The organism is Methanosarcina sp. MSH10X1, from assembly GCF_004099695.1.
Lineage (GTDB): Archaea > Halobacteriota > Methanosarcinia > Methanosarcinales > Methanosarcinaceae > Methanosarcina.
Window position 1 is genome coordinate 1 of the sequence record NZ_SCHL01000007.1, and the last position, 57,671, is coordinate 57,671.

The 57,671-nt window shown below is 38.2% G+C and carries 41 protein-coding genes (1 of these 41 running past the window's edge); 22 read left to right on the forward strand and 19 right to left on the reverse strand.

All coding sequences use genetic code 11. The annotated features are described in order from the left end of the window. The 3 genes from EQO05_RS07560 to EQO05_RS07570 all read right to left on the reverse strand — a co-directional run. The coding region (locus tag EQO05_RS07560) for a disaggregatase related repeat-containing protein (RefSeq protein WP_128505261.1) at positions 1–2,882 on the reverse strand (2,882 nt) is incomplete at its 3' end. A gap of 942 nt (positions 2,883–3,824) precedes the next feature. Beyond that, the gene (locus EQO05_RS07565; RefSeq protein WP_370273622.1) at positions 3,825–5,807 is read right to left on the reverse strand and encodes a right-handed parallel beta-helix repeat-containing protein; all 1,983 of its coding nucleotides are present in this window, start codon (positions 5,805–5,807) and stop codon (positions 3,825–3,827) included. An 829-nt stretch (positions 5,808–6,636) separates the two neighbouring features. Further along, positions 6,637–7,821, reverse strand: coding sequence for a glycosyltransferase family 4 protein (locus EQO05_RS07570; protein WP_128505263.1), 1,185 nt, complete (start codon positions 7,819–7,821; stop codon positions 6,637–6,639). Positions 7,822–8,025: 204 nt separating this feature from the next. Here EQO05_RS07570 and EQO05_RS07575 point away from each other — a divergent pair, with 204 nt between their 5' ends. Next, positions 8,026–9,231, forward strand: coding sequence for a glycosyltransferase (locus EQO05_RS07575; RefSeq protein WP_128505265.1), 1,206 nt, complete (start codon positions 8,026–8,028; stop codon positions 9,229–9,231). A gap of 181 nt (positions 9,232–9,412) precedes the next feature. Here the strand turns inward: EQO05_RS07575 and EQO05_RS07580 are convergent, their stop codons facing one another. From EQO05_RS07580 to EQO05_RS07590, 3 genes are all read right to left on the reverse strand, one after another. Then, complete coding sequence (locus EQO05_RS07580) at positions 9,413–11,392, reverse strand: hypothetical protein (RefSeq protein WP_128505267.1); 1,980 nt, start codon at positions 11,390–11,392, stop codon at positions 9,413–9,415. A 186-nt stretch (positions 11,393–11,578) separates the two neighbouring features. Next, positions 11,579–12,592: a glycosyltransferase family 2 protein gene (locus tag EQO05_RS07585; protein ID WP_128505269.1), complete on the reverse strand. Its 1,014-nt coding sequence runs from the start codon at positions 12,590–12,592 to the stop codon at positions 11,579–11,581. Positions 12,593–12,614: 22 nt separating this feature from the next. After that, positions 12,615–13,514, reverse strand: a complete 900-nt coding sequence (locus tag EQO05_RS07590; protein WP_128505436.1) for a glycosyltransferase family 2 protein — start codon at positions 13,512–13,514, stop codon at positions 12,615–12,617. A gap of 903 nt (positions 13,515–14,417) precedes the next feature. Between EQO05_RS07590 and EQO05_RS07595 the strand changes: the two genes are divergently transcribed. The 12 genes from EQO05_RS07595 (at position 14,418) to EQO05_RS07650 (ending at position 30,114) form a co-directional block, all read left to right on the forward strand. Continuing rightward, positions 14,418–15,305 (forward strand): DUF1616 domain-containing protein, encoded by an 888-nt coding sequence (locus EQO05_RS07595; protein ID WP_128505271.1) that lies wholly within the window; start codon positions 14,418–14,420, stop codon positions 15,303–15,305. A gap of 2 nt (positions 15,306–15,307) precedes the next feature. Further along, complete coding sequence (locus tag EQO05_RS07600) at positions 15,308–16,147, forward strand: CPBP family intramembrane glutamic endopeptidase (RefSeq protein ID WP_128505273.1); 840 nt, start codon at positions 15,308–15,310, stop codon at positions 16,145–16,147. Between the two features lie 616 nt (positions 16,148–16,763). Beyond that, a complete protein-coding gene (locus tag EQO05_RS15500) occupies positions 16,764–17,021 on the forward strand; it encodes a hypothetical protein (protein ID WP_164888501.1) in 258 nt (85 codons plus the stop codon). Between the two features lie 731 nt (positions 17,022–17,752). Next, a complete protein-coding gene (locus EQO05_RS07610) occupies positions 17,753–18,421 on the forward strand; it encodes an N-acetyltransferase (RefSeq protein ID WP_128505276.1) in 669 nt (222 codons plus the stop codon). A 65-nt stretch (positions 18,422–18,486) separates the two neighbouring features. Next, entirely contained in the window at positions 18,487–19,569 is a 1,083-nt protein-coding gene (locus EQO05_RS07615) for a DegT/DnrJ/EryC1/StrS aminotransferase family protein (RefSeq protein WP_128505278.1), read from the forward strand. Between the two features lie 45 nt (positions 19,570–19,614). Next, the gene (locus EQO05_RS07620; RefSeq protein ID WP_128505280.1) at positions 19,615–20,553 is read left to right on the forward strand and encodes a UDP-N-acetylglucosamine 3-dehydrogenase; all 939 of its coding nucleotides are present in this window, start codon (positions 19,615–19,617) and stop codon (positions 20,551–20,553) included. A 93-nt stretch (positions 20,554–20,646) separates the two neighbouring features. Next, entirely contained in the window at positions 20,647–22,074 is a 1,428-nt protein-coding gene (locus EQO05_RS07625; RefSeq protein WP_128505282.1) for a nucleotide sugar dehydrogenase, read from the forward strand. Positions 22,075–22,132: 58 nt separating this feature from the next. After that, complete coding sequence (locus EQO05_RS07630) at positions 22,133–23,179, forward strand: polysaccharide deacetylase family protein (RefSeq protein WP_128505284.1); 1,047 nt, start codon at positions 22,133–22,135, stop codon at positions 23,177–23,179. Positions 23,180–23,682: 503 nt separating this feature from the next. Next, positions 23,683–25,176 (forward strand): lipopolysaccharide biosynthesis protein, encoded by a 1,494-nt coding sequence (locus tag EQO05_RS07635; RefSeq protein ID WP_128505286.1) that lies wholly within the window; start codon positions 23,683–23,685, stop codon positions 25,174–25,176. Between the two features lie 918 nt (positions 25,177–26,094). After that, positions 26,095–27,621, forward strand: coding sequence for a lipopolysaccharide biosynthesis protein (locus EQO05_RS07640; protein WP_128505288.1), 1,527 nt, complete (start codon positions 26,095–26,097; stop codon positions 27,619–27,621). A gap of 137 nt (positions 27,622–27,758) precedes the next feature. Continuing rightward, positions 27,759–28,388: a serine acetyltransferase gene (locus EQO05_RS07645; protein WP_240664460.1), complete on the forward strand. Its 630-nt coding sequence runs from the start codon at positions 27,759–27,761 to the stop codon at positions 28,386–28,388. Positions 28,389–29,208: 820 nt separating this feature from the next. Continuing rightward, complete coding sequence (locus EQO05_RS07650) at positions 29,209–30,114, forward strand: IS5 family transposase (protein ID WP_128505289.1); 906 nt, start codon at positions 29,209–29,211, stop codon at positions 30,112–30,114. A gap of 6 nt (positions 30,115–30,120) precedes the next feature. Here EQO05_RS07650 and EQO05_RS07655 read toward each other — a convergent pair whose 3' ends face one another. The 11 genes from EQO05_RS07655 to EQO05_RS07705 all read right to left on the reverse strand — a co-directional run bounded on the left by EQO05_RS07655 (position 30,121) and on the right by EQO05_RS07705 (position 44,105). Beyond that, complete coding sequence (locus tag EQO05_RS07655) at positions 30,121–31,383, reverse strand: hypothetical protein (protein ID WP_128505291.1); 1,263 nt, start codon at positions 31,381–31,383, stop codon at positions 30,121–30,123. A 242-nt stretch (positions 31,384–31,625) separates the two neighbouring features. After that, positions 31,626–32,696 carry a non-hydrolyzing UDP-N-acetylglucosamine 2-epimerase gene (gene wecB, locus EQO05_RS07660; RefSeq protein ID WP_128505293.1) on the reverse strand — a complete coding sequence of 357 codons (1,071 nt, stop codon included), beginning with the start codon at positions 32,694–32,696 and terminating at the stop codon, positions 31,626–31,628. A 106-nt stretch (positions 32,697–32,802) separates the two neighbouring features. Continuing rightward, positions 32,803–33,984 (reverse strand): glycosyltransferase family 4 protein, encoded by a 1,182-nt coding sequence (locus tag EQO05_RS07665; RefSeq protein WP_128505295.1) that lies wholly within the window; start codon positions 33,982–33,984, stop codon positions 32,803–32,805. A gap of 53 nt (positions 33,985–34,037) precedes the next feature. Continuing rightward, positions 34,038–35,969, reverse strand: a complete 1,932-nt coding sequence (locus EQO05_RS07670) for a hypothetical protein (RefSeq protein ID WP_128505296.1) — start codon at positions 35,967–35,969, stop codon at positions 34,038–34,040. An 87-nt stretch (positions 35,970–36,056) separates the two neighbouring features. After that, a complete protein-coding gene (locus tag EQO05_RS07675) occupies positions 36,057–37,187 on the reverse strand; it encodes a glycosyltransferase family 4 protein (protein ID WP_128505298.1) in 1,131 nt (376 codons plus the stop codon). Beyond that, on the reverse strand, positions 37,177–38,286 hold the full coding sequence (locus tag EQO05_RS07680) for a glycosyltransferase family 4 protein (RefSeq protein WP_164888502.1): 1,110 nt from the start codon (positions 38,284–38,286) through the stop codon (positions 37,177–37,179). The genes EQO05_RS07675 and EQO05_RS07680 overlap by 11 nt, the downstream gene beginning before the upstream one ends. A gap of 97 nt (positions 38,287–38,383) precedes the next feature. Next, positions 38,384–39,394: an SDR family NAD(P)-dependent oxidoreductase gene (locus EQO05_RS07685; protein WP_240664462.1), complete on the reverse strand. Its 1,011-nt coding sequence runs from the start codon at positions 39,392–39,394 to the stop codon at positions 38,384–38,386. Beyond that, a complete protein-coding gene (locus EQO05_RS07690; RefSeq protein WP_128505302.1) occupies positions 39,395–40,513 on the reverse strand; it encodes a glycosyltransferase family 4 protein in 1,119 nt (372 codons plus the stop codon). 8 nt (positions 40,514–40,521) lie between these two features. After that, complete coding sequence (locus EQO05_RS07695; RefSeq protein ID WP_128505304.1) at positions 40,522–41,418, reverse strand: glycosyltransferase family 2 protein; 897 nt, start codon at positions 41,416–41,418, stop codon at positions 40,522–40,524. A 604-nt stretch (positions 41,419–42,022) separates the two neighbouring features. Beyond that, entirely contained in the window at positions 42,023–43,000 is a 978-nt protein-coding gene (locus tag EQO05_RS07700; protein WP_128505306.1) for a glycosyltransferase family 2 protein, read from the reverse strand. A 136-nt stretch (positions 43,001–43,136) separates the two neighbouring features. Beyond that, positions 43,137–44,105, reverse strand: coding sequence for a glycosyltransferase family 2 protein (locus tag EQO05_RS07705; RefSeq protein ID WP_240664467.1), 969 nt, complete (start codon positions 44,103–44,105; stop codon positions 43,137–43,139). Positions 44,106–45,038: 933 nt separating this feature from the next. On the opposite strand from EQO05_RS07705, the gene EQO05_RS07710 reads away from it, so the two are divergent. Together EQO05_RS07710 and EQO05_RS07715 are read left to right on the forward strand one after the other, a co-directional pair. Beyond that, positions 45,039–45,914 (forward strand): DUF1616 domain-containing protein, encoded by an 876-nt coding sequence (locus EQO05_RS07710; RefSeq protein WP_128505307.1) that lies wholly within the window; start codon positions 45,039–45,041, stop codon positions 45,912–45,914. Positions 45,915–46,400: 486 nt separating this feature from the next. After that, positions 46,401–47,597, forward strand: coding sequence for a CPBP family intramembrane glutamic endopeptidase (locus tag EQO05_RS07715; RefSeq protein ID WP_240664469.1), 1,197 nt, complete (start codon positions 46,401–46,403; stop codon positions 47,595–47,597). A gap of 360 nt (positions 47,598–47,957) precedes the next feature. Here the strand turns inward: EQO05_RS07715 and EQO05_RS07720 are convergent, their stop codons facing one another. After that, the gene (locus EQO05_RS07720; RefSeq protein ID WP_205793739.1) at positions 47,958–48,191 is read right to left on the reverse strand and encodes a hypothetical protein; all 234 of its coding nucleotides are present in this window, start codon (positions 48,189–48,191) and stop codon (positions 47,958–47,960) included. Between the two features lie 571 nt (positions 48,192–48,762). Between EQO05_RS07720 and EQO05_RS07725 the strand changes: the two genes are divergently transcribed. Then, positions 48,763–49,719 carry a hypothetical protein gene (locus EQO05_RS07725; protein ID WP_128505309.1) on the forward strand — a complete coding sequence of 319 codons (957 nt, stop codon included), beginning with the start codon at positions 48,763–48,765 and terminating at the stop codon, positions 49,717–49,719. Between the two features lie 97 nt (positions 49,720–49,816). Further along, positions 49,817–51,814, forward strand: coding sequence for a TIGR04279 domain-containing protein (locus EQO05_RS07730; protein WP_128505311.1), 1,998 nt, complete (start codon positions 49,817–49,819; stop codon positions 51,812–51,814). Between the two features lie 462 nt (positions 51,815–52,276). Here the strand turns inward: EQO05_RS07730 and EQO05_RS07735 are convergent, their stop codons facing one another. Beyond that, complete coding sequence (locus EQO05_RS07735; RefSeq protein ID WP_128505313.1) at positions 52,277–53,173, reverse strand: NAD-dependent epimerase/dehydratase family protein; 897 nt, start codon at positions 53,171–53,173, stop codon at positions 52,277–52,279. A 441-nt stretch (positions 53,174–53,614) separates the two neighbouring features. Between EQO05_RS07735 and EQO05_RS07740 the strand changes: the two genes are divergently transcribed. The 5 genes from EQO05_RS07740 to EQO05_RS07760 form a co-directional block, all read left to right on the forward strand. Further along, positions 53,615–54,502 (forward strand): DUF1616 domain-containing protein, encoded by an 888-nt coding sequence (locus EQO05_RS07740; protein ID WP_128505446.1) that lies wholly within the window; start codon positions 53,615–53,617, stop codon positions 54,500–54,502. A 2-nt stretch (positions 54,503–54,504) separates the two neighbouring features. Beyond that, the gene (locus tag EQO05_RS07745) at positions 54,505–55,380 is read left to right on the forward strand and encodes a CPBP family intramembrane glutamic endopeptidase (protein ID WP_128505315.1); all 876 of its coding nucleotides are present in this window, start codon (positions 54,505–54,507) and stop codon (positions 55,378–55,380) included. A 416-nt stretch (positions 55,381–55,796) separates the two neighbouring features. Then, positions 55,797–56,561: a heparan-alpha-glucosaminide N-acetyltransferase gene (locus EQO05_RS07750; RefSeq protein WP_128505317.1), complete on the forward strand. Its 765-nt coding sequence runs from the start codon at positions 55,797–55,799 to the stop codon at positions 56,559–56,561. A 277-nt stretch (positions 56,562–56,838) separates the two neighbouring features. Continuing rightward, positions 56,839–57,141 (forward strand): hypothetical protein, encoded by a 303-nt coding sequence (locus tag EQO05_RS07755; protein WP_128505319.1) that lies wholly within the window; start codon positions 56,839–56,841, stop codon positions 57,139–57,141. A gap of 435 nt (positions 57,142–57,576) precedes the next feature. Continuing rightward, positions 57,577–57,671 carry the start of a 30S ribosomal protein S17e gene (locus tag EQO05_RS07760; RefSeq protein ID WP_128505448.1) on the forward strand. It continues 100 nt past the right edge of the window, so only the first 95 of its 195 coding nucleotides appear in the window; the start codon lies at positions 57,577–57,579; its stop codon lies off the right edge, out of view.

Consider the following 57,671-nt stretch of genomic DNA (forward strand, 5'->3'; position numbering starts at 1 on the left):
ACCTGGCTCACGTTTCCGCAGTCGGCACTATAAAATGCTATATAGTTGTCACCTTCACTGCGGGCTTTTATCAGGAAACCGGTATTTGCATATTTGCCGCTGACATACTCTTTTACAAGGTCAGTTACATTTAGCTCACAGTACTTGTTATCTGGCAGGCTATTTGCCTTCAGGGTTAACGTGGCGTATGGAGTACTGCCATGAAGTACGCCATTCCTGTCATACCAGTCTCCCCCTGCATTGTTCCAGGCAATGCCTTTATCCTTTTTGTTCCAGCTTACATGATTCGGGTTCCAGGCTACAGGCCGATAGACTTCGATAATAGTATCTGCCTGACGTGTGCTTAAGGGATAATACCAGAAGAGGGAAAGAGTCGCATTGTTCACCTGAGTAGCACTGGTATATCCAGTTAAATTAAATGAAATAACATTCCTGTACTTTCCAACGTTACTCATTCCTCCAACATCGAGAAACAGGTCATTCGAAAAGATACTCTCAGGAGAAGCTTCACGCAGGCGGTTATCTTTTGCGCCAGTAATAGTCGCGTTTGCAGTTATCCTCTTCGTAATATTGAGTTCTGGAACCTGGCTCACGTTTCCGCAGTCGGCACTATAAAATGCTATATAGTTGTCACCTTCACTGCGGGCTTTTATCAGGAAACCGGTATTTGCATATTTGCCGCTGACATATTCTTTTACAAGGTCAGTTACATTTAGCTTACAGTACTTGTTATCTGGCAGGCTATTTGCTTTCAGGGTTAACGTGGCGTATGGAGTACTGCCATGAAGTACGCCATTCCTGTCATACCAGTCTCCCCCTGCATTGTTCCAGGCAATGCCTTTATCCTTTTTGTTCCAGCTTACATGATCCGGGTTCCAGGCTACAGGCCGATAGACTTCGATAATAGTATCATTTGGCCGTGAACTGGGAGGATAATACCAGAAAAGGGAAAGAGTTGCGTTGTTGATCTCATTAGTACTGGTGTATTCGCTTATGTTAAACCATATAAGGTCCCTGTATCTGCCAACACCGCTCATTCCTCCAACGTCGAGAAACAGGTCATTCGAAAAGATACTCTCAGGAGAAGCTTCACGCAGGCGATTGTCGTATATTTCTCCAGAGGGAGAGGTAACTTTTTCTACACTTATTACCGCAACCTCAGAATCGCCGAGTAGCCCATCGCTCACCTCGAAAGATACAGTGTAGAGTCCTTCCTGCCCGTTTTCAGGCGTCCAGCTAAAGAATCCGGTCTCATCAAAGCTTGCGCCTGCAGGAAGGTTTGAAGCGGAGTATGTAAGGCTGTCGCTATCTGCGTCAGAAGCTTTTACCAGGATATTCAGGTTCTCTCCTGCCCTAACCGAAATTTCAGGAACAGGATCCATCACAGGAGGATGATTTTCAAGGATTTTTGTAGAAGCATAGATTGTGTTTCCGTATCTTCCGATGTTGATTCTGTTCCCGTTATCCTCCGGCTCCTTTGAATAGTCAGAATTCGGATAGCCGGCATCAATGCAGGGTGAACTTACAAGATCTTTTACCCAGGTCTCTCCATTCCACCTTCGACCTGCCGATTTAAGGTGGTAATCTTGATTTTTCCGATTTGCAAAAAGAGGGTCTGCATAGATATCGGTTGTCGATATGCAATTTTTATAGTTACCTGCTGAGTTATTATGAAGGCAATTATTTTCCAGCACAAAGGTATGTGTCCCAGACAGATAATTAATTACTCCGTATCCTGTTCCGCTGGGGTCCGTTGTACGCGGCCTGGTATTTAGAATTATGTTATTACGGACGATTGTTGTATACCCGTCACCTGCTGGTGCATAGGTTAAGGAACCGCCATTAGTATTCATGTGGACGATTGCAGAGTGATTTATGCCATCGAATACGTTATTTTCAATGAGGGTATCTTCGAATCTATTAGTTACAATGCCCCCTACCCAGGTAATGCTAGGATTAGTGCCTGTGTTATAGAAAATATTATGATGAATATGGACATTTTTCCCCTGATCCCTGGTATCAGGAGAGGAATCATAGCTGAAAAGCCAGATACCGGGCCCATATGTGTTAGTGATAGTATTATTGAAGACCTCCAGATCATCCATAATACCTGCAGACTTCTCTATCTCAATCCCAGGCCCGCCTGCGCTCCAGTGATAGAAGGAATCGATTACATTATCATGGAACTTTACATGGTTCGAGTTCCAGACCCTGAGAGCACTGTTAGTCCTGCACGTTATTACATTATTCAAGGCTTCTATATTCTGGCATTCGATTGCAAACATACCATCGTGCCCGAGCTTATAGACCGTATTGTTGTAAAAACGAATGTTTTCGCTATATTTTATCCTTAACCCATCACCGTGCCCGTCGTGCATATACATATCGCATACAGTTATGTTCTTGCAGTAAATCAAATAGATTACATTGTAATACCCTTTACCTTTAGCAACTTTAGAATTTCCGTCATGGTTTACATTAACTTCGAACCCTCTTACTACAATGTTATTATTTCCGGCATTGTTCATCTGCTGGATCAGTGGTTTCATTGTAGGCCAGTCTGCATTATTTACCAGTTTTATCACAGCGGTCGAATCCCCTTCAAGAATAGTATTGCTGCCGATTAAGAGAGTATCGTCAATAACATACGTAAAAGGTCCTTTGAGATGGACAGTAGTATATTCAGGGTTATCTGCCACGAATTTTAGTGCCTGATTTATCTGCACGTGGTCGTCTGTCCCATCGCAATTGAAATCCCCACTCCCGTCTCCTGCAACATAAACTATTGGTGCTGTGCTTCTGCATGAAGCAGTCGGCATACTTGCAAAAATGAGAAAACCTACCAGGAAAAGAATTATGAATTCTCGTTTTATTCTCGACATTACCTGAAGTTGATCAAGAATAAATGCATTGCAAGCGTCGTTATAGATATGTTTAGATAGTACCGTAAAGAACCCCCCGCGAAATTTTTTACTGTTTGTCAAAAATCCAATCAAAATTATTAGCCTGTTTCCGACATATTGGACAAGATTTTCCAAATAGTATCCACTCTCCGAGACTCAAGGCTATAGAAATTTTGGAAACTATTCATAGCAAAAAGCTACCGAATCCAATCAATGTTTAATAATAAAGGATTCAGAATAAGTGTCCGATTTTACAGGCCAATTCCTCCAATTCACATGAGTCCCCCCTTAAAGACTGTGTGAATAAATCGGCGTTCCATTGTGTAATTAAATTTCTATAGTATCTAATGTAATTTAGAACATTCTGTTATAAAGCTTTTGCGTAACTTTTTAAATTATTATTGAATAATTAGATATTAGGAAGAATCAATAAATAACCAATAAATGAGTTGAACGAGAAAAGACGGATTAAAAGCTGATTCGTTTAATTTATGGAAAAAAATAGGTCCTCCGAAGTAGAATCCCGGATTTCAACTCCCAGTAACAGTTGTGTTTCATTTCAGTAAAAAATGAGATTTCAGTATTATCAATAGTATAAATGGATACTTTCACAACAAGACAATTTCAAAAAGTGACTCTTATTCAAAACTAAAGTATAAATTAAGGTTCCATAAAAGGATAGGAAAAAACCAGAGAAAGGAGTGTCAAAAATGGAAATATTATGGAAGTAAGTTTTACCTGTGTGCAGCACAGTATTCATAAGAATACTGTCAATTATATCACTCAAGGACCTTACAATTCCATCCTGGTTAGATTCTTAATATATTCCGGTCTTTTCCGAAGTTTTTTGATTTGTCTTAAACTAATTTACCACAGAATACATGATTTTATCAATTCTCGTAAAACTACCGAATAGATTGCTCATTCCTCCGGTACAAGTGATAAATTACTTAAATTAAATCCCTCAGGCGGAATTCCGTAAAGGTAGCTGTCATAAATTGTGCTGGAAAGGTTTAAAGGAATCTCCTCTTCGGTTATTCCGTCTCCAATTGCGCTTTCTTCATTTAAATCTTCTTCATTTAAATCTTCTTCATTTAAATCTTCCCCAATTAAATCTTCTTCATTTAAATCCTCTTCATTTAAATCTCCTTCATTTAAATCCTCTTGATAAAAGTCTTCTTCATTTAAATCTTCTTCATTTAAATCCTCTTGATAAAAGTCTTCTTCATTTAAATCTTCTTCAGTTATTTCGCCCTCACTTGTATATTCTTCAGTTGTTCCGCCCTTATCTGCGTCTTCTTCAGTTATGCTTTTTACACTTATCACTGCGACCTCAGAATCGCCGAGCAGCCCATCGCTCACCTCGAAAGATACAGTGTAGAATCCTTCCTGCCCGTTTTCAGGCGTCCAGCTAAAGAATCCGGTCTCATCAAAGCTTGCGCCTGCAGGAAGGTTTGAAGCGGAATATATAAGGCTGTCACTATTTACGTCAGAAGTTTTCACTGTAAAGTTCAAATTTTCTCCGATCTTAACCACAGTTTCCGGAATAAATTCGATAATCAGACTCTGTTCAGTATCAACAGAAAGATCTGTTTCCGAATATGTGGAATTACCCTCATCCGTCTCGAAGACTTCTGTTGTGGAGTTCAGATCTTCTCCAGACTCATTAGTAGCCTCGGAGGTTAATTCCGTTAACGGCAACTGTACGGTCTTTACTCGTGAAATCGGTGAGAGAGACGCATATATAGTATTTCCGTACCTTCCTATATTGATTTTATTTCCATTATTCTCAGGCTCTTTTGAATAGTCCGAAGAGGCATATCCGGCATCAATACAGGGAGAAGTCGCTTTGTCCTTTACCCATTTTTTCCCATTCCAGTGGCCTGAGACCGATTGGAGATGATAATCGTGTTTCTTTTGGTCCACAAACAGAGGATTTACATAGATATCAGATTTCGATGTACATCCTTTATAATTGCCTCCTGCATTATTGTAAAAGCAGTTATTGTCCAGTATAAATTTGTGATTTTTAGTGAGATAACTGACAACCCCGTACCCTGTTCCACTCGGACTCTTTATACGTTGCCGGGTGTTCGCAATTATATTATTTCGAACAATAGTAGTGTATCCGGGATTTGATGAATAACTTGGAGAATAACCTTCCGGATACATGTGAACAATAGCAGCATGGTATGAGCCGTCAAATACGTTATTTTCGATTAAAGTGTCATGGAATCCGCTAGTTACAATGCCACCTGTCCAGGTAATCCCAGTATTGGTGCCTGCATTGTAGAAGGTATTGTGGTGGATACGGACATTTTTCCCCTTTTCTTTAGTAGCAGAAGAAGTATCATAGTTAAAAAGCCAGATTCCAGGTCCATAAGTATCATGCAATGTGTTACTGTAGATTTCGATACTATCCATAATACCTGCAGATTTTTCGATCAGAATACCAGGCCCGCCTGTACACCTGTAGTATAAAGAATCGATTGCATTATCGTGAATTTTTACTTTATTAGAATTCCATGCTCTAATTCCACTATTAGTCCTGCAGACTATATTATTATTCCAGATTTCTACATTCTTGCATTCACTTACGAAAAGGCCATCGTGTCCGAGTTTGGAGATTTTATTATTATAAAGCTGAATATTCTCACCGTACTTTATCCTCACTCCATCTCCATGTCCATCGTGCATATACATATTGTATACTTTTATGTTTTTACAGTGGGTGAAGTACATCACATTGTAGTAACCCTTACCTTTAGCAACTTTAGAATTTCCGTCGTGGTTTACATTAACCTCAAACCCTCTTACTACAATGTTATTATTTCCGGCATTGTTCATCTGCTGGATTAATGGTTTCATTGAAGACCAGCCTGCGTTATTTGCCAGTTTTATCACAGCAGTTGAATCCCCTTCAAGAATGGTATTGCTGCCGATCAAAATAGTATCATCAATAACATATGTAAAAGGCCCTTTAAGGTGAACAGTTGTATATTTAGAGTTACCTGCCACAAATTTCAGTGCCTGGTTTATCTGCACATGATCATCTTTACCATCGCATTTGAAATCTCCACTTCCATCTCCTGCAACATAAACAATTGGTGGGGCGCTTCTGCATGAAGCAGTCGGTGCGCTTGCAAAGATAAGGCAACCCACCAGGAGAAAAATCCCTAATCTTTTTATTAACATATCTATCACCCAAGACAACTATGAAAAATTAATTAAGATTTTGTTGAAGTAAGAGTTAGACAGGGAAGTGACCCCGTGTTCATAGAATTTAAGATTGTTAGCTTAATAGCTTAGCAAAATTTTTTCCATGTTTTCCTGAATTTTGGACAAATATCCAGATAGTATTCACTATCCGAGATTCAGGACTATAGAAAATTTCTGGAGAATATATTCATAACAAAAGTCATTGAATCCAAAAAGATCCAATAACAGGTGATTGCGAATAAATCTCTGTCTTTTTCAGGCTAATTCCCCAATTCACATTAGTTCCCCCCATGAAAACATTGCGAAAAGATTTGGAAGTGAGCCTCTAATTAAATTTCTATAGTTATTACTATAATTAGATCATTGGGTTATAAAAATATGTATGTGATGCCCACAAATTTTTTACAAAGTTTTCAAAAATGTAAGATATCATAATAAAGTAAAAGTTGGACATCTACCTGTGAGAAGGAAATTCTTCCAGAAATAAGGTCAGATACACTGAATAAGAGTAAGATTAGATTATATCTTTGCATATCTCCAGGATCTTTCTTGAAACCCCGTCCCAGCTGTGATTCTCAACAACATATCTGCGGCCTTTCTTTCCCATAGAGTCCCGGATTTCTTTATTGGAAAGTAATCTTACTATAGCAGCAGCTAGTTCCTCAGGATCCTCGGGAGCCACAGATATTCCACCACCTGACGATTCGATCAGGTCTTGTACTCCTGGAATACTGCTTGCCACAATCGGCTTCCCGCATGCAAGATATTCATATGTTTTCAAGGCCGAGAGCCCTATTTTTGAGTTCCTTTCCTTGATGAAAGGAGCGGCACAGACATCAGCAGCGCTTATGTAGAAAGGAACCTGTTCGTATGGGATTCTCCCGGTAAAAGTAAATTTATCCGAAATTCCCAGGTCGGAAGCTGTTTCGAGTAGTCTATCCTTCATAACTCCATCCCCAATGATGAGGAAGTGAGCATCAGGACACTTATCCAGAATTAAAGGAGAAGCTTGAATCAAGAACTCAACTCCCTGCCAGGCTGCAAGGTGCCCGACAAAGCATACATATTTTTTTGAACTTTCGAGCCTCAGTTCGGTCCTCATTTTTTCCGGGTCCAACGGCTTGAATACATCGGTATTTGCCCCATTGTTGATAACATGGATTTTATTCTCAGGAACCGAATATAATCTCACAAGTTCATCCTTGAGCTTATCCGTGACAGAAACAATTCTGTCGCAGTGCCTGTAATTGAACTTCTCGGAGCGAAGTGCCAGATAAGAAAAGACCCTGTATGCAAAAGACTGTGAATTCGGATTGACCTTTAACTCATCGAGAACCAGCCCATTAACCTCTACTATTGAAGGGATTCTTAAAACTTTACATAAAATTATGGGAAAGAAAGGAAAAGAGTTCTGGCGAAGATAAAGCACATCAGGCCTGCTCCTTATGCATGAATATAGAAGATAAAAGGAAAGCATGAATTCATAAGAAGGCTGTACAAGATATTTGTTGTCTATCACAGGCACGTATTTTGTCCCGGTGAGGGTACGATCTACACTCTTCTGTCCGGGAGCAAACAGCACTATATCAGTATATTTTTTCAAATTCCTCAGAAGCTCAAGAATATGGACATTCGAGCCTGATTTAGTATTAAAGGAGCCGTAATAAACCAGAAAAATGCTATTTACTTTTTTAAACATAATGGTAGCCGGTTACCAGAATAGTAAAAGTAGTTAATTAGTTTATCCCATAACTTTTGATATTATTTTTCAGAGGTTCAAGCATGGTATTTCAGTATTAACTCGATAACAGGAATTTAATGCATTCTGGAGAGAATTATTTATAGGATTAACTCTCTCCTCTGTCTGCTTTGAGGCATCCAGAGCGAAAAAGGGCAAAAGATTATGAAAGTACTGGAAGCATGTCAGGAATTTCCTAACAGGTATTATCCTCAACTTGGGACATTCATAAAACAGAGTATCGACTCAATCGCAGACCAGGGCGTAGATATTACGGTAATTTCTCCAAAACCTTTCGTCCTTCCCTTTTCCACATTTCCTTATCATAACTTTTTTAAACTACCGCAGATTGAGCATACTGAAAAATATGACCTTCATTATCCACGTTATATATATGCCGTTCCCAAGAAGTATTTTTATCCCGTGACAGGGATTTCATACTCCCACTTCGTTTCCGAATATGCAATTAAGAACATAAAGCCAGAGCCAGACCTTATCCACGCGCACTTTTCATACCCTGATGGGTATGGAATGATGAAACTTGCAAAGAAATGGAAAGTCCCTCTTGTAATAAGCGCTCTCGGTACAATCGAAAGAAAAGTCGCTTATGAAGGTTCCTATACCTCAAGACAGATTATAGAGGCAATGAATTCTTCAGACAGGATTCTTTCTGTCAGCGAGGATCTAAAACTCCACATAGTAAATCTGGGAATAGACAAAAATAAAGTTCATGTGGTTCCAAATGGTGTTGATACAGAAAAATTCAAACCTGCAGGAAAAGCGCATGCGAGAAATCTGTTAAACCTCCCGCAGGATAAGAATATCGTTCTATTTGTTGGAGCCCTTCGGAAAATAAAAGGTGTGGACTACCTGATTGAGGCTGCAAGGAATTTTGTTAATAGGGATACTGACCTTTTTATGGTAGGCAGGGATGACGGTCTGAGAAAAAGTCTGGAAAAAAGAGCACGTGAACTTAAGATTGCAGATTTCATTAAATTTACTGGACCTGTGAACCATGAGGATATCCCACTCTGGATCTCAGCTTCAGATATCCTGGTATTGCCCTCTCTCTCCGAGGGCAGGCCAAACGTAGTGCTTGAAGCTCTTGCCTGTGAAGTCCCCGTAGTAGCAACTAATGTAGGCGGGATACCTGAACTCATGGTCAATGGAGAGACAGGCTATCTGGTACCTGCAAAAAGTCCTGGAGAATTATCCGGAAAAATAAATAAATTACTTGAGGATAGAAACCGGAGAGAAAAAATGGGCAAACTCGGGCGTAAAAGCATAATCCAGAGGGGGCTTACCTGGGAAGCCCATGCGAAAATGACTGTCAATATTTACTCAGAGCTTCTGGAGAAGTCTCTGGAATAAGCCCGAAACTTTCCAGCTTACTTTTTTGATTCCCGAGCCCACAGAAATTATAAACTCTGAAATCTGCAGAATAGCACGTCAAAATCTGCAAAAGCTCTATTCCTGTACTGGTGCCTGCTACAACATTTTATCCTGTAAACGAACACAGGCCCGAAACAAGAAGGCCGCTTTGAACATAGTTTCAGGGATTGTTTAATCCCTGATGCGGAATGAAGATATCTGTTGAAGGACTTGAGTAGATTTTATCAAGCCCTGCGAGATTGCTTTCCAGTTCAAGCTGGTTTTCGGGTAGCCCCTGGTAAAAATAGTTGGAAGTATCTCTCAGGGTACTTTCCTCACTGCCGAAGTATAATCCACTCCGGAGAAATTCCTTGGTTCTGAGAACTACATAGCCTTTATATTGTGGGAGTTTATTAACATCACCGATTCTGTAGTTGTCATAAGACGAGATATTCATCTCTGCCGACGACGCAGGAATCAGAGGGAGATAGAAGAACCTTGAAGAGAAATAGTCAGTGTAAATTGAGGAATCGGTAGGAATATACTTGAAAACATGTTCAAAACCGCTCAACTCTTCCGAGGTAAAATATTCATGTTTTGCTTCATGCCCAAGAAAATCCGAGTCCCCAATACTGAAGACCGAAGAAACAAGAACGAAGGTCGAGAATAATAAAACCACTACCAAAGTTGAATTAAGTTTTTTTGGAGAGTATTTCGCCATATAATTCCAGAATATATACAATCCGTATCCCATTACGAAAGCCATAAATGGGCTGACGAAAAGCATAAACCGATCAACTCTAAATAGAACTTTGAACTGCCAGATTGTATTGAGAGGATTGGGGACATAAAATATGAGAGTTAATAAAGCAAATAATCCTAGCACGGAAGCATAGTTATTCCTGTAGTTTTTCAGGAGAAAGCCTATTCCTATCAAGGCAAAAAATAAAAATATCGATTTATCCAGAAGCCCTATTAGATTAATAAAACTCTCCTGAAGCACTTCTGCGCCTCCAGCCGTCAGGACTATAGAGTCCAAAAACTGGCTCTGCAAACGGGGAGCCAGGCTCCTTTGCACAAACACATATGCTACAAAGAACCAGTATGCCGTGAAAATTACATTAAGCAATATAAAGAAAGGTTTGCTGATGTAGTTACCGTTCCCTATTATATATTCGGATGCAAGAAGAAGAACGAGCAATAAGACAAGTTGCGGAAGAGAGACGTTATGAACAAGGGTTAGAAAAACCGCAACAATCACTGAGAGGGTTTTTAAGGAAAGTTTGTTCTTTTTGAAATTGACACTATAAATCAAGTACAACAATATAATGAACATTATGAATGCCATTGTACGTGTAATTACATTTGTACCGTAATAAAGTACGACAGAACTCGCAGAGAAGAGGACGCATGAGAGAAGTGAGATCTGCCTGTTGTTGGTTATGTAATTAAAGATGTAGTAAAGGAAAACTATGGTTATTGCATAGATAGGTGCGGTTACAAGGAAAAGTGATGTCTTCGTGCTTATGTTCAGGAGTTGAGAAGTTTCTGCGATAAGCACATGATAAAGAGGGAAGTAGGCATAATCACTTAAGGAAGTAGGAATTGTATGCCCGGACATTGCAGTGACTTCCGAAAGGAAGATATGCGGCAGGATATCTGTAGTACCGAAATAGAAGTCATAATTTAACGTAACACTATAAATCAGATTAGTCGCAATTAAGAACGATTCTGCCAGAATAAGGGGAGGATTTACCTTTTTAGAGAATATTTGCAGGAATACCGACAGGTAAAGCCCTAAGATAAAGATGAAATAGTACAGCGGTCTGCTACCCTCAGAAAGCAAGAGCACAACTAGGGAACTGATGTAAAGTATTCCAAACAGGTATGTAAGAGACTTTGTACTCAATGACGGATAGACATCTATGTCATGCAGGCTTACATCTTTCTTGTAAATGAACAGTATGAAAAGACAGGAAAGTATTGCAGGTATTCCTGTAAATAACCCCCGAAGTGCATAGCCGAGCTTTCCGGCTGCAAACATCCATAAGAACGTAAATATTACTGCGAAAATTATAGCGAGCGGAAATAAAAAGGAAATAAGCCTCATTAAGCGGTTATTATCCAATTTGAATCCAGCTTCTTTGCTTAATCCGAACATACTATCTCCATAACCCTAGATAATCATAATTTCATAAATCGAATAAACTACTATCCAAATTTCTGTGTTTGAAAATCGATGAGAGTCCATCAGAGCGGTATTGATTAAGAAGATTTTGCCCTGAAAAGCCTCCCTATATATTCAAGTGTTTCGGTTGCTTCTCTAGTATTAAATAAACTGTGGATGTTAGACATCCGAGCAGGAACTGGTTTTTGAGATAAGAGGAGAATTTGTAAAGCTGTACAAAAACCCCAGCCCATAGGCAATGTGTTGTACGGGAATAATAAACAGGGCAAAAAGACCATATTTTGATCTCATTTTATAGGTAACCTGGATTGAGGTAATAATAACAAGAACAAAATATAGTGCCGTGAGTGCAAGAAGAATCAACCCCGGAGTATAGTATTTGATAGAGGCAATAAGTAAAGTGGCTGCAAACAGGATAGCAATCGAAGGCAAAAATGCATACCAGCGGACAAATTCTCCATGCTTCTTGAAAAGTTCTGCCATCCACATACCATATTTAAACATCCTTAAGGAAAAAGATTTGAGAGTACCTCTTCTATGATGCAGAACCTGGGCTTCCGGGATGTACAAGAACCTGTTACCTTTCTTACCTATTCTATAGTTCAGATCTCCATCCTGACCCACAACAAATCGTTCATCAAAACCCCCTGCTTCCTGAATTGCAACTTTTTTATACATTGCATTGCAGTTCGGAAGAGAGCCGACATAATGCTTTTTGGTGGAGTTTTTGGACTGAGCTGAGCCTCCTGAGCCCAAAAATGATTCCTGAGCGTATCCAACCACCCTGCCAAATACAGGGTCAGTATCAAAGATCAGGTTAGGCCCTCCAAAACACACAACGTCATCCGGAGCTTCCTGCATTTCGCGAATAAGAGCTTTCAACCACTGTGGATCAACCTTACAATCCCCGTCAGTAAATGCAACAAGCTCTCCTCTGGCGTTCTTCACACCAAGATTCCTCGCCGCAGCAACATTTTTTCTTTCATTGAGAAGGAGTTTGACAGGATATTTCTGTACTATATCCCGCGTTTTATCTGTGGACATCCCATCAACGATAATAATCTCGTAAGAATCTCGCGGGTAGTCTAGATTGAGAAGTGACTCGATACATTCTTCAATGAATCTTTCTTCGTTGCGAATGCCTACTACGATTGAAATAAAAGGGTATTTCATATAAATTAACCCCGTTTTAATATTATTGCCTTCGGATGTGCTCGTTTAAAAATATCATCCTTGATATGGCATGCAGTATTATTCCGGTAAATACCATGAAGGCTCCTATAATTGTCAGCATTACCATAAGGAGTGTTGGTCCGAAGCGCAGGGATCCTCCGAGATAGAAATCCTGTAAAAATTTCAGTCCCATCAGAAAACCTGTAGATGCCATAATCAGGCCTGGGACTGAAAAATAGTACAGAGGCCGCCTATATTCCATATCCTTAAGGATACGAAACAGGACTCTAGGTCCATGTATGAAAGGATGTTCGCTTGAGCAGTCTTCAAGATCATACCTGCAATGGATCTCCACTTCAGTAAACTTCAGTTTATAATCTCTGGCTTGAATGAGAATTTCAGAGCCTGCGGACATATCTGTGCCATTTAAATTTATATTTTCAATAGCTTTTTTCCCATAAGCTCGAAACCCGCTCTGGGAATCAGTGACGTTCAGACCGCCTGCGATGTAAGTTGCGATGTCAAGAACCTTCATCCCGAATTTACGGTAAATAGGGACATTTTTACCGTTGCCATTAACAAACCTTGAGCCGATTACCAGATCAAACCCGTTTTTTAAAGGCTCAAGAAGCTGGGGAATTTCGGAGGGGTCGTGTTGACCGTCAGAGTCAATTATGACCATAGCATTTGCATCGAGTTTACGGGCGGTTTCAAAACAATTCCTTAGGGCTGCGCCATAGCCTTTATTCGTCCCATGACGAACTACGTAGGCACCAAGCGACTCTGCGATATCGACAGTATTGTCGGTACTTCCGTCGTCCACAACTACTACTCTGTCGACGTATTTTTTGCAGCCCCTAATAACATCTGCAATGGCGTGGGCTTCGTTATACGCAGGCATGGCTGCAATCGTAATGGCCATATGCAATCATCTACCTCTGTAAAGATAAAAGTAAGGAGTCTCCTTAATAATGTAGTTTATTATAGAAGAATCAGTAAAAATTCCAAATTTAGCAAATATATTTTTCAGAGTCATCGCTCCATAATTTTTAAAGGGTTTCAAAATGCCTTCTAAGGCTACACCTACAGAGAATGAATTGGGGGAATTATTCTCCTTCTTTTTTTTAAAAGAAGGAATATAAATACTCTGTAAGTGAGTCACAGCATTTAATATAAGACCTGTATCTTTTTTAATATACGAGCTATATAAGCATTTAGGCATAAAAAATAATTAATCAGTAATCCCGGTAACGAAAAATAATTAAGTCAACATGAGAAGCCTGTTAGCCGGAATAATGGCTTAAATGTGTTTATTAGTTACCGAACATTAAGGAATATTGGAAGAAAAAGTTACACTGATACGAAAAATAAAACTCTTTTCTTATTATATGTCAACGTTTACAGACCACTGGCTCATCCAGAATACTCCGTAAGAAAAGTTTCACAGAATGGGATTTAAACGGGAGAGATTTCTTCAGAAAGGAAAGAAAAAAAGGGAAAAGTATTTTAGATACAATGCGGAAAAAGGGAAAGATATTTTATACAACTAGGTAATTGAGTAGATCGGGTTAAAACATCCTTGAAAACGTATAAAATTCAGGAAAATAGATTCTGCTAAATCATAGGAAAACCGGGATTCAAACTCGGACAAGTATTCACCTTTCCGGCTTAATGCTTCACAATCGGAGATTAAAGCAGCCGGTAAGAGGAAGTCGGAAGGTTTCCGAATAGACCTCATGAGGAGACAGAGCAATTGGCAGATTAGCCCGAATAACAAAAAAGCTGGGAAGCCAGAAAAACATAAAATTGTTTTATGAGGAGTCATATGGCCGGAAACCAGAAGTTTCCATCTGACCTGCTGTTGGTAGCAGGCCTTGTAATTCTTACGGATATTTTCGTAATAGTTCCCGTACTTAACGGAAGTTTTATTCGCACAGCCCTCGGCTTACCCCTGTTGCTTTTCTTTCCAGGGTATGCCCTTATAGCTACACTTTTTCCGGAAAAAGACGGGCTTGAAGGAATGGAGCGGATAGCTCTTTCTGTTGCAATGAGCGTATCAATTGCGCCTTTGATGGGGCTTGCGCTTAATTATACACCCTGGGGAATCAATGATATATCTCTTCTTATAAGCCTTTCCGCCTTTACCCTGATTATGCTGGTAACAGCATACATTAGAAGAGGGTATTTACCCACGGACAGGACATTTGAGGTACCTTTCGGGGCTCTTGCCCTTACACTGGTATCAGGGGTTATGGGAGAGCCGGAATCAAAAACAGAGAAAAATCTCAGGATAATTCTAGCCCTTTCTTTCCTGATCCTGATAGGGACTGGAGCTTACGTCATTCTGGTGCCTCAGGAAGGAGAGCCATTTACGGAGTTCTATATCCTTGGGACTAGCGGGATGGCTAATAACTATACGACAGAGTATATACAGGGAGAAAGTGGAACTTACATTATAGGAATAGCAAATAATGAGCACAGAACAATGGACTATACAATGGAAGTAAGGCTTGAGAATAAATCGCTGCCTCTTCCGGAAAACCTGCAGCATATCAGGCTTCCAGATAATACGACTCTGGAAGAGCCTATTGAGATTACGCCTTCTGTTGAAGGAGAGAATATGAAACTGGAGTTCCTGCTTTTTAATGAGACCGAAAAGAATGTGCCCTACAAAGACCTGTGCCTCTGGATAAAGGTTAAAGAGGAGGTATGAAGATGGGAACGTTTGAAAGCCTTAATATGGAGACCCCAGAAGGCATGAGAACAAAGACTCAAAATCTGCAGGGAAGGACACCTGAGGTAAAAAACAAACGAATTTACCTGGCAGCTCCGGCTGCAGCAATCGCTTTTGCAGAACTGATGATTTATTCGGGAAGGGAACTTGAAGCCATAGTACTGCATGCATTAATTTTGCTTGGGCTTTCCTTTTCCACAATGTTCATAAAAAATGAAGAAATACAGAAAACTTACCAGGCGTTTATTCTCTTACCGATCCTGCGTCTGGTAGACCTTTCAATGCCACTTTTCTATGAAGAGAAGCTTTACAACCTTATTTTCATATACGGTCTTATGGCAATTCCTGTAAGCATTGCAGCAACTAACCAGGGATTTACTGGCTCCCAGCTCGGGATGACCTTTAAAAAAATCGGGGTATATATCCCCTTCTCAATACTGGTGGGTCTTTTGTTAGGAGCAGGGGAATTCCTCATAGTTGGGGAAAATCCTCTCATCAGTGATCTTTCAATTCTTAACCTTCTGGGTCTCACCATAATCATGATCTTTTTCGTGAGCCCTGTAGAGGAAATAATTTTCAGATCAATTCTGCAGAACCGACTAGAGATAGTATTAGGCAGCCGGGAAGCGTTGGTAATTACGAGTATTTTATTCGGGCTAATGCACTCAGGATATGGGAATATTAGCGAAATTCTCTATATATCCTCTGTTGGTGCTTTTCTAGGCTACTTATTTTACAAAACCCGGAGTCTGCCGCTAGTTACGCTAATTCATGGGTTCATGAATGTATTCTTTTTCGGGATTATTCCCCTTCTCCTTTGAATTTCCATTTTCACCAAAAATTCGGAAAAATGAAGAAAAAGGATTGGATTAAAGGTAATTAAGCCAAAAGCGAAATCTGGAATACAGTCGGGAACATACTCCTGACTCATTTCCAATTAAATAATTAGAAAAATTTACTCCGAATTTTATATCACGGAAAGCAGAATAGGTAGATATAAGCAGTTCTCCCGGAATCTCTGTATTTTCGTATACATCTTTTCCCAAACCTGCGGGAGCAGGTCATTAATATTATACCCGAGCATAAGCATTGTACTAAAACCGTTGTGCCGCGACCGTTGCGCCGGTCGATCACGCCGCTACGTTGTTTTCGCTCAAGCCTTTTTTGAAAAGGCTTGCGTTGCGCCGGTCGATCACGCTCCGGTTACACCGGTTTAGATAAGCATGAGTTTTTGATCAAACTTTTTTTGAAAAAGTTTGCGTTGCGGCCGTCGCTACGGACCCAAAAAAAGTTAGGATCAATCAGCCTTCCTGAGCGAGGCAAAAAGGTAAATCCTCCCGAGACGGAACATGGGCGAGATTCGGAAGGGTCCGGGAGACCCGGGGACGCAACCGTTCGAACTCCGCTTTTTAGAGTCAGTAAAAGAGTGCAACTAGTTTGAAGAGAAGGATTGCACAAAAAGAGAACAGCAGGGGAATAATTCCCATATTTAAAGAAACTCTCACCGCATCTTCCCAATGTTTTGATACAGGAAGGAAATCCCTGAGCAAAAGCAGTAAAAGTAAAACTGCCGTAGCTACAGATGCACCATCAGGAATTCCTGGTATTACGGTCGCCATTGAGAGCGCACCTGAAGAAACTGAATTAGAAATAGTTAAACTTGTAAGCGTAATTAGAACTCCTAGAGTTGATTAGCGTATTTAAGAAACAAATATGCAATATGATATAAAAATCCTCCTCATACCACTGACAAATATTTGAAAGAGAACTATCAAATTCGGGCTCAGAAGAAAGGGGAAATCGCCTTAATAAGCAACGAGAAATCCTGTAGTCCCAGCTTGCTATCGAGAGAATAAATTCAGATAGTAGAATGCCTGTGAAAACCTTAAAAGAGGGGAAGATTTCCTATATTAGACAGCTCCTGATCAGGCGGATATCCTTAAAGAAGTACTCGATTTTAAACCGTCTTAAGTGGGAGCTCTTATTCAATCCTTGAATATCCTCCAGCGTTTAATCACCAGAGACCTGAATAGTATAAGATTATTTTATGTGTTGGAATGATAATAACACTGTAAATAACAGTTAAAAGGTGTGCTGTAAGGCTCTGAATATGGAAAAGAAAAGATGAATTGAAGAATCTACGAGAAAGGAAAAAAGCGATAGAAAAATAAACCAAATCACTTAAATAATTACAAAGTATATTCAACTAAAAAATTAAGATAGTTATAGAAGTAAACGGGAGTGAATATCGGAAAGAATAATAACAATCAACCTTGGGGTTTATTTTAGCGTATGGATTAGCCCGATAATCGGGAATGTGAAAAACGAAAAGCTACGTAAAACTATGCAGAAGAGTAAGCAGATACTTTTATGCTCCAACGGAAAGTTTTTCTGGCCAATTGGAAACCAGAGAAACGGGGGGAAAAATGAACTCGACTGAATTTAAGATTCACAATTCTTCTAAAATATACGGTACTTCTGTAATCGGGAAAGGCACAGTAATAATGGAAAATGTAATTTTAGGATATCCTGAGCACACAATCCTGATGGAGATCTTAAAGCAGAATATCGAAATTGAAAATTTTGATTTTCCAGGGTGTAGTATCGGTTCGGATTCGATAATAAGAGCTGGATCAACAGTGTTTTCCAACGTAAAAACCGGAAAAAACTTCAAAACCGGGCATAATGTAATGATCAGAGAAAATACGGAAATAGGAAACAATGTCCTCATTGGAACCAACGTTATTATAGATGGGCATGTGAAGATAGGAAACAATGTAAGCATCCAGGGAAATGTTTACATTCCGACCAATGTGACTATTGAAGATAATGTATTCATCGGGCCCTGTGCAGTTCTGGCCAATGATAAATACCCTATTAGAAAGAAATATGAACTGAAGGGCCCTGTTTTGAGAAAAGGTGCATCTATAGGTGCGAATGCTACCTTGCTTCCGGATGTAGAAATCGGGGAAGGGGCAATGGTTGCGGGAGGAGCACTTGTGACAAAAAATGTGCCTGCCTGGAAACTTGCAGTCGGAGTGCCTGCCAGGATACAAGAACTCCCCAAAGATTTAAAGGAATTGAATCGAATATAAACTTAACAGAAAATCAAGGTTAAGTAAAAATAGGTTTTATTGAGACTATTAAAAGAGGTCCTAAAATGATCCCAATTGCCAAGCCCATGCTGGGTAAGGAAGAAATTGATGCGGTAACCGAGGTCCTGAGTTCAGGAATGATTGCACAGGGTCCTAAAGTCGATGAATTTGAACTTGCCTTTTCCGAATATACTGGTTGTGAGTATGCAGTCGCTGTAAACTCTGGCACTGCAGCGCTTCACATTGCGCTTCTTGCCCACGGCATAGGAAAAGGAGATGAAGTGATTACAACCCCCTTCAGTTTCATTGCGACAGCAAACAGCATCCTTTATACCGGGGCAACCCCTGTTTTTGCAGATATAGAATCAGATACGTATAATATAGAACCTGAAAGAATTCAGGAAAAGATTACTCCAAAAACCAGAGCTATCATGCCCGTCCACCTCTATGGGCACCCTGCGGACATGAAAGCGATAATGGAAATCGCAGATGATAATAAACTTATTGTAATTGAAGACGCCTGCCAGTCCCACGGTGCAGAATGCCTTGGAAAAAGAGTAGGTAGCTTTGGAACAGGAGCATTCAGCTTTTACCCGACAAAAAATATGACAACCAGTGAAGGCGGAATGCTCACTACAAACGAAAAAGAAATTGCAGAAAAGGCAAAAATGATCCGGGCTCACGGTTCAAAAGTCCGCTATCTGCATGAAATGCTTGGTTTTAACCTGCGGATGACTGATATTGCGGCTGCAATCGGACTCGTACAACTTGGAAAGCTTGATGGGTTTACAGCAGCCAGACAGAAAAATGCAGAGACACTCTCAACAGGGTTAAAAGGAATATCCGGAATTGTCCCTCCAGTTACAAAGCCTGACTGTACTCATGTGTTCCACCAGTATACCGTCAGAGCAGAAAAAAGGGATCAACTGGCAGCTTTCCTGAAAGAAAAAGAAATAGGAACAGGAGTCCACTATCCTATATCCATTCACAAGCAACCGGTTTACAGGGAACTTGGATACAATGATACCTTACAGGTTTCAGAGAAGGCAGCAGAAGAGGTTCTCTCTCTCCCTGTGCATCCCGCATTATCCAGAACCGATTTGAAGGAAATAGTCGAAGCGACCAAAGAATTTTATGCAAAGGATTGAGTAGTTTTCCAGCCACTGCATTCTCAGAACCAGGAAGTGAGACTTTTGATCAGAGTAGGAGTAATAGGTACAGGTGCCATGGGGCAGAACCACGTAAGAATTTATAGTGAAATGAACGACGTGGAGCTCGCAGGAATCTCAGATGTAGACCAGAAGCGTGTCGAGGCAATGGCTACGCAATTCAGGACAAAAGCCTTTACAGATTATAAGAAAATGTTTGCAGAAGGGCTTGATGCAGTAAGCGTAGTTGTGCCCACCAAGTTGCATAAGCAGGTTGTACTTGATGCTCTTGACGCAGGGATACATGTCCTTGTGGAAAAACCGATTGCAGATACGACCGAAAGTGCGGACATGATGATAGCAGCCGCAAAAAAAGCGGGAAAAATCCTTATGGTCGGGCATATTGAGCGCTTTAACCCCGCAGTCATAAAACTCAAAGAGATTATTAATTCAGGAATTCTGGGAAAGATAGTTTCAATCTCTACCAAACGAGTCGGTCCTTATAATCCGAGGATCAGAGACGTAGGAGTAATCCTGGACATCGGAGTTCATGATATAGATGTGATCTCATACCTTTACGGCAGGAAAATAAATAGCGTTTATGCAATTGCAGGTGCAGATATTCACTCGTTTGAAGATCATGCCTCAATTATCCTGCGTATGGACCATAACTTTGCAGGAGTTGTGGAAACAAACTGGCTTACTCCGCACAAGGTGAGGCAGCTGACAGCAATCGGAGTTAAGGGTGTTGCTTATCTGGACTACATCAATCAGACAGTACAGATACATGATAATGAGTGGATAAGAAAAGCCAAAGTAGAACAGAGTGAACCCCTGAAAAATGAACTCAGTTATTTCGTAGATTGTGCTGCGAACGGTAAAAGCCCTAACCCCTGCGGGGAAGACGGAAAGCATGCTCTTGAAGTGGCAATGGCAGCCATAAAATCCTACGAGGAAGAAAGGCTAATTGAAGTAGGAATATGAGCTGGACAAAACGCCTAAGAAATAGAATCTCGAACACCATTGAAAACATTAAAGACTTGAAGAATTTGAAAAAAGATAGTTTAGAGTGATAATATGAGTAAATTAGAAAAACTTCTCAAGGAAAGGGGCCCAATCAAAAAAATAGGAGTGCTTGGAATGGGCTATGTGGGTATTCCTTCAGCTGTTCTTTTCGCAGATGCCCCGTGTTTTGACAAAGTTCTCGGCTTCCAGCGCAACTCAAAAAGTTCAAGTTACAAAATCGATATGCTCAACCGCGGGGAAAGCCCTCTTAAAGGAGAAGAGCCAGGCCTTGAAGATCTTATTAGCAAAGTCGTAAAAGCTGGCAAGTTCGAGTGCACTCCTGACTTCTCAAGGATATCAGAACTTGATGCCGTCACTCTTGCAATTCAAACTCCTTTTGCAAATCCCAAAGACCTGGAACCCGATTTTTCAGCACTAATTGAAGGTATAAGGAATGTTGGAAAATATCTTAGACCAGGTATGCTCGTAGTTCTTGAATCCACAATCACCCCGGGCACAACCGAAGGTATGGCAAAACAGATTCTTGAAGAAGAGTCAGGTCTGAAAGCAGGAGAAGACTTCGCCCTTGCCCATGCCCCGGAAAGAGTAATGGTTGGGAGGCTTTTGAAGAATATCAGGGAACACGACAGGATTGTGGGCGGCATTAATGAAGTAAGCACCACGCGCGCTGTTGAGCTCTATTCTCCTGTACTGACTGTGGGGAAAGTAATTCCTATGAGTGCAACTGCAGCCGAGGTCACGAAGACTGCAGAGAACACTTTCCGCGACCTCCAGATCGCAGCAATTAACCAGCTTGCCCTGTACTGTGAGGCAATGGGCATAAATGTATACGACGTCAGGACTGGAGTTGACAGTCTCAAAGGGGACGGTATCACAAGAGCGATACTCTGGCCAGGAGCCGGAGTTGGTGGCCACTGCCTTACCAAGGATACATATCATCTTGAAAGAGGAATCAAGATAGGAAGCGGGCAGCTTGACTATCCCGAGGGTGCAGATTCGATTTACGTACTCGCAAGAAAAGTCAATGATTTCATGCCCGTCCATATGTACAACCTGACTGCTGCAGCCCTTAAGAGGATAGGCAAGGAGATGAAAGGCTCAAAGATTGCAATGCTCGGCTGGGCTTTCATTCGGGATTCGGACGATGCAAGGAATACGCCATCAGAACCTTACAGGGAACTTTGCCTGAAAGCGGGCGCGACAGTCACCGTGCATGATCCTTATGTTGTGAACTATCCAGGGACTGAGATCTCGGATAATCTTGAAAAAGTTATCAAGGATGCGGATGCTGTGATTGTTCTTGCAGGGCACAGTGCATACTTTGATGTAAAGGCTGACTGGATGAAGGGAGTTTCAGGTAAAGAGAATCCGGTTATTGTGGATGGAAGAAATGTAATTGAACCGGATGAGTTTATTGGCAGGGGGTTTGTCTATAAGGGGATCGGGAGAGGCGATAAAAACGAACATGTAATAGTGTGAACATAGTTCTCTTTGGGAGATTAGTTCAGTCTTTCAAATCTGGAAAAAAGGCGAAAAAATGATTGAGAAACTAAAACAAAACGAGGAACTCTGGGATCTGTATACCAAAAAAGAAGAATACAATCTGGCCTTCTCTGACCAGTACGATAGGTTTCCTTACTATTTAAGCGGTCAGAGGAATGTTTTTGATCCAAGAGTCTCCAGATTTCTGGTAGAAAATGGGTTACGCCCTGAGTACCCGGATGGAAAAAAATTTGCTGTTTGCCTTACTCATGATATTGATGTGGTGTACCCGGAAAAACTCTACCCGATAGTCGGGACTGCCAAGGCATTAATTAAAGGGAATTTAATAGATGTAATGAAAACCCCTTTTTCCAGAATTAACAAAAAATGGAACCCCTGCTGGAACTTCAGAGAAATAATGGAGCTGGAGGCAAAATACAATGCTAAATCCAGCTTTTATTTTCTTGTCTTGCGCCCTGGAGAGAAAGACTTCAACTATGAAATTGAGGATCTCGAATCCGAATTAAAGTTTATATCCTCTCATGGGTGGGAAGTAGGCCTTCATGGAGGGCACGAATCTTATAAGAGCTTTGAAGATATCATGGAAAAAAAGCAAAGGCTTGAAAAGGTTCTCGGGAAGCAGATTATAGGGTACAGGAATCACTTTTTAAGATTTAAAGTGCCGGGTACATGGGAGATACTGAGCAAAGCAAATTTTAAGTATGATACAACGTTCGGGTACGCGGATTGCGCAGGTTTTAGAAATGGAATGTGCCATCCTTTCAGGCCCTATAATATAAATACCGGAAAACAAATTGAGATCCTTGAGCTTCCTCTCATACTTATGGACCGGACTTTATTAAGAAGCTACATGCGGCTTGACATCAAGCAGGCATGTGAACTCACAAAAAGTCTTATTGATAAGGTTGAACAATGCAATGGTGTAATTACGGTTCTATGGCATAATAATACATGCATTGAGGAAGATTGCCTCAAATATTATGAAAAGTTCCTCAGATACGTCTCCGGCAAAAAAGCCTGGATCGCAAGCGGAGAAGAAATATATAACTGGTGGTCCGCTAAGATTGAACCGGAGCATTGAAAAATTGTCTATATAATCCTGGCATATTCAACTGATAATTACTGGAGACGCCAGGATAAATTAAATATTTCCGGATAAGTAACGTTAATCAGCTAAAGAAACATTATTAACACCTCAGATAGGTGTGATTAGATTAATAAACTTTTTCTCAGTTGTGCGCGCCAGATACAGCACAGAAGGATTCATATCAGTTTGTGGATTCTGGGTTCTTCCAAGGTTTACAGCGATATTCGGTTCAAACTGTGTATATTACTGGCATCCTGCCAGAAACCATAAAAAGGAACCTATAGTAAAGTAATGTTGGGGGAAGTGAGGAGGATTTGTATTCTCAATTGTTACCGTATATGTAAATTAAGGAAGCCGACAAATTTATTTAGGGAAGGCTTATTTATAGGGGACTTAGAGGGTGAAAAGCCAGATATCCAACATCGGCTTGAGAACGTCATACCCCAAGGAATACATAGAGATCAGCTCTGAAGGAAATTTTTTTTAAGGTACTCGATATGGATGAGACAACAGCGGATGCAACGAAGAAACGGTCTGGTAATAGCAAGAAGGAAAGCTTTGCTTTCGATGTGCTGACACTTGCCGGCGGGACAACCTTTGCTCAAATCCTTACGATTCTATCTGCTCCTGTGTTAACCCGATTATATGAACCTGAGGATTTCGGGATCTGGGCTCTGTATATCTCTATCACCAGTATTATCAGTGTTATTGCATGTTTGAGGTACGAGTATTCCATAATGCTGCCTGAGTCGGACGAAGAGGCTGTAAACCTGTTAGGGTTGAGTTTTCTGGCGGTGCTGTTTGTAAGTGTTTTAACCTTTCCAGCCGTATGGTATTTTAAAGAGCCTATAATCGACATTCTGAATTCTCAACAGATAGGAGATTATCTCTGGCTTGTGCCTCCGTTTATTTTTGTAAATGGATTATTTCTTGCATTGAATAACTGGAATTCAAGAACAAAACTTTTTAAAAGGCTTTCTCTTTCGAGAGTCTTCAGTTCGGTTTCGAGCGTTACAACGCAGGTTGGGCTGGGGCTTGTAGAAAAAGTCGGTGCAGGCGGATTGATAACTGGAAGTCTTGCCGGACAGTCTATTGCATCGTTTGTACTTGGAGGACAGATCTGGAGAGATGATAGGAAGCTAATTGTGAAAAGCCTGAGCTGGAAGAAAGTTTATGAGGGATTTAAAAAGTACCGCAAGTTTTCACTTATAGATTCCTGGGCTGCTCTTATGAACTCCGTCTCCTGGCAGCTTCCTGCTTTCCTTCTTGCTGCCTTCTTCACACCTGCGGTAGTAGGCTTTTATTCCCTTGGTTTCCGGCTTTTGCAATTGCCAATGAGTTTCATAGGAAGCTCGATTTCACAGGTTTTTTTCCAGCGAGCCTCAAGAGCCTTATCCGAGGGTACTCTTCCCTCTCTTGTTGAAAACGTATTCAGGATGCTTGTAATTATAGGCATGTTCCCTATTCTGGTTCTGACAATTGTCGGCAGCGATGTTTTTACGGTTGTTTTCGGAAAAGCCTGGGCAGAAGCAGGCGTTTATGCACAGATCCTCAGCCTGTGGGCTTTTATATGGTTTATCTCATCCCCGCTAACCACTATATATGTGATCGTCGAAAAGCATCACTTCGGTTTTCATTATAATTTTTTCAACCTGATCACCCGCCTGCTTTCCCTTACGATCGGCGGACTGCTCGGAAGCGCACGACTGGCACTTATCCTTTTCTCAGCCTCAGGAATTGTGGTATACGGTTATCTTTGCCTGAAAATGATGTCCTATTCCGGGGTAAAGGTCTCAAGAGCCCTGAAAATCGTATTCTCGAATTTTATTCTTTTTATCCCGGCAGGAGTTATGATTGTTGCCCTTAAAATGGCGGAAGTGAATCAAATCCTGCTCGTTGTCATTTCCGGTGTAATTATAGGGGTTTATTACCTGTACATTTTGAGAACCGATGAACAGATAAAAAGGATATTCAAAGAGTTCAGGGAATGAGAGAATGGTTTAAAAATTAGTTAATGAAAGAGAACTTTCTTTAGTACGATAGAGAAAGATTCGTTAGCCAGGAGTTATTTAGTAGCTGATAAACAATCTTCCTGGTGCCATGAGCGTTTCTGCGCCTTTACCCAGCATTCAAGATTGCAGTAAACAGCTTTCTCTTTTGCAGTTTTCAAAACAAAGAACTCATTGCCACAGACAGGGCAAACTTTTCGTATATATTTCATAGACAAATCACCAACATAAAGTCCTGGATAAGGAGACCTGTGCTTTCTTGACGCATCAAATAAATTCTGAATTGCGTAGAACTACCTGATAGATATAAATTTTCGAGCTTAATCTCTTATCTTTTTACCAATTTTTTAACAATTACTCCCGCTTTAGATCTTAAATTCTTCATAGTGTCTTTAAATTCTTTTCAAGTGGCTCAAGATCTAATACCGTAAAACTCCTCAATTCCGAAGCATGAATGGTTTCTCAAAAGCTCAACAGTTTCACACCTTTAGTCTCTCACTGCAAGTTAAAAGTGTAAATTATTAACACGGTTTTGAAAAACATCTATTGGAAGTAATCCTGAATGTATATTTTGAAGTAAAGTTATAAAGGTTTTTTGTAGGTAGCGTGAGAATAGAATTATAATTTAGTTGCAGATATTTAAAAAACCGAGATATAGAGATAGTCAAAGTAAACCAAGTGTTTTAAATAATTTAAAGTGTTATTCAATAAAAATTAATACTGTTCGAGATGTCACCAAAGAAGAATAGGGTAAGAGTATGAAGATTGCAATTATTCTCGGCACCAGGCCTGAAATCATAAAAATGAGCCCTGAGAACAGAAAAACAGTGTAGAAAGAAAAATGGCTCAGAAATCTCATTCTTGGCTGCTGAACTGTAGGTTCATTAGAAGGTATTGACTATGGATAAAACGACAGCAGAAATAACAGGAAAATCATCTAACAACGGAAAAAAGGCAAGTTTTGCATCCGATGTACTGACACTTGTAGGTGGGACAGCCTTTGCTCAAATCCTTATGATTCTGGCATCGCCTGTTCTGACTCGCCTTTACGGACCTGAAGATTTTGGAGTTTTTACTCTCTATCTCTCTATCGTAAGTATTATTAGTATAGTTTCATGTATGAGATACGATAATTCTATAATGCTCCCCGAATTGGACGAGGATGCAGTAAACCTTTTAGGGCTGAGTCTCCTGGTAGTCCTAGCTGTAACAGGTTTAACTGTGCCAATTGTTTGGTATTTCAGAATCCCAATAGTTGATCTTCTAAATTCTCCTCAGATAGGTAACTACTTGTGGCTTGTGCCTCCATTTGTGTTTGTAAACGGAATTTTTCTTGCGTTGAATCAATGGAATTCAAGAACAAAACATTTTAAAAGACTCTCTTTATCGAGAGTTTATGGTTCGATCTTAACGACAACAACACAAATTTGTTTTGGATTTTTAAAAATTTCCAGTGCTGGCAGCCTGATAGTTGGCAACCTTGCCGGCCAATTTGTTGCGACACTCATTCTGGGATGGCAAATATGGAAAAATGACAAAAAAATGTTTGCGAAGAGCGTGCGTTGGAGAAAAATATATCAGGGACTCGTAAGGTATCGTAAGTTTCCACTTATGGATAGCTGGTCTGCGCTCATGAACACCGTTTCTTGGCAGCTTCCTGCTTTCCTTCTTGCAGCTTTCTTTTCTCCAGCAATTGTCGGTTTTTACTCTCTTGGCTTCCGGCTTCTACAATTGCCTATGAGCTTCATTGGCGTTTCAATTTCACAAGTATTTTTCCAGAGAGCCTCAAGAGCTTTATCCGAGGGCACTCTTGATGTCCTTGTTGAGAATGTTTTCAGAATGCTTGTAATTATAGGTGTATTTCCAATTTTAGTTTTGACAATTGTAGGCAGTGATATTTTTACTGTAGTTTTTGGAGAAGCCTGGAAAGAAGCAGGTGTTTATGCCCAAATTTTGGGTATATGGGCTTTTCTTTGGTTTATCTCCTCTCCTTTAAGCACTCTATATACAGTAATGGAAAAACAGCAATTTGGTTTGCGTTATAATTTCCTAAATTTATTTACACGCTTCCTATCCCTTACAATTGGAGGAATTGTTGGAAATGCTCGTGTTGCGCTAATTCTCTTTTCTATATCAGGAATTGTAGTATATGGTTACTTATGCATGAAGATAATGTCCTACTCAGGAGTTAAGATTTTTAGGGCGATAAAAATAGTATATTCTAACTTCCTTCTCTTTATTCCTACAGGAGTTATTCTTATTAGTCTCAAATTTACTGGAGCCAGCGAGATTTTACTCATATTCTGTTCTTTTCTGGCAATCTGTATTTATTATGCATATATTTTGAAAACAGACGTTGAGATAAATAAACTTATTAACTTGTCTCAAATTACCAAAAGCACTAGTCGAAAAAGTGGTGGGAATTGATTTTTAACATTATTTTTGATCTAAAGCATAGATACAGTTAAAAAAGCAGATCATGATGATAAAACGATAAATTAGTCAATATAATATTAAAATCTTATATTCTTACAACATTATCACAAATCGGAATTGTAAATATAATGAGAGATAGAGATACCATGATAAAATCCAAACAGGATTATAAATATTATTTAGAGGCTGATCGAATTGCCTTAGGGCGAAAAAAAGAGAAAAAAATTGTTATAGATGAAATTTGGGCATTTCAAAAATTATTAAGAAAAATCGAGTATCATCAAAATTGTAAACGATTGAAAAAAAGTAATCCACTTTATATATACTTACACCTTAAATTTTTTATATTGAGTATGCTACTTGGATTTACTATTCCTCCAAATGTTTTTGGTCCAGGATTATCTATTGGCCATAGAGGCACTATTATTGTGAATGAGAATGCAAAAGTAGGTGCTAACTGCAGGATACATGCCTGCACAAGTATCGGAACTACAGCAGGATATGTTGACGTTGCCCCAAAAATTGGGAACGGTGTTTACATAGGGCCAGGGGCGAAAATATTTGGGAATATTATAATTGCTGACGGGATAGCTATAGGAGCTAATTCGGTTGTAAATAGATCGTTTACAGAACCAAATATTGGAATTGCAGGAGTCCCAGCAAAGAAAATAAACGATAAGGGATCTGAAAAGCTGATTATAAAAGCAACTGAATTGTTGAATAATTACAGCAATATTGTAACTGTAGCACTTGATTAAATCGTGTTGAGATTGTTTGGAAATGTTTCAAAAAAAATTGATTAAATGTCATTTCAATTGAAATGACATTTAAAGAATATAATCAACTACCAAGATAAGAAAGTAATTGTCACTTGCTAGAAATCGCTGGAAACGTTCCATTCTCAACTAAAATTTCAATTAAGGTAGGAACTATAATTTTGAGCATAATATTAAAACTGTTTTGATCAACAGGAGAGACGATAACAGTAACCGTGTAAGTGCAAAATTATTTACAAGCTTTTATACAACTCATTAACATTCTCAATGAACAGGGAAATTCATAAAGAGCTTTTCAGGACTCTAGTTTAGCTAATACCGAAAAAAATGATTATTGGATTCAAACCAGTAAAAAAAGTATTGTTGAAAAAGTGTTTTCAGTAATAAAAAAGAAATTTGGAGAAATTCTTAGCCAGGAAGTTCTAAAATCAAGTAAAATGAAGTCTCTTCGCTGTTTTGAGTAAGTGATTCATACCTACTTCTTGTATATTAGAGTGATACATCTAATAGTTAGAGACATTTATTTTTAGGAACCACAATCAAGCTTGATGTTTTCTATTTTGGCAGGATAACTGTATAATTAAGCAATTATTTTCAACCCATAAGAAATTGTAAAGAACAGAATAAAGTTATTAATATACATCTGAATGAAAAATTATAACCTTATTTTTACTTAAATTGAAGATTTTATGGCTCTGTAGAAATCCTCTAAGTTCTATTTTTACCCAAAAATATATAAAAACAAAATTGTAAAAATGCTCCTTATTTTTTGTCCCCACAAAAAACGAAGGAGCAATTGTTATTGTCATCAAATAAGTATATTAAATTTATCGATCTCAGTCTTAAAACGGTTCAGTCTTGCAGACTGAACCTTTACTCCTGTAAATATTCTAAACGCGTTTATACTCAACATCAGCTTCTTGTTCTTGTTTCATTGAAGGAGTATATAAGTACAGACTACCGTGACTTTGTAGAACTTATTGACCTCATGAGTAATATAAAGGAAAAATTTGACCTTGATAAGGTTCCTCATTACACTACTCTTCAAAAGTTTGTGTCCAGAGTTCCTTCCTCATTGTTTAACCTAATTTTGTCAAAAACTCTAAAACTATTTTATTCACATGGAGAAAATGCTTCTATTACAGCAATTGACTCAACTGGATTTACGAGTTCATATGCAAGTCATTATTATTCTAAAAGAACAGGGAAGCTCCGAAGGAGCTTCCTTAAAACTTCAATATCAGTAGACACCATTAAAAAAATAATATTAGGATGGAAAATCAGCCAAAAAACAGATCATGATGTCAAGCATGCAAAAACTCTGATAAGACAATCAAACAGGTCAAGAAAGTCTCAATGTTATGTAATGGATAAAGGGTATGATTCCGAAGAAATTCATACTCTAATAAGAGAAGAGATAAAAGCAGATTCAGTAGTACCTTTAAGAGAAAGAAAAAGAAAGAGAATAAACGGAAAATATAGAAAGCAGTTAAAAAAAGAGTTTGACAGAATCAGATACAATAGAAGGAATATAGTAGAGACAATAATATCTGTCGTAAAAAGGAAATTTGGAGAAACATTAAGAGCAAGAAAGGTTAGAAATCAAGTAAAAGAAGTAAAAGTTAAACTGATAGTCTATAACATAAACAAAAAAGTAATAGAAATAATATGGATCGAATTAAGGATTTCTACAGAACCGATTTTATAGTGTTGGTTATTTGGTATTACTATGGTTAAAAATTGAATTCTTGAGAGATCCCGTTACTCTAACTAAGGAACCATATAATAGTCTAATTGAGATCATCCAATCTCCAGCATTAAATTCTGCAAAAATTATCTTTTTTGTATTTATGTCATGTATCCACTCAGAAAGAGACATATTCCACTGTGGGTAATCTTTTTTATAGTTAAAGTTACAATTAAAGAAATCTTGAATTATTTTTACGTATCTCACAGAACTATCTTTTTGATTGCTTTCAGTAAACGTTACATTTTGTCCACATGAATCCTTATACGCTATTAAGGGCAGGCTAACTCCACAGGCAGGTGTAATCCCTATCCATGACCAAGATCTAGGGTTTACTTCAATTAACTTAAATTCACCTGAAATTGAATCTTTTTTGTACTCAAACTCGGCGATTCCCGAATATTTAAGGTCCTTTACTATCCTTCTTGTGTTTTTTATAATATGCTCAGGAACTTTTACGCATTCGCCAACAACACAATCACCACTGTCTGCTGGATATCCTCTCACCTTATGACCTGTAAATAGTCCTAAGATTTCAGAATGGCGATCAGAATAAATACCAACAGTATACATACTGTCTGACATTCCATTAACATATTCTTGAAATATGAGTTTATCAATAAATTCGTTTTCTCTTTTGATGAATTTAACTAGCTCATTTTTATTTTTAATGATATTAAATCTTAGCCTATCCATATTTTGAGTAATATATTTTAAGTCTTCGTTAGAGGAAGTTCTTCTAAAAACTGGTTTTGCTATAATAGGGAAATTTTCTTCATTCAAATTGTTTAAATCATTAATATCCCAAGAGTGAGGAGTTAAATAATTCATTTTGTCTCCAATTTCATAAAATAAATTTTTATTAACTAAAATTTTTACTGTTTCCCAGTCCGCTACGACAGGGAGTGAAACTTCAGACAATAACTTTTTATTCTTAGAGATAGCTACAGCCCAGTGATCGTTTGTTGGAAAGAGAACCGGCTTATGATTCAGTTTCTTGCAGAAATTATATAAAAAATAAATAAATTCATCTTCATTTTCTAATGGATCAGGACACTTCTGGTACTGAGCATATTTCGAAAAAGTTCCGATATCACGGATGCAGTCCATTGCTATACATTTTATTCCATTTTTGCCTAATTCCTGAATTATACTTAGGCCATTAAAATAACAGTTGAAAACTATTGCATAAGGCTCCACCGTATTCACCACTTTTTCATAGATAACCATTCCAGACCTGAATTTTAGAATTAGGTGAGTAATAGATTGAAAGAAGATTCCTTCCAAAAAAAAGAGCTAATTTTTTTTGGAAATCCCGTAAGCTCTTTAACTGTTGGCCCATTATCATTTTGAGTAAATGAAATATATTATACAGATTATTCATCAGTATCGCACTAGACGAATTCATCCTAAATTTTAGTTAAAAAATGTGTTTAAAGATAAAGATGAGATATTGCCTTAGTACAGCAATATTATAAATCAAACTCACTATTTAAGATCTTGCAGATTTTTTCACTTGCGTCTCCTGTTCCAAAGACATTTTTTTTGCTTGTACACCCACAGAAGTTTTTTACGGAATTTACAATCTGTTCATAGTTAGCTCCAACAAGCACATTCCACCCATCTTCTACAGTTTCAATCCACTCAGTGTTTTCTCTTATAGTTATACAGGGTACACCAAGCATATACGCTTCTTTCTGAACCCCTCCTGAATCTGTAAGGATTTTTAGAGCATTTGCCTCCAGTTTTAACATATCGAGATAGCCTACAGGTGGAATAGCTATAATTTTTTGTGTCAAAGTTTCCCAGAGCCCATATTGTCTTAAATATTTTTCAGTTCTTGGGTGGATCGGAAAGACGATAGTTTCATTTACATCAAATAATGCATTAACAATTGAAATCAAATTCTCTCTAGAGTCAGTATTTGCAGGTCTATGTATAGTTGCAAGCAAATACTTCTTGGGCGAGACCCCCAACTCTTTCAAAATATTGGATTTTTTTTCTGCCTGGCGCTGGTTGTACACAATAGAATCCAGCATTATATCCCCTACATTGTATACTCGTTTACAGATTCCCTCTTTTTTTAAGTTCTGTACAGCAGTTTTAGTCGGACAAAAGAGCAGGTTTGAAACATGATCTGTGAGCACGCGGTTTATTTCTTCTGGCATACTGCGATCAAAAGAACGAAGGCCTGCTTCCACATGTATAAGTTTCAGTTGAAGCTTTGCTGCAGCAAGTGAACCTGCAAGTGTAGAGTTTGTATCTCCGTAAACAAGTACCATGTCTGGTTTCTCTTTTAAAAGAATTTTTTCGATTTCTAAGAGCATTTTTCCCGTTTGCTCCCCATGCCGACCTGATCCTATACCTAAATTGTAATCAGGTTCTGGGATTTTAAGTTCTTTTAAAAAAATCTCAGACATATTGATATCATAGTGTTGACCTGTATGTACAAGTATTTCTTTGTGTTCTTTACGAATTGCACGGGAAAGAGGGGCGCATTTTATAAACTGAGGACGAGCTCCGATGATTGAGAGTATTTTCATAGTTATTTCCTTTCGTTGTTTATCTTAGAATAAATTCTTACGTTACAGCGAATATCACACATTGTAGGTTATAGAAACTAATAAAAGGAATTAGTTTTCCAAAAGATCAGATTTTATGGATTTTTGTTTCATTACATACACCTAATACTTTTCTTGCAACACCGTCCCAACTGTGATTTTCGGCAACGTATTTACGACCATTTTCACCCATACTGTTCTTCACTTCAGGATTATCAAGTAATAAAAGGACAGAATTTGCAAATTCTTCGGAATTTTCAGGATTAATTAATATCCCAGCATTCACTTCCGCTAATATTTCGAATCCGCTAGTATTCGTTGCAACAATTGGTCTTCCACACGCCATATACTCATATAATTTTAATGGAGAGTATCCTGAATTTAGAGGTTTTTTTGGGACGACACAAATATCCGCAGCATTAATATACGTCGGAACCATCTTGTAAGGAACACTCCCTGTAAAAATAAACTTGTTTAATACTCCTAAATTCTCTGCTAATTGCAACCACTCCTCTTTCATAACACCATCCCCAACTACTAAAAAATGTGTTTGAGGAGATTCAGTTAAAATTAAAGGACTCGCCTTAATAAGGTACTCAACTCCCTGCCAAGGAGCTAAATTACCAACAAAGCAGACGTAAAAATAAGAAGAATCTAGATTTAGTCTATCCAATGATTCTTGCTTAACTAGAGGTCTGAATAAATCTGTGTTTGCCCCATTGTTAATTACTACAACCTTATTCTCTGGAATCTTGTATACATTAATAATCTGCTTTTTAAGATTTTGAGTAACAGATACGATTTTATCGCAATGATTATAATTGAATTTCTCAGATGCTACAGATAAAACATAATATATACTACGTGTAACAGATATTGAGGAAGCTTTCATCAAAGCCTCATCACGAATAAACCCATTTATTTCAATAATACAGGGAATTTTGAAAAATTTACATATAAATACAGGAAGAAAAGAAAAGGAATTTTGTCTTAGATAAATTACATTAGGTTTGTTTTTTAAGCAGTAATAAAGTAAATAGAAAAATAAGGAGAGTTCGTAAGAAATACCTATAAACAAAGTTTTATTTATATGAGGAATATATTTTATATTTTTCAGTTCTAATCTCTTCTGACTTTTTGGAGCAAATAATGTTACATCTACATATTTGGTCAAATTATAGAAGAGCTCTAAAATATGGGTGTTTGAACCGGTATTAGAGTCTAAGTAGTCATAATAAATTAAGAAAATTCTAGCATTTTTAGATATCATAGCATTTCTCCTCCGAAAGAATAATATTGATTCCCTATATCGAAGTCAATTCTTCAATTATAATAAACAGAAATTGCAGAGTTTGAATAAACTTTATCGTTCATTTTTAGTTTTGAATATAGCTTCATTTGATTTTCTGGAGTGCCTACATATAAATAGTTAGGTGCGTCCCTTGATTCTAGTTCATTTTCTCCAAAATACAGCCCATTTCTTGCTAATTCTCGCTCGCGTATTACTATATAACCATTATAAGAAGGTAGAGAGTCTACGTTTTTAATTTTCTTAGACCGGTAATATGAGACGCCTAAAGATTGGGAATATTCGAATTTACCAGGGAAATATCTCATTGCATGATAATCAGAATAAAGAATAGATCCAAACGGAACTTTATTAGAAATATAGTTAAAACCATTCAATTCTTGATTACTGAAATACTCATGTTGAGGATTTATCCAGAGATCATCCGAGTCCGACACACTAGAAACTAGCGAAACAAATGAAAAAATAAAGATTAAAGTAAAAACTGAAATGAATTTACTTTTAGACAACTTGGGAAAAGTTTTTGAACCAGTTATTAAATACAAATAAATCCCAACTCCCATAACAAAAGCCATAAATGGGCTAACAAGTAACATGATACGATCGAATCTAAAAAGCACCATAAATTGCCATACAGAATTTAATGGGTTTGGAATGTAAAATATAAGTGTAAATAGCGCAACTAGCCCAAAAACTGATGCATAATTGTTTTTATGGCACTTCAAGAGATAGCCAATTGAGATCAAAGCGAAAAATAAGAATATGGAGTCATCAAAATATCCGAGTATTTTCATCCATTCACTCTGAGATATCCCGGAACTTCCACCAAACAGCACTACTGAATCTAAATAATTTAGCTGCAACCTCGAACTTATATCTTTTGTAATGAATATATATGCGACAAAGATCCAATAAGAGATGAACATAACATTTATTAGCACATAATAATTCTTACTTAGGAAATTTTTATTACCAGTGAGCCACTCTGAGATAAATACGATTGAAAGTAACAATACAATTTGAGGAATTGAAACTTGATGGACCAAGATTAAAGATATGGAAATCAGAATGGAAAGAATTCTGAATCTCATACTGTTCTTTCCTTGGCTACTTGAATAAACAAAGTATAATATGATGATAAAATAAATGAAGGCCATTGTTCTTGCAATTAAATTTACACCGTAGTATATTACAACTGAGCTTAATGAATACAGAGAAGAAGATAAAAGAGCAATCTGTTGATTATGGGATGTTTTTAAGAAAATAGAATAAATAAAAACTACTGTGATTCCATATATTGGTGCCGTTATTAAAAAAAGAGATGTTTTCATATCGAGATTCAATAGATAAGATGCTTCAGATAACAAGATGTGATATAGAGGAAAATATGAATAATTGCTAAGAGAAATAGGGATCACATGTCCAGAAAGATAAGTTATTTTAGACATGAATATATGAGAAAGTAAATCAGTTGTTCCAAAATAGAACCCATAATTCATGGTGACACTATAAATTAAATTTAGCATGATAAAGAATAGCTCAGTAAGTATCAATGCAGGCTTTTTGATATTAGAAAATATTTGGACAAATATAATTAAGTAAGAAAATGAAATTAAAAGAAAATAATACCACGGTCTGCTTTCATGCATAAATAAAACTACTATCGAAAAAAAATAAATAGCCCAGAACAAATAATTAAAGATATTGCTATTTGGAATAGAGATATATATATCCTTTTTTAGATCTACTTGCTCATTTTTTAAATTTAGAGTATAGTGACAAGAGATCAGTGCCGGAATTGCGATTACTAGCCCGTTGAAAGCTGAATTAAATCTACCAATAATAAGCATACATAAACATGCACCTAAAACAACAAGTAGTATGAAATAGGGAAAAGCGATGGAGAAAGTATGCATACCGTCTTCTATATAATCCTTAATCTTCATTTTAAGATCACTAAACCAGATGAAATATTTTTAGATATAGAGACATAACTGATTTAATTTGCATTATTCATTTATTTTAACCTTTGATTAATAACATGAATAAAGGACTCTCTCATAATTTTTAACCGCCGAATCATAGCTAAACTCAGATCTTACTTTTAGAACTGTATTCGTAGAAATTTCGTTTAATATAGGAGATTCCATAGCCCTAGTTATATTCCTGAAAATAGATTCGGGTGAATTGGTTTCAATGATAAAGCCCGTTTTTCCATCTTTTACGAAATCAGGGACTGCTCCAACTGATGTTGCCAGTACTGGCGTACCGCAAGCCATTGCCTCAAGAATCACATTTGGAAGCCCCTCAGAATAAGAAGGCAAAATCATCAATTTCATCTGATTAAAATACTTTGGAAGCTCATCATGAGGCACCCATCCAGAAAATATAACATAATCAAGGATATCATTTTCAATTAAATACGCTTCAATTTCATTACGTAGTTTTCCATCACCAATAATTAAAAATTTTATATTATTATTCCATTTAATTATTTCAGGAATCGCCTTTATCAAATTCAAAATACCCTTTTCTTCGCTTAAACGTCCAACATAACCAATTAAATTTTGCCTTTCTTTATATTCAGATGTTAGAGAAAAAGTTGAAAAATCCAGAAAATGCTCATGAGCTATAGAGATTTTATAATGGTATTTCTCCAAACCCCATTCTCCGATTAAAATATTTGAATAAATAATTATTTTATCTGCCAACAATAAATTTATACACTCTAATGTTTTTACAACCATATAAAAGGGGTCCTTTGCATATTTAAGTGCTTTTGAAGATCCGGGTAGCATTAGTATTACTTTTTTCCTAAAGAGTTTCGCAGTAAGTATCGGAATCAATAAAGTCCCAGATCCATGAAAAAAAATCCAGACCTCAGCATTGTCTTTAATCTTGAGAAACTTCCAAGAAATCCTAAATTGTAATAACATATATGCTACGATTTTTAGAAATGTATTTTTCTGTATCGTATATTTTACTGGATATAAATGAACTTTTTTATCGTTTTCAAAGATATTAGTTCCAGCGTTTCCGGTAATAAAAAATATGCTGTCTGAAATAGAATATAGAATACTTGCCAAATTTGCTAATTGGTTTCTATTAGCAAGAGATATTGGAGAAGTTATAAGACCAATGTGTGTATACCTTTTATAATCCATTAGAGTCCACCAAAATTTTAAAGTTTTTCTGATACTCTGTTCCTATGGCTTTCCAATTGAGAAACTTTTCAGCGAATTTCCTTGCATTATTTGAATAATACTCACTGTCACTAAGTAAAAGATCAGCAATAGAATTAGCTGAGTCTTCAATATTATTAAAGTCTAAGACTATTCCTGCGTTGATATCTGCAATAAATCTCAAGTTTGGAATATCTGATACTATACAAGGTAATCCAGAAGACATAGCTTCTGCAACTGCTAATGTAGGTCCTCCGCCCTCATATCTTGAGGCTGTAATGTAAAAATCTGAACAAGAGTAAAGATCAGGTAAGTTTTCTTTGATATGACCTAGAAAAATAACATCTTTTATATTATTTGTATAAACATATTTTTTTAAGGGTTCGAGTAATTCTCCGTCTCCAGCAACAACAAGCGTTACATTTTTTATATTTGATTTAAGTCTTTCAAAAGTTTGTATCAGTTTTAAAGGTTGCTTTAGTTTTATCAAACGGCCTACACTTAAAAGGATAATGTTTTCTGCTGGGAACCCGAACTTATTCCTGAGTATTTTCTTATTAAAAGCAGGCTTAAAAACAGAAGTATCAACTCCATTTGGAATATAAATGATTTTGTGAGTTACACCTGAATCTCTCATTTCATCCAAAACGGAGTATCCTACAGCGGTAAAGATAGTATGACTGCTAACTTTATTCAGACAATATTTCTCAATTCTAGATACGAAAAGATTATAATGAAGAGGATGTAATTTCTGAGCTGACTTTCCGTAATAAGTTGAATTTAAAGTTATTAAAGAACTACCGAACGGATTTTTTTTTAAAATAAAAGGATTATGTAACCATGCTATATCATAATCGTTATTCTTAAAGTGACTAGTTACTTTGTACCAGTAATAAATTAATCCAACTATGCCAAGTTTTCTAATCAATTTTGAGCTACCGAGCTTAATATCTGGACCAGTTGGAGAGCAAACACTGCAATCAATATCCATTGATTTTAACTGTTCTACAACTCTATATGCTACGTTTGCTATCCCAGATCCATAGGGATAATATTCTGAAGCGCAAACCAAAACTTTCATGAAAATCATTCACAATATTATTTTTAGCTCTTATGGCTGATTGTATGGATTTCTATTAAGTCTGTTATAATGACGATGTCAAATTAAATCAAATAAGTTAAGTCACTAATTTTTGCGAACCTGATGAAGTAACGTTAACTTGTTTAATGACCCCATGAATATCTCCCTCATCTTTAAACCAATCTACAAATTTGTTCAGGCCTTTAGTTATATTGAATAATGGCATGTATCCGATCATTTGATTTCCCAGATCAACGTCTGCAAGCGTATCCTCAGTATCTCCTTTTTGCTTACCGGCGTTAATTACCTCGGACGTTGAGCCGGTAATGGACTTCAAGTTATCAATCAAATCATTTACACTGATCCGATTTCCGCCGCCAATATTCAAAACCTTTCCATCAGTTGCTTTATTGTAAAGGAGCCTTTTGTTTGCTTCTACAACATCTTCAATATAAGTGAAATCTCTAGTCTGTTCTCCATCACCAAAAACAGTAATAGGCTCATTTGCGAGCATTTTGCGTGTGAATATTGAAATTGCAAGGTCAGGCCTCATTCTTGGCCCATATACTGTAAAATAGCGTAATGAGGTGGTTGGAAGCCCATAGATCTCATAAAATACCCTGCAGTAGTGTTCTGCAGCCAATTTACTAACACCGTATGGAGAAACCGGCTCTGTAGGATGTTGCTCATCAAAAGGAAGGTATTTTACTTTTCCATAAACCGAAGATGAAGAGGCATTAATAACCTTTTTTACACCAGCATCAAGAGAAGCTTTAAGCACGTTCAAAGTGCCCAGTACATTTACATCATTTGGCTTAAACGGGTCTTGAACTGAAATTCTAACGCCTGCCTGGGCAGCTTCATGATAAACGTAATCTACTGTGCTGTCAATTATCTGCTTCATTCTAGTAAGATTAGTAATATCGGCATTGATAAAAGTGGCATCTCCACTGTTAAGGACAATATCCAGATTTCTCATCTTCAGGTCAGTAGAATAATAAGGATCAAGATTATCGACAATAATAATTTCATGACCGTTTTTCGCAAGATTTTCGGCAATATGAGAACCTATAAAACCTGCACCGCCTGTGATCACGATTTTGGACATTTAGATCAACTCTTCGTAAAGCTGGACTGTTTTATTCACAGTATCTTTCCAGGAGTAGTTCTCAACCACATTTCTCCTCCCGTTTTCCCTGAATTTCTTTGCGAGAGAGTGATCTGAAAGAACCTCAGAAAGTATATCTGCCAGAGCTTGAGGATCCTTTACAGGTACAAGTGTTCCACCGCCATCGACAATGTCAATAAGTTGTGGTAAATTTGAGCATACAACCGGCACACCGCAGGACATAGCTTCCAGAACGGTCCTTGGTACGCCCTCCTCAAGACTTGGGAGTACAAAAACGCTTGAATTTTGGTACAAACTTACAATTTCAGAATTTGGAATGAAGTCCTTCATTACGATGTTACTTTCTAGGTTCAAATCACGTATTTTTTGAAGAATCTGGTTTTTATCCGGTCCCTTGCCAACCATTGTAAGAGTAGCATCGGGATGCTTGAGCCTTAAAATATTAAAAGCGTCGATAAGATAATCTACACCTTTTCCGGGAGCATATCTCCCTATCCATAACAATTGTTTTTTATCAAAACAGGACTCTTTAGCTGGAACGAACAGATCAGTGTCAATTCCATTATGTATTACATCGACCTTTCTAGACTTCACTCCCAGATCGACAAGTTCTTTTTTTTCGGTTTCTGTATAACAGATGACTTTATCCGCTGATGCAAAAGTGAGTTTTGCACCGGTAGCTGTATAAAGATTTTGGAACCATTTAGGAGCGGTTTGGGAGTTTAATCCGTGATCGGTAATGACAAGAGGAGATGAGCCCATTTGTCGAACTGTTGCGCAAAGATTAGTTGAAAAATAAAGGTGAGAATGAGCATGGATAATATCGTACTTTGACTGATTTTTCATCAGACCAAAAAACATGTTTGGTAGGATAGAGTTCCCAAGTATTTTTATAAATGGTTTAAAATTATGGATATAATAACCATAAGCAGATCTATATGTACGGTTACAATTTTCGCATGCTGTATAAACAGTCACATTATGCCCCAATCTGGTCTGGTCTTTAGACATTTCATGGGCATGAAGAGCGGCACCTCCTACTACAGAAGGATATAAGTCAGCAGCAACACGTAATATGTTCAGAATATGACCTCCCAATAAGAAATTCAAATCCCACCTAACTTAATTTCTTTAATCATCCTCGCCATTGCATGAAGGATAATCCCCGTAAACACCATGAACATCCCAACGATAATCAGCAGCGCCATCAAAAAAGTCGGCCCAAAACTCAAACTCCCTCCATAATAAAAATCATGTAATAGCTTCAGCCCCAGAGACAGCCCAATTGCACTCATAAGCATTCCTGGAGCTGTGAAATAGTACAGAGGCCTTTTGTATTCCATATCCTTTAAAAGCCGTAACAGAACCTTGGGCCCGTGTACGAAAGGATTCTGGCTGGAAGTGTTCTCCAGATCGTACCGGCATCGAATTTCGACTTCGGTATATTTCAGCTTGTGATCCTTTGCCTGAATAAGAATTTCAGAGCCTGCGGACATGTCGGAGTCACTCAAGTTTATTTTCTCAATGGCTTTTTTGCCGTAAGCCCGAAAACCGCTCTGGGAATCTGTGACATTCAGACCGCCTGCAAAAGAAGTTGCCATATCAAGGACTCTCATACCCACTTTTCGGTATGCTGGAACGTTTTTTCCATTTCCATTGACAAACCTTGAGCCTATTACAAGGTCGAATCCGTTTTTCAAAGGCTCAAGCAGCCTGGGGATCTCATGAGGATCGTGCTGGCCGTCAGAGTCTATTATGACCATGGCACTTGCCCCAAGTTTTCTAGCTGTTTCAAAACAGTTCTTAAGAGCTGCCCCGTATCCTTTATTGGTTTCATGACGGACCACGTAGGCACCAAGGGATTCGGCTAGCTCGGCGGTGTTATCGCAGCTACCGTCATCAACGACCACGACTTTGTCAACGTATTTCCTGCAGCCCAGGATTACGTTTGCTATTTTATTGGCTTCGTTATAAGCTGGCATTGCGGCAATTGTCAGGGTCATAAATGGACATCTCTAAAGAAGGACTGTTTAATATTGGAAACAGTAGAAATTTTTTAACCAACAATTAGAATGAGACTATATAACTTTTTTGCTTAAGATGTGTAATATTATATAAACAAATTAATAAAATCATCGTCCGCGGCTTCAATTCAATAAATATAAGAATTTACAATTAGACTAACATTAAGGGGAAGAAACTGCTGTATAAGAAAATATAGAAATGGGATTGAAAAGAGAATGAAAAAATGAGTCAAAAAAGACAGCGTAAGAGCATAGTACACTTTTCTCACATATAAGACAAAATTCTTTGAATCTTTTAGAGAAACTCTAAAAAAAATTGCTTTGCAGGGCAAATCTTTCTGACAGACACACGCCGCATTTTTTGAAAGATGCTCGGAGAGAAAAATTTTTTTAAAATTGATAATTTAGCAGTAAATTAGTTTAATTCTTTAATTATGAGCGATACCGATGATTAACATAGTTAAGAAGGTTAGCCAATTAAGTAAAAAGCAAAAATAATTACAGACATCACAGATAAAAAAGAGGAATAAGAGATAGGAAAAGATATAATTTGACTGCCCAAATCGGGCACACTTAGAGTAGATTATTGAACAGACTTGGCTTGCTTTATTAATCCTGCCATTGAATACATTACGATTCCAGTTACGGTCATAAAAATCCCTAAAAGAGCCAGAAAGATCATCAGGAAAGCCAGACCGAAACTTACGCTCTCCACGCCAAGATAAAAGGATTCAAAGAGCCTGACTCCCATGTATAAAGCGACTGTTGCAAGGGCGAATCCCGGTACGGAGTAAAAGTACAGAGGTCTGTTAACCTCTAGATCTTCCATAACTCTTAAAAGTATTTCAGCGAAGAACTTTATCGGGTTCCTGAAGTTACTATTTATATCGTAACGGACCCCGATTTCAACTTCTTTTATGCGAAGGCCGGATTTGCCTGCATCTGCAAGCATTTCGCTTTCTATTGCCATGCCCTGGGCGTTGAAACGGAAGAGATCTTTTGTAGAGGCTGCAAACGCACGGAACCCACTCTGAGAATCAGTAATTGTGAGGCCCGAGCTCAGGTTGGTGAACCTGTCCAGAATTGTCTGCCCTACACGGCGGTAGACGGGGGTGTTTCTGTCCAGGCCATTCAGGTAGCGGCTGCCGTTAACCAGATCTGCGCTGCCTTCAATGATCGGAGCGACAAGTTTAGGGATATCAGCCGGGTTATGCTGGCCGTCCGAATCCATTGTCACGATCACGTCGGCACCAAGATCGGCTGCGGCTGTAAAGCCGGTCTTTAAGGCTCCCCCTTTTCCCTGATTAACTTTATGGACAATCACTTCGGCTCCGGCTTTTCTGGCAACTTCAGCGGTCCGGTCAGAGCTTCCGTCATCGACAACAATTACATTATCGGCATAGAACCGAGTAAGGAGGACTATACTTCCGATGGAAACTTCTTCATTATAGGCAGGAAGGATAACAGTGATATTTTGGGGAGATGTGCTGCTTTTGCACGCTTTTTCTTCATACTTTCTCATTTGCGTTTCACTTTTGCCCGCAAGCAATCTATTGCCCATTTTGAATAACCCCAGTGCTACTTTGTAGAAATATTTTATTTAAATCGCAGCCATTCAGACATCTTCATAACAAGATTAAAAAATCTCAACTTGCCTTTTTTTCAGTGCAGATGCCTGAGCAGCTAAAATTAGATACTTATACAGTCTCTGTTTGAGTAGCCACCTCTACAAGAGAATGAATCACAATTCCTCTCATTGTCATGTAAACGCCGGCAACTGACAGAAAGACCATCAGTGATAGCGACCAGAGATGTAAGCTTCCTATTCCAAGGATAATGGCTCCAAGAAATTTCAAACCCATGTAAAAACCGCAAGTAGCAAGGGCAAAACCTGGCACAGCATAGAAGTACAGGGGCTCATTGACCTCGATATCCCTCGCGACATCTCTCAGAGCGCCAAGAATATACCTGATAGGATATTTCACCTGATCTCCAAAATTACGATGGGTGCCTAGTTCAACCTCTTTTATGCGGAGGCTGGACATGCCTGTGTCTGCAAGTGCTCCATCTTCTATTGCCATGCCCTCGGCATCGAAATGAATGATGCGACTTGTAGAGGCTGCGCAGGCCCGGAAGATTGTCTGAGAATATTCGTTCTTGCGCGGATTTTTGTTGCCAAGCCTGCCAAGGATGGTCTGCCCTACACGACGATACACGGGAATTGTCCTATCCGGGCTGTTAAGATACAGGCTCCCATTAACTATGTCTGCGCTACCTTTAATAATAGGGGCGACAAGCTTAGGGATATCTGCAGGGTTATGATGGCCGCTAGAACTCATTGTCACAATTATATCGGCACCAAGAGAGGCTGCAGCTGCAAAGCCGGTTTCGAGAGCTGCACCTTTTCCCCTGTTAGTATGGTGTATGATTACTTCAGCGCCGGCCTTTTTTGCAATTTCCGCTGTCCGATCTGAGCTTGCATCATCGACCACGACGACATTATCGGTATAAAGCCTCGTTAGAAGGATAATACTTCCAATAGAAGTTTCTTCATTGTAGGCAGGAAGTACTGCAACTATATTTTTAGAGATATTGTCCATAACACATTTGGTTTTCTTGTTTACTGTGGACCGGATACAATTACCCGTAAACAATTGATCACTCACTCTGGATGACCCCCTTAAATATTTTAGTTATTTTATCGCGTAACTCTATGTATTAATAATTTAAAGCACGTGGATATATGAAGGCCTTAAGAACTAATTAATCCAAAAAGGATAAATCCGTTAGTTTCTTAATCTGTTTAATCACGATACAGTTATATTTTTTTTAATTTGAATTTAGAAGAAAGATATATAAATTTATTGACAGTTGTACTATCATAAAATAATAATTAAGAAATAACAACACCTAGAGAGTCTGTATCAATATGGACATAAAATTATACGATTGAAATAACAGTTTTTGAAAATTCGTATTAATCCAATGAACTAAAAATATAATAATTAATCAATAGAAGGATAAGTTTCAAAAACAGTATCTAAGAACCTCAGCTCGTCCAAAATTTCAGTTCCGCATACTTATGGATTTTCGCAAGAACCTATTTCACAGTATCTATAATTTCAAGCTCTTATTATTGCTTCTACCACTCGCCGCACTTCCCTAGGAAAAAGTAAAAGAAGGAAAAGTAAAATCAACAAAATTAGGGTAGTTAACTGTATTTGAGTGAACTAAAGGGGAAAAAGTATAAAGAAGAAGTATGAAGAATAAACAGTATCAAAAAGGCTGGCGTCAGTAAAGAATCAGGTTTTCGCTCAGGAAAATAATCAAGAAATGGCTTAAAAAATATTCAGGAAAAAGCAGAAGAAAAGCTATAAGAAAGACAGGGGAGTCTGGGCGAAAATTAATAGAGAAAATGATGTAGGATAAAGAGAAAACAAGTACAAGAAATGGAAAGGAGAGCTTTTTAAGATTTTTATCCTTGAAAAATAGAGCGAAAGAGTAAAATGCATTAGAAAAATATTTACTTTGCTCAAAGAAAGGATTCGCTTTCTTGAGAAAAACAAAATATAATTTTGACTTAGAGCCGGATGACCTACATGACCGGAAATAAAGTTTCCTCAGATCTTTTGATTGTCACGGGGCTTATGCTCCTTACAGATATCTTCGTGCTAACTCCCGGAATAAGTGAAACAATGGTCCGGAATGCGCTTGGACTACCTTTCGTACTTTTCCTGCCAGGATATGCTCTGATTGCAGCGCTCTTCCCTGCAAAATCCGATCTTGACGGAATCGAGAGGGTGGCTCTTTCTTTCGGATTGAGTCTCGCAGTTGTGCCCCTGATAGGGCTCGGCCTCAATTATACACCCTGGGGGATCAGGCCCCTTCCAATTCTTGTAAGCCTGTCTACTTTCATTATTATCATGTGTGGGATTGCGTATTTCAGGCGGATAAAGCTTCCTGTAGCTGAGACCTTCAGTATTTCCTTCAGCTCAGCCGCACTTTCACTCAAAGCTGGAGTTCTGGACGGATCGGAATCGAAACTGGATAAAACTCTCACGGTTTTTCTTATTTTCTCCATTCTGCTTTCTGTCGCAACCCTTGGGTATGTAGTTGTGAGCCCAAAAGAAGGAGAACATTTTACGGAGTTCTATTTACTTGGACCGCAAGGAAAAGCCGACAATTATACTACAAATTATACGCTCGGACAGAGTGGGACAGTAATTGTTGGCGTTGTAAACCATGAGTACAGGCTCATGAATTACACAATGGAACTAAAACTTGCAAATAAGTCACTGTCCCTTCCGGAGAATGTGAGGTATATTACCCTCGCCCATAACGAGACCTGGGAACAACCAGTTATTTTTACACCTGCCTTTGAGGGCGAAGATATGAAACTTGAGTTCCTGCTCTTTAATGAGACTGAGAAAGAAACACCTTACAGGGACCTCAATCTCTGGATAGATGTACAATAAAAATAACTGGTTTTTTGAAAGTCCAGAAAATGAAAAGGCGATTGTAATAGGCAGCTTTTAAATCTGCCAATGATTTTTTGCACAGGCTTTTAAGTAGCTTGCCAGCTGTCGATAAATATTTATGTATATTATTCAGTAATCCAGATGAACTCCTTTCCTTAAAAATCTCAAATAGTCATATAAAGTTTTTATATTGGCATGGAATTCATTCGGGAGTTGAACTTTTTTAATAATTTAATACATTGAATATTCTGTGTTTTAAAAACGTGATTAAATTTTTAACCTTGTCAATATAAAGAACTCATGTGAATTTAGTAGCCAATTGAGCAAATACTATCAAAAAAAATTTATATGATATTTGAGTTAGAGATTGTATAGTATTTGGAATTTTTGATATTTGACAATCTATTGTAAGAAATTTTAAAACTTTTATTCAAGGCGGATACGTGATAAACCTAAATCGCTCCATTAAAAAGGAGTTATTCCATGCAAAAGTCAACTAATTCTCATAAGAGACGAAACAAACTAAATTTCCTGATCTTCGCATCATTTTTAGTTTTGATTCTACTGGCAAGTTTTCTTGAAACCGGATATTGTGGTGGTTTTGAGTCTTCCACTCAGGAAACGGGATCTGATACCGAGCAGATGCCTTCCAGAACCTTTGAAGAAGCCAGGGATTCGAGAGTTACCTCAACTTCATATGAAAATTTGAGTCTATTTAATAAGATCAGACTATATCTGGATGTATATAAAGTTGGAGGAATAGTAACAGCGCTTGTGATCCTTTTTATATACCCTCGCGTGACATGGAGAGAAAGCAACCTTACAAAGAATTCCCTGAAAACCCTATATCCATTTAAAACCCGGAAAGTAGCCGGGACTGAAGGAACAATTCAGGAAAATTTTGAGTTAAGAAAACGCAGATTCCTTACTGCAATACCGATCCTCTGTATCGCCCTTGCCGAAATGCTGATATTTTTAGGGGCAATAAAAATCGCTATCTTTATACACATTGGAAGTTTGATTGCACTTTCTCTTTCTAACATATACATTCATAATCCAGAAACTCAGAAAATCTACCAGGCACTAATGCTTCTCCCTATCCTGAGATTGATAAATCTTTCAATGCCTGTCTTTTTTGAAACAACCCTTTATATTTTTATATTCATCTACGGTTCCCTTGCAATCCCTGTGGCAGTTATAATACTCCATCAGAGGCACTCACTTGAGCAAATAGGGATTTCGATGAAGAATATAGGAGCATATATGGTTCTTTCCATTCCCCTGAGTTTTATTCTTGGATTTGGAGAATACCTGACCATAAGATCAGAGTACTTAATCCCGGACCTTGGTTTTGAAAACCTACTTAAGCTCACAGTTATTATGGTTTTCTTTGTTGGTTTAATAGAAGAGCTTATTTTCAGGTCAATCCTCCAGACAAGGCTCGCGAAGGCACTAAGTATCAGTGAATCACTGATAATTACAAGTATCCTATTCGGACTTATGCACTCAGGATATGGAACCACTTATGAAATACTTTATACAACTTTTGTAGGATTCCTGATGGGGCTCCTTTTTTACAAAACAAAAAGTTTACCCTTTATTGCTGTTTTGCATGGCTTTATTAATGTTTTCCTCTTCGGGATTTTTCCCCATTATCTAAGTGGCTGGACAGGTTTCTGAACTCTTAGAAACCAGTTTCACAAAACTGATTCTAATTTATCAGACTTTTCTCCATTTTTCTTATTAATCTTTAATGAGTCTTGTTAATCTGATTTTTTCAATTTCTAAGAATCCATATCTCTTAATTTTCTAGCTGCAGGGAAATCTAAAAAAATGCCATCTTAAACGGTTGGATAATTGGCTTTAGAGATTAAAAACCCTGTAAGAAAATTAAAGGAGGTTAAAATTAATTTATATTAGAGATTGGATGAAATTATGAAAGAAGAGCGGGTAAGCGATCCGAATTAAATGGATAAAAAGTCATGAAGAAATTAATCTGTGGGAAAAATTAAATTAAAAAGTGAATTATGAAAACTGGGATTAGATAGTCTCCAGGACTTTGCAAAAGACTATACCTCCAAAAACAAAAAGTAATGGTATAATTGCCAGGTTTAACGAGCTATTAAGCGAATTGTTCCACTTATCGGATGCTGAAAGGACTTCTTTTATGGAAAGAAGCGCTATAAGCCCGAAAACGACTGAGGCTCCATATTGCGGGATTCCAGGAGTCGTAACCATTGAAATTGCACTTGAAGAGATAATGCTCAATAACATATTCATGCCCCCATAAGATACAGCAGACTTGCCCTATTTGTTGGGAAGGTATTTTGTAAAAAGAACTGCAACATATAAAAAACTTTTGTCGGGTATTAATGTTTGATAGTACATACCAATCAGATAAACAATAAGGAAAGTAGAATTAGAGCCTTTCTAACATGCGGAAGTAACCCTAGTGTGTCTGCTACAAAGACTAAGAGTTATTTTGGGATCTTCAATAGAAATATCTGAAAGATTAAAAAATGAGAAAGTGATATAAACTTTAGCTACCTTTTAAATAATCATAAAAACTTGTGACCGCGCAAATAATAATTTATCTCGGGTTCAGGACATCAGCGACCCGCAAAGGCCAAAATATATTTTAACGTTCAAATTTTAAACAAACCTTTTTTCTATTTAATAGGTCCATTACAGTAGATAAAAATTTATACTATGATTATAGAAAAGTTTGCATGTGTATTCTAAAAGCATAAAGCTTTGATAAATTAACTCTCTAAATTAATTTAGACAAAATAGTCAATACATATTTAAAAATATATCAGAAATCGTTTGAAAAGGAGAAACTCCGGTGTATAGATTAACTAATTTCATCAATAAGAGGAAAGAATTTATTTTTATAGCTGCTTCCCTTTCAATCCTGATTTTAATGTTAACTTCTCCTGCAGCTGCGTCCGTTGATAACTGGGAGTTTTCCCCTGAAGAGCCTGTTTGTGGAGATACCATTAGCATAAAAGGGAGTACATCTCCTAAAGAAAAAGTTGATGTATATGTGACTTTTGAAAAAACCGTTCCGGTCTCAGAAGGAAAGTTTGAATACATTCTTGAAGACGTAAAAATTCCAGCGGGTTTGAATAACTTTTTCACAGTTGAGGCCAGGGGAGCCAAAGATCTCAATGTAAGGGTAAAAATGATTATATGGGTAACAAAAAGTTCAGAAGCTTCGGGAGGACTTTCCACCGTATCTCAGTCGAGTGTTCCTCCGGGTACTTACATAATAAAGATCGATGGGGATGCTAATGAAGGAACTTCAGACGTAGATTTGAAAATTACGGCGTATCAAGGTATAGAAGCCGATTCGAAAGGGGATTTTAGCTATTCCTATGATACAAAAGCTGTTCCTGCCGGGGATTTTGAAATAAAAGTGGGAAGCATAATGAAAGAGGTAATCATTCAGCCTGAAAGAGGTTCAGATTCGAATTCAGGCTTGTCTTCCGGACATTCTTCTTTAGCCAGTTCATCCTCTGAAAAGATAAGACTGTCTCCATCAGCAGAAAATGCTTCTTCTTTACTGTCAGAGACTGAGTCCTCTTCAGAACCAGTGGTCTCCAAAACCCCGGTAGAAAAGAACGATTCTATGGTATTGAGTTCAGAAGAAAATCCGGAAGAAAAAGAATTTCAGGCACAACCCTTGGAAAAGAGTACTTTGAAGTCCGAATTTTTCAGGTTGTTTATGGATGAATTTTATCTACTTACGGGAGTGGGAGCAGCAATTCTAGTCCTGGTTATATACTTAAGAAAAAAGTGAAATAAGAAAACAGCTTCCTCTGGAAGCCAGGATAGAAACTTTACTACTACTCGATGGAGTTGGTAAAAAATATTTGATAGAGAATGGGGGTATTTATTTGAAGAAAAGTTTACTACTAATTGCACTAACTCTATTTATATTAGCCTCTGCAACAGCGATTGCAGGCGATAATGGAAAAAATGTAAGCACTATTGGCAGTATGAACTTTACTGATAGAATGATTTATGTTCTGGATCACACCAGCAACCCTACTGAAGGAAACTGGATTACAATGGAACGTGCGTTCCAGGAAGGGAGAATTCAGCTTCCCAGTCCAATAAAACTCACATATTGCGGCCCGGAAGAGATCGAATATTGTAGAGCCTCCGGAACCTTATACAAACTCCAGGATGAAAATTACACAATAACCTATCCATCAAATCCTACCTATCTCTCCCATCCCGTCTACCTGCCGGGGGAGAAAGTAAACATGTCTTTCCACGGAGAATCGGAGCTGGAAGGCGTAGTGGAAATCTATCTTTTCAATATAACTTCAGATTCTGCTTGCGAAATCTGTGATATTTTCACGGCAGAAGATATAAGGAATTTAGATGTCTTATTTCACGATAGCCTGGACGGGAAGTACAGGAGATACTCTACTGTTCTCGGAAAGGATGGCGATATATTAAATTATAGCTTCGGGTCGCTTGAACCAGGCCAGTACTGCGTAGTTATTGTCCAGAAAAATCGAGATGACAGCGTGACAATCTTTTCTGCGACTGTTTTTGTAGTTACGGAATACAAGCTGCGCATTTCAGCCCCTGTAAATATAACAAAAGGGGAGGATCTTGACATAGAAATGAACCTTGAAAATGCCCCCGATGAAGATAATTGCACCTATGGCGCTCTACTGATCAGGGAGCAGGCGTATAAAGCAGACATAGAAATAAACTCTGATGGTACCAGAAACGGCACATCGGTAATAATAAACGAAGTCGATCTTATTAATGAATTCGGCATCAACTCCTCAAATTACATGTCAAAACTTACCAGAGACGAACTGCAGACAGAAATCCAGACTATGATAGGGGAAGGTAAAGGCTCCATAGCAATAGGAGAGAAAGGTCAGAAAATGCTGTCACTTACAGCTTTTGATCTACCTGCAGGACATTATTATCTTATTTCCGGAGCATATATTCCGGGAAAAGGGGTGGTAGGGCTAGCTCAGACTGACTTGAAAATTAAATCGAGCGATAGCTCAGAAAATAACGACAGTTCCGGAAATGGAGGAAATAATGGCAATGGAGGAAATAACGGAGGAAATAATGGCAATGGAGGAAATAACGGAGGAAATAACGGAGGAAATAACGGAGGAAATAACGGAGGAAATAACGGAGGAGGCAATGACGATGGAAGGAGTCAAGGCGGAGCAGGAGGGTCGCCTGAGCCTTCTAAGAATGTCAAATCAAAAGAACTCTGCCAGCAGTTCATTTCAAACGGCAGACAGATAAGCTTCAAATTCGTACAGGGAGCAACTGCTATCGACTACGTGAACTTCAATGCCAGGAAGAATGTCGGAAAGATTACAGCCATTGTTGAGGAACTTAAAGCGAGATCTTTACTGGCACTCTCCGCACCTGAAGGAGAAGTTTACAAATATATAAATATCTGGATAGGAAATGGGGGTTTTGCAAATTCCAACAATATCGGGAATGCTGTTGTAGGATTTAAAGTAAACAAAGACTGGATAACTGAGAATGACATTAATGCTAACTCGCTAGCCCTCCAACATTTTAACGGAAATGCTTGGACTTCCCTTCCTACAAAGAAATTGGACGAAAGTGAAGGATATATCCATCTCGAAGCTGAGACTCCCGGTTTTTCTCCTTTTGCAATAACGGCCGAGAAAAGCTCAGAGGTGATGGAAAAGAAAACCGGAGAAACTCAGATATCTTCAGAGATAGAGCCACAAAGCGAAACCGATCTGACAACTAACTCCGGTATACATTCCAAAGAAAACATTAATCCAGGCATCTCAAAAATTGCAAGATTCTTTCTATCATTCCTGATAGTCATCCTTATAGGAACGATTGTAAAGAAAAAACATCAGTCCTAGATAATCAGTCCTAGATAATCAGTCTTAGATAATCAGTCTTAGATAATCAGTCTTAGATAATCAGTCTTAGATGCTAAGAGTATAATGTCATAAAAACCAAAGCGAGATCGAATATAAATGATATTGCATACGTTTTCGGTTAGAACCCTATTTTTTAATGATTTTATTATTTTAGAGACTGGGAAATTGAAAATACGAGAACTAACAACCGATCATCTGCTTGAACGTAACTTTTTCGTCAGTAGATAACAACGCACTACCAGGTTTTCGATCCAACCTTTTCTCAAAAGATTTGCGGTTGAACTCTTTCTGAAAAAAGGCTCGGTCAAGCCTTTTCGGAAAGATTTTTGAAAAGGCTTGCGTGTATCCAACGAAATGAGTCGAACTAATTCAAGAGATTAAGAAATCAGTTACAGATATCCGACGAACTCTGCTAATTCTCAATGATAAAATATTAATTGGTTAGATGAGATCCTTTAATCCATTTTTTAATTCAGTCTCTCCTCTCCACCAGCCGGAGATTTTTGAAACATCAGCTTTTGAATCTTTAACATCGCCTGCTCTTGGGTCAGCATGTACAATCCTGCTAGAGGAGCCAGTCAATTTAATGATATTCTCCGCGAGTTCCAGAACTGTTACACTTTTTCCCATAGCCACGTTAAAGACCTGACCATCACCATACTCGAGAGCCGCAACATTTGCTCTGACTACATCTTTGACATGCACGAAATCCCGACTCTGAAGTCCGTCGCCATAAATAATGAGGTCCTTTCCTAATTTTGCTCTCTCAATAAAAATTGGAATAACAGCCGCATATGGGGATTTTGGGTCCTGCCGAGGGCCATACACATTGAAATAACGCAGGCAAGTGGTACGAAGCCCATGGTTGTCATAGAACATCCTTGCAAGATACTCCCCATCAAGTTTAGAGATAGCGTAAGGAGAAGCAGGCTCAGGATACATATCCTCACATTTTGGGAGGATTGGATTATTTCCGTAGATAGCAGCTGAAGATGCTGTCACAAATTTATCGACCTCGGCTTTAACGCAGGCATGCAGTAAATTAAGGGTTCCAAGAGTGTTAATCCGGAAAGCCTCGGCGGGTCTGTCACAGCTTAAAGGTACAGACACAAGGGCGGCTTCATGAAAGACATAATCCATGTCTGAAACCGCCTTTTCTACTGAGGGAAAGTCGCAGATATCTCCTTGAATGAACTCGATATTGTTATTCTGTGGAATGTTTCTGAGAAAACCCGTGGCAAGGTTATCCAGAATCCTGACTGTGTGCCCAGCTTCCGCAAAATATTCAGCTATATGGGAGCCTATGAAACCTGCTCCTCCTGTAACCAGTACTTTCATGCTTGCATAGAAGGGAAAAATACAAAATAAAATTTTCTATGCAAGCCCGGAGATACACAAGAGAAGTTAAAACATTCATAGTATATGCAAAATAGAATGCCGGTAAGTAAAGGTCTTTTAGAAGAGGGAAAAATATTTCACACAAAGAGATCTTATCAATAAGGGGAGTCAAAAACCGGGAAATCAAGGACACTTTTCGAAGAAAAACCGAACCTGAAAAAGAAGTATATCATATTCGAAATTGGGGGTTCGAAAATAGAGAATAATCCCAGCAGAAATTAGTTAGAGCTGTAAAGACATTTTTCCTCAAGGTTCTGCAGAGAACCACCTGAAAAGATAAATCTTACGTGGAAAAAAGTGCAATGAGAATGAGTTGATGAAGGATTACATAAGTATAAATTCAAAGAAGTAGAATATAAAAAGATTTTACCAGTGGTAAAAATGGCCGGAAATAGAAAACTTCCTCTGGACCTGCTAATTGTTGCAGGTTTTGTACTTATTACTAACATTTTCATACTCGTGCCTGTACTTAGCGACAGTTTCCTGCGTACATGCCTGGGTATTTTTCTGGTGCTCTTCTTGCCAGGCTACTCCCTCGCTGGAGCTATCTTTCCGGCAAAAAAAGATCTTGAGGAGATTGAGAGAGCTGCTATCGCCTTGGGACTGAGTATTGCAGTCGTCCCGATAATAGGACTCAGCCTTAACTACTCCATCTGGGGAATCAGTGAAACTCCTGTGCTGCTAGGATTTTCAGTTTTTATTCTCCTGATGTGTGCAGTTGCATACTACAGAAGGAGATTGCTGCCCGAAGACGAAGTATTTGAGATTTCATTCAAGACCTATTTCCTGAGCATGAAGACGGAAATTCTTGAGAAATCCGAATCAAAAATTGATAAAACAATTACATTTATTTTAGTCCTTTCTATTCTGGCTTCTATGGGTAGCCTCGCCTACATAATAGGAAATCCTAAAGAGGGAGAACATTTCACCGAATTTTATATCCTTGGGAAAAACAGGACAGCAGAGAACTATCCTACAGAGTTTATACGGGGAGAAGAGGGAACAGTTTTTATAGGAATCATAAACCACGAGTATAGACCCGTAGATTATACAATGGAAGTAAGGCTTGAAAACCAATCTCTATCTCTCCCGGAAAGTCAAAAACATGTAACTCTTGGGCATAATATGTCATGGGAAGAACCGATTAATTTTACGCCGCCTTTTGAGGGGGAGAATATGAAGTTAGAGTTTCTGCTTTTCAATGAGACTGAAAAAACTGAACCTTACAGGAACCTGCACCTGTGGATTAATGTTACTCAGGAGGTCTGAAAATGGCAACTCCGGACTTTCCACCCTCAGATCTGGAGGCAGGGAAGATCTCTCTGCCAGTTCTCGGGAAAATGTTTAAAATACAAACTGAGGAAAAAATCGGATTTCTGAAAAAGATATTCTATACAGGCTTTCCTGTGACTGCAATTACTCTCATAGAATTACTAATCTTCGGAGGAAAGCTGAAAGAAGCCTCAATAGCTTATACTTTACTGCTGCTGGCACTTTCATTTTCAATAGCAGTTACCAAAAGCCACGATCTAAGGAAGATCTACCAGGCTCTTCTGCTTCTGACAATTTTCAGATTGATAAACTTTTCTATGCCAGTCTTTTTAGAAAGAAATCTTTATTCATTCGTATTTATCTATGCGCCTCTGGCAATTCCAATAACTATTGCTGTCACTCATCAGAAAGTTTCATACGAAAGAAAAAGAGACACCCTGAGGAGAATATGGATCTACCTTCCTCTATCTGTCCTTACGGGTTTTATTTTCGGGCAAGCAGAATATGTGCTGATCGGGGCAAGAGAGCTTATTCCGGATCTGTCACCAGCAAATTTGCTTGCACTCATAATCATAATGGTCTTCGTCGTCGCACTGGTGGAAGAACTGATGTTCAGGGCAATTCTCCAGACGAGCCTGGAGGAATTCCTGGGCCCGGCCGGGGGAATTTTCATTTCAAGCCTCCTTTTCGGAATAATGCATTCTACTTACGGCACTTTCTACGAAATGTTGTATACTTTTTTCGTAGGAGGTTTTCTAGGATATCTATTTTATAGAACCCGAAGTCTTCCCCTCCTGGTAATGATCCACGGTTCGATAAATATATTTTTGTTTGGGATAATTCCGTATGCAGGTCCGGGACTCGGATTGATATAAACAATGTAGAAAGATTAGAAGAAATTTATGAAAAATTAGCATATTCGATATTTAACAGAAGTGGTACAAAAATTCGTCCTGATCACTTATCATATTCCTTTACTCTCAGCGATAACTTTTTTCCTGCTGCAAGAAGAATCATCTGACAAATCTCCTCAGAACTCGAATATGGGATGCTGGTAACCAGCGAAATGCTCTGAAGCTACCCTGGTTGTAAATTTCAAACTTTCTGGATTGAAACTAACTGAATAGTAAAACTAATTTTATTTATTGACTAACCGGCTCCCAATGTCAATCAACGAGAAAAGGATAATAGACATTCTCCCCTTCAACGCGGACACAAATTATAAATATATATCTTAAAGAAGATTGCTATTCTTTATAAGCAGAATTTACGCGCTTCGGAGAAAAAAACTATGACCAGGTATACAGGCCGTTTCTGGGAGATTGATTGTCTGCGAGGATTTGCCGTCCTCCTGATGCTTCTATACCACTTTCTTTATGACCTGGATTTTTTCGAACTTGCGGATATTCAGCTCAGATCCGGCCTTATACTTTATGCAGGCAGGTTCTCAGCTTTACTTTTCATCCTTATCTCAGGAACTGCCCTTTCTATAAGCCACTCAAGAGCCCTTAATAAAAAATTCAGCGGAACTGGAACAGAAAACTTCTCAAAATACCTGAAAAGAGGGCTCAAACTTTATTTAATGGGGCTTTTGCTCACAGGTATAACCTGGATCTTTTTACCTGAAGAGTACATTGCCTTCGGAATCCTGCACTTTTTTGGAGTTTCGGCAGTACTTGTATATCCCTTCCTGAAATATGGGAAAGAAAATTTATTCTTCAGCCTGTTCTTCGGCTTTTCGGGGCTTTATCTGAAGAATATAACTTTTGGGTTTTCCAGCCTGCTCTGGCTAGGTTTCACTCCCGAGAACTTCAAAACCCTTGATTACTTTCCTATATTTCCCTGGTTTGGAGTACTGCTCGCAGGAGTTTTCCTGGGAAACTATCTGTACACAGGCGGGAAAAGACAATTTGAAATCCCCTATACCGGGAAAAACCCTCTTTTCAGGCTATTTTCCGGAGTAGGGCGGTATTCTCTGGTTATATACTTCATTCATCAGCCAGTCTTTCTCGGATTGCTATTCCTGAGCGGGCTACTAAGTCCGGACATAATATGAGAACTACTTAAAATTAGATTAAAGAATATCTTTTTGCCGACTTATCTTTGAGATTTCATCTCAACTCTAAATTGCCAGTATATCTAAAACCTGCTGGTTTTATATATCATCTAACCTACGTATTTGCATATTTGCTTGCATGTACTGATATGCTGATCAATTTTAACCTGCTCCCCAAAAATGATTAGGATATATAGTCAGAAGTAAATCGACCCCTATTTTCAACCCGATAAAAGATCAGGAAGCACAAAACCAAAAACAGAAGATGGAGAAAAGAATGTATCTGGAAATTGCGATGTTTGCTTATTTTGTAGTTCTTTTCCTTACACTCCGGGACATCCGGATCTTTAAAAGAACAGGTTATCGTTCTTACAGGAAAGGAGCCATGAAGGGACTTGCAGCTTCTTCCCTGGTATTAATAGGAGCAATCATTGTTGGGGCAAAACCGGAGCTTGGGCTGCTCTTTGTATTACTAGGACTGTTTATCAATCGTAAAGGAGTAAGAAGAGAGCGTGTTTTTACTGGCGCAGGAACTCTTGACCGGTTTCTTGGGAAAACAGATTATCTAAAGAGGAAATAAAATATATGCTTAAGCATAAGAATATATTTAAACCCATGATATATTAATTGTCATATAATGAGATTATACTCAAAATGTAACTATTGACGCTCCAACAATGCTGCGAGAAAACATATTTAAAGGAGAATTGTCAGCACCTGTTACACGCTAAACTAAATGAGAGAAAGAATGATAAGCACCACAGCTTTAGACGGGATTATCGACCCCAAAACTTATAAATCTCAAGTGACCTATTAGTCGACAAAATCATTATCAACCAAATTTTTACATCCAGTTTCCGCTAAACCAATCAATTCGAGAGAAGGAAATAGACATTAAAGTTATTTTCTGCCTCGGCTTCACGTTAACCATAATTCACAGGAAAACATGTGAGATAAACTAGAAGTAGAATTGAATAACTGGACTAAAAAAGTAAATTATCCAAGAGGAGATACAATGGGAAATATAAGACAGACAAACATAAAAAGAATAGCATTCGGATTGATTGAAAACCACGGAGATGTCTTCACAAAAGATTTTGAAACCAACAA

Coding starts and splice junctions, on each gene's coding strand:
- EQO05_RS07570 (WP_128505263.1), bottom strand. CDS start 7,821: ATGTTTAAAAAAGTAAATAGCATTTTTCTGGTTTATTACGGCTCCTTT.
- EQO05_RS07575 (WP_128505265.1), top strand. CDS start 8,026: ATGAAAGTACTGGAAGCATGTCAGGAATTTCCTAACAGGTATTATCCT.
- EQO05_RS07580 (WP_128505267.1), bottom strand. CDS start 11,392: ATGTTCGGATTAAGCAAAGAAGCTGGATTCAAATTGGATAATAACCGC.
- EQO05_RS07585 (WP_128505269.1), bottom strand. CDS start 12,592: ATGAAATACCCTTTTATTTCAATCGTAGTAGGCATTCGCAACGAAGAA.
- EQO05_RS07590 (WP_128505436.1), bottom strand. CDS start 13,514: ATGGCCATTACGATTGCAGCCATGCCTGCGTATAACGAAGCCCACGCC.
- EQO05_RS07595 (WP_128505271.1), top strand. CDS start 14,418: ATGGCCGGAAACCAGAAGTTTCCATCTGACCTGCTGTTGGTAGCAGGC.
- EQO05_RS07600 (WP_128505273.1), top strand. CDS start 15,308: ATGGGAACGTTTGAAAGCCTTAATATGGAGACCCCAGAAGGCATGAGA.
- EQO05_RS07610 (WP_128505276.1), top strand. CDS start 17,753: ATGAACTCGACTGAATTTAAGATTCACAATTCTTCTAAAATATACGGT.
- EQO05_RS07615 (WP_128505278.1), top strand. CDS start 18,487: ATGATCCCAATTGCCAAGCCCATGCTGGGTAAGGAAGAAATTGATGCG.
- EQO05_RS07625 (WP_128505282.1), top strand. CDS start 20,647: ATGAGTAAATTAGAAAAACTTCTCAAGGAAAGGGGCCCAATCAAAAAA.
- EQO05_RS07630 (WP_128505284.1), top strand. CDS start 22,133: ATGATTGAGAAACTAAAACAAAACGAGGAACTCTGGGATCTGTATACC.
- EQO05_RS07635 (WP_128505286.1), top strand. CDS start 23,683: ATGGATGAGACAACAGCGGATGCAACGAAGAAACGGTCTGGTAATAGC.
- EQO05_RS07640 (WP_128505288.1), top strand. CDS start 26,095: ATGGATAAAACGACAGCAGAAATAACAGGAAAATCATCTAACAACGGA.
- EQO05_RS07645 (WP_240664460.1), top strand. CDS start 27,759: ATGAGAGATAGAGATACCATGATAAAATCCAAACAGGATTATAAATAT.
- EQO05_RS07655 (WP_128505291.1), bottom strand. CDS start 31,383: ATGGTTATCTATGAAAAAGTGGTGAATACGGTGGAGCCTTATGCAATA.
- wecB (WP_128505293.1), bottom strand. CDS start 32,696: ATGAAAATACTCTCAATCATCGGAGCTCGTCCTCAGTTTATAAAATGC.
- EQO05_RS07665 (WP_128505295.1), bottom strand. CDS start 33,984: ATGATATCTAAAAATGCTAGAATTTTCTTAATTTATTATGACTACTTA.
- EQO05_RS07670 (WP_128505296.1), bottom strand. CDS start 35,969: ATGAAGATTAAGGATTATATAGAAGACGGTATGCATACTTTCTCCATC.
- EQO05_RS07675 (WP_128505298.1), bottom strand. CDS start 37,187: ATGGATTATAAAAGGTATACACACATTGGTCTTATAACTTCTCCAATA.
- EQO05_RS07680 (WP_164888502.1), bottom strand. CDS start 38,286: ATGAAAGTTTTGGTTTGCGCTTCAGAATATTATCCCTATGGATCTGGG.
- EQO05_RS07685 (WP_240664462.1), bottom strand. CDS start 39,394: ATGTCCAAAATCGTGATCACAGGCGGTGCAGGTTTTATAGGTTCTCAT.
- EQO05_RS07695 (WP_128505304.1), bottom strand. CDS start 41,418: ATGACCCTGACAATTGCCGCAATGCCAGCTTATAACGAAGCCAATAAA.
- EQO05_RS07700 (WP_128505306.1), bottom strand. CDS start 43,000: ATGGGCAATAGATTGCTTGCGGGCAAAAGTGAAACGCAAATGAGAAAG.
- EQO05_RS07710 (WP_128505307.1), top strand. CDS start 45,039: ATGACCGGAAATAAAGTTTCCTCAGATCTTTTGATTGTCACGGGGCTT.
- EQO05_RS07715 (WP_240664469.1), top strand. CDS start 46,401: ATGCAAAAGTCAACTAATTCTCATAAGAGACGAAACAAACTAAATTTC.
- EQO05_RS07720 (WP_205793739.1), bottom strand. CDS start 48,191: ATGTTATTGAGCATTATCTCTTCAAGTGCAATTTCAATGGTTACGACT.
- EQO05_RS07735 (WP_128505313.1), bottom strand. CDS start 53,173: ATGAAAGTACTGGTTACAGGAGGAGCAGGTTTCATAGGCTCCCATATA.
- EQO05_RS07740 (WP_128505446.1), top strand. CDS start 53,615: ATGGCCGGAAATAGAAAACTTCCTCTGGACCTGCTAATTGTTGCAGGT.
- EQO05_RS07745 (WP_128505315.1), top strand. CDS start 54,505: ATGGCAACTCCGGACTTTCCACCCTCAGATCTGGAGGCAGGGAAGATC.
- EQO05_RS07750 (WP_128505317.1), top strand. CDS start 55,797: ATGACCAGGTATACAGGCCGTTTCTGGGAGATTGATTGTCTGCGAGGA.
- EQO05_RS07755 (WP_128505319.1), top strand. CDS start 56,839: ATGTATCTGGAAATTGCGATGTTTGCTTATTTTGTAGTTCTTTTCCTT.